The 54,743-nt window shown below is 56.5% G+C and carries 65 protein-coding genes and 1 tRNA gene (1 of these 66 cut by a window edge); 60 read left to right on the forward strand and 6 right to left on the reverse strand.

The genetic code is table 11. The features are described from left to right. From RGAI101_RS22630 to RGAI101_RS15430, 9 genes are all read left to right on the forward strand, one after another. The coding region (locus tag RGAI101_RS22630) for a hypothetical protein (protein ID WP_217624939.1) at window positions 1-92 on the forward strand (92 nt) is incomplete at its 5' end. Between the two features lie 123 nt (window positions 93-215). Next, window positions 216-707, forward strand: coding sequence for a GNAT family N-acetyltransferase (locus RGAI101_RS15395; protein ID WP_008227209.1), 492 nt, complete (start codon window positions 216-218; stop codon window positions 705-707). 73 nt (window positions 708-780) lie between these two features. After that, window positions 781-856 (forward strand) — tRNA-Trp (locus RGAI101_RS15400). A gap of 304 nt (window positions 857-1,160) precedes the next feature. Continuing rightward, window positions 1,161-1,910 carry a hypothetical protein gene (locus tag RGAI101_RS15405; protein ID WP_008226658.1) on the forward strand — a complete coding sequence of 250 codons (750 nt, stop codon included), beginning with the start codon at window positions 1,161-1,163 and terminating at the stop codon, window positions 1,908-1,910. A 24-nt stretch (window positions 1,911-1,934) separates the two neighbouring features. Beyond that, window positions 1,935-2,132: a preprotein translocase subunit SecE gene (secE, locus tag RGAI101_RS15410; protein WP_008225799.1), complete on the forward strand. Its 198-nt coding sequence runs from the start codon at window positions 1,935-1,937 to the stop codon at window positions 2,130-2,132. Between the two features lie 209 nt (window positions 2,133-2,341). Continuing rightward, entirely contained in the window at window positions 2,342-2,875 is a 534-nt protein-coding gene (nusG, locus tag RGAI101_RS15415) for a transcription termination/antitermination protein NusG (RefSeq protein ID WP_008226363.1), read from the forward strand. 158 nt (window positions 2,876-3,033) lie between these two features. After that, window positions 3,034-3,459 carry a 50S ribosomal protein L11 gene (gene rplK / locus RGAI101_RS15420; protein WP_037228475.1) on the forward strand — a complete coding sequence of 142 codons (426 nt, stop codon included), beginning with the start codon at window positions 3,034-3,036 and terminating at the stop codon, window positions 3,457-3,459. Window position 3,460: 1 nt separating this feature from the next. Further along, complete coding sequence (gene rplA, locus RGAI101_RS15425; RefSeq protein ID WP_008229283.1) at window positions 3,461-4,159, forward strand: 50S ribosomal protein L1; 699 nt, start codon at window positions 3,461-3,463, stop codon at window positions 4,157-4,159. A 185-nt stretch (window positions 4,160-4,344) separates the two neighbouring features. Then, the gene (locus RGAI101_RS15430) at window positions 4,345-5,079 is read left to right on the forward strand and encodes a CatB-related O-acetyltransferase (protein ID WP_008228240.1); all 735 of its coding nucleotides are present in this window, start codon (window positions 4,345-4,347) and stop codon (window positions 5,077-5,079) included. Between the two features lie 52 nt (window positions 5,080-5,131). On the opposite strand, the gene RGAI101_RS15435 is transcribed toward RGAI101_RS15430, so the two are convergent. Further along, window positions 5,132-5,932, reverse strand: a complete 801-nt coding sequence (locus tag RGAI101_RS15435; RefSeq protein ID WP_008228477.1) for a hypothetical protein — start codon at window positions 5,930-5,932, stop codon at window positions 5,132-5,134. Window positions 5,933-6,391: 459 nt separating this feature from the next. On the opposite strand from RGAI101_RS15435, the gene rplJ reads away from it, so the two are divergent. The 5 genes from rplJ to RGAI101_RS15460 all read left to right on the forward strand — a co-directional run bounded on the left by rplJ (window position 6,392) and on the right by RGAI101_RS15460 (window position 17,222). Then, the gene (gene rplJ, locus RGAI101_RS15440) at window positions 6,392-6,907 is read left to right on the forward strand and encodes a 50S ribosomal protein L10 (protein ID WP_037228479.1); all 516 of its coding nucleotides are present in this window, start codon (window positions 6,392-6,394) and stop codon (window positions 6,905-6,907) included. Between the two features lie 74 nt (window positions 6,908-6,981). Then, a complete protein-coding gene (gene rplL / locus RGAI101_RS15445) occupies window positions 6,982-7,353 on the forward strand; it encodes a 50S ribosomal protein L7/L12 (RefSeq protein ID WP_008225443.1) in 372 nt (123 codons plus the stop codon). A 286-nt stretch (window positions 7,354-7,639) separates the two neighbouring features. Further along, entirely contained in the window at window positions 7,640-11,776 is a 4,137-nt protein-coding gene (rpoB, locus tag RGAI101_RS15450; RefSeq protein WP_008226966.1) for a DNA-directed RNA polymerase subunit beta, read from the forward strand. Between the two features lie 94 nt (window positions 11,777-11,870). After that, window positions 11,871-16,118 carry a DNA-directed RNA polymerase subunit beta' gene (gene rpoC / locus RGAI101_RS15455; protein WP_008227776.1) on the forward strand — a complete coding sequence of 1,416 codons (4,248 nt, stop codon included), beginning with the start codon at window positions 11,871-11,873 and terminating at the stop codon, window positions 16,116-16,118. 216 nt (window positions 16,119-16,334) lie between these two features. Beyond that, entirely contained in the window at window positions 16,335-17,222 is an 888-nt protein-coding gene (locus tag RGAI101_RS15460) for a DMT family transporter (RefSeq protein ID WP_008227768.1), read from the forward strand. Here RGAI101_RS15460 and RGAI101_RS15465 read toward each other — a convergent pair. Further along, window positions 17,203-18,012, reverse strand: a complete 810-nt coding sequence (locus tag RGAI101_RS15465) for a putative rhamnosyl transferase (RefSeq protein ID WP_037228481.1) — start codon at window positions 18,010-18,012, stop codon at window positions 17,203-17,205. The two genes, RGAI101_RS15460 and RGAI101_RS15465, sit on opposite strands and share 20 nt — an antisense overlap. Continuing rightward, complete coding sequence (locus RGAI101_RS15470; RefSeq protein ID WP_037229701.1) at window positions 18,009-18,821, reverse strand: putative rhamnosyl transferase; 813 nt, start codon at window positions 18,819-18,821, stop codon at window positions 18,009-18,011. Before RGAI101_RS15470 ends, RGAI101_RS15465 begins: the two co-directional genes overlap by 4 nt. A 406-nt stretch (window positions 18,822-19,227) precedes the next feature. Between RGAI101_RS15470 and rpsL the strand changes: the two genes are divergently transcribed. The 18 genes from rpsL to RGAI101_RS15560 all read left to right on the forward strand — a co-directional run bounded on the left by rpsL (window position 19,228) and on the right by RGAI101_RS15560 (window position 32,513). Beyond that, window positions 19,228-19,599 (forward strand): 30S ribosomal protein S12, encoded by a 372-nt coding sequence (gene rpsL, locus RGAI101_RS15475; protein WP_005849863.1) that lies wholly within the window; start codon window positions 19,228-19,230, stop codon window positions 19,597-19,599. 164 nt (window positions 19,600-19,763) lie between these two features. After that, window positions 19,764-20,234, forward strand: a complete 471-nt coding sequence (gene rpsG / locus RGAI101_RS15480; protein WP_008224920.1) for a 30S ribosomal protein S7 — start codon at window positions 19,764-19,766, stop codon at window positions 20,232-20,234. Window positions 20,235-20,318: 84 nt separating this feature from the next. After that, entirely contained in the window at window positions 20,319-22,445 is a 2,127-nt protein-coding gene (gene fusA, locus RGAI101_RS15485; protein ID WP_008226951.1) for an elongation factor G, read from the forward strand. A 104-nt stretch (window positions 22,446-22,549) separates the two neighbouring features. After that, window positions 22,550-23,725: an elongation factor Tu gene (tuf, locus tag RGAI101_RS15490; protein ID WP_008226188.1), complete on the forward strand. Its 1,176-nt coding sequence runs from the start codon at window positions 22,550-22,552 to the stop codon at window positions 23,723-23,725. A gap of 177 nt (window positions 23,726-23,902) precedes the next feature. Beyond that, window positions 23,903-24,445, forward strand: coding sequence for a hypothetical protein (locus tag RGAI101_RS15495; RefSeq protein WP_037228485.1), 543 nt, complete (start codon window positions 23,903-23,905; stop codon window positions 24,443-24,445). 144 nt (window positions 24,446-24,589) lie between these two features. Continuing rightward, window positions 24,590-25,111 carry a hypothetical protein gene (locus RGAI101_RS15500; RefSeq protein WP_008224931.1) on the forward strand — a complete coding sequence of 174 codons (522 nt, stop codon included), beginning with the start codon at window positions 24,590-24,592 and terminating at the stop codon, window positions 25,109-25,111. Between the two features lie 227 nt (window positions 25,112-25,338). Continuing rightward, window positions 25,339-25,656 (forward strand): 30S ribosomal protein S10, encoded by a 318-nt coding sequence (gene rpsJ, locus RGAI101_RS15505; protein WP_005849850.1) that lies wholly within the window; start codon window positions 25,339-25,341, stop codon window positions 25,654-25,656. Window positions 25,657-25,674: 18 nt separating this feature from the next. Continuing rightward, entirely contained in the window at window positions 25,675-26,559 is an 885-nt protein-coding gene (gene rplC, locus RGAI101_RS15510) for a 50S ribosomal protein L3 (RefSeq protein ID WP_008228958.1), read from the forward strand. Then, on the forward strand, window positions 26,556-27,173 hold the full coding sequence (rplD, locus tag RGAI101_RS15515; protein ID WP_008227670.1) for a 50S ribosomal protein L4: 618 nt from the start codon (window positions 26,556-26,558) through the stop codon (window positions 27,171-27,173). The genes rplC and rplD overlap by 4 nt, the downstream gene beginning before the upstream one ends. After that, window positions 27,170-27,466 carry a 50S ribosomal protein L23 gene (locus tag RGAI101_RS15520; protein ID WP_008229453.1) on the forward strand — a complete coding sequence of 99 codons (297 nt, stop codon included), beginning with the start codon at window positions 27,170-27,172 and terminating at the stop codon, window positions 27,464-27,466. The genes rplD and RGAI101_RS15520 overlap by 4 nt, the downstream gene beginning before the upstream one ends. A 262-nt stretch (window positions 27,467-27,728) precedes the next feature. Continuing rightward, window positions 27,729-27,935, forward strand: a complete 207-nt coding sequence (locus RGAI101_RS15525; RefSeq protein ID WP_008228625.1) for a cold-shock protein — start codon at window positions 27,729-27,731, stop codon at window positions 27,933-27,935. A 232-nt stretch (window positions 27,936-28,167) separates the two neighbouring features. After that, window positions 28,168-29,058 carry a DUF1206 domain-containing protein gene (locus tag RGAI101_RS15530; RefSeq protein WP_037228488.1) on the forward strand — a complete coding sequence of 297 codons (891 nt, stop codon included), beginning with the start codon at window positions 28,168-28,170 and terminating at the stop codon, window positions 29,056-29,058. A gap of 287 nt (window positions 29,059-29,345) precedes the next feature. Continuing rightward, window positions 29,346-30,188 (forward strand): 50S ribosomal protein L2, encoded by an 843-nt coding sequence (gene rplB, locus RGAI101_RS15535; RefSeq protein ID WP_037228490.1) that lies wholly within the window; start codon window positions 29,346-29,348, stop codon window positions 30,186-30,188. Between the two features lie 3 nt (window positions 30,189-30,191). Continuing rightward, window positions 30,192-30,470: a 30S ribosomal protein S19 gene (rpsS, locus tag RGAI101_RS15540; protein WP_005849833.1), complete on the forward strand. Its 279-nt coding sequence runs from the start codon at window positions 30,192-30,194 to the stop codon at window positions 30,468-30,470. Window positions 30,471-30,473: 3 nt separating this feature from the next. Further along, window positions 30,474-30,854, forward strand: coding sequence for a 50S ribosomal protein L22 (gene rplV, locus RGAI101_RS15545; protein ID WP_008228597.1), 381 nt, complete (start codon window positions 30,474-30,476; stop codon window positions 30,852-30,854). Then, the gene (gene rpsC, locus RGAI101_RS15550; protein WP_037228493.1) at window positions 30,854-31,561 is read left to right on the forward strand and encodes a 30S ribosomal protein S3; all 708 of its coding nucleotides are present in this window, start codon (window positions 30,854-30,856) and stop codon (window positions 31,559-31,561) included. The genes rplV and rpsC overlap by 1 nt, the downstream gene beginning before the upstream one ends. Before the next feature lie 14 nt (window positions 31,562-31,575). Further along, window positions 31,576-31,989, forward strand: a complete 414-nt coding sequence (gene rplP, locus RGAI101_RS15555) for a 50S ribosomal protein L16 (RefSeq protein ID WP_008226768.1) — start codon at window positions 31,576-31,578, stop codon at window positions 31,987-31,989. A 326-nt stretch (window positions 31,990-32,315) separates the two neighbouring features. Next, window positions 32,316-32,513, forward strand: coding sequence for a hypothetical protein (locus RGAI101_RS15560; RefSeq protein WP_008227038.1), 198 nt, complete (start codon window positions 32,316-32,318; stop codon window positions 32,511-32,513). Between the two features lie 61 nt (window positions 32,514-32,574). On the opposite strand, the gene RGAI101_RS15565 is transcribed toward RGAI101_RS15560, so the two are convergent. After that, window positions 32,575-33,195, reverse strand: coding sequence for a TIGR02466 family protein (locus RGAI101_RS15565; protein ID WP_008229113.1), 621 nt, complete (start codon window positions 33,193-33,195; stop codon window positions 32,575-32,577). Between the two features lie 160 nt (window positions 33,196-33,355). On the opposite strand from RGAI101_RS15565, the gene rpmC reads away from it, so the two are divergent. The 28 genes from rpmC (at window position 33,356) to RGAI101_RS15705 (ending at window position 53,962) form a co-directional block, all read left to right on the forward strand. Then, window positions 33,356-33,562, forward strand: a complete 207-nt coding sequence (gene rpmC, locus RGAI101_RS15570; RefSeq protein ID WP_008229144.1) for a 50S ribosomal protein L29 — start codon at window positions 33,356-33,358, stop codon at window positions 33,560-33,562. A gap of 15 nt (window positions 33,563-33,577) precedes the next feature. Then, on the forward strand, window positions 33,578-33,817 hold the full coding sequence (gene rpsQ, locus RGAI101_RS15575) for a 30S ribosomal protein S17 (protein WP_008224956.1): 240 nt from the start codon (window positions 33,578-33,580) through the stop codon (window positions 33,815-33,817). Window positions 33,818-33,974: 157 nt separating this feature from the next. Further along, the gene (gene rplN / locus RGAI101_RS15580) at window positions 33,975-34,343 is read left to right on the forward strand and encodes a 50S ribosomal protein L14 (protein ID WP_007118848.1); all 369 of its coding nucleotides are present in this window, start codon (window positions 33,975-33,977) and stop codon (window positions 34,341-34,343) included. Continuing rightward, the gene (gene rplX / locus RGAI101_RS15585; RefSeq protein WP_008227338.1) at window positions 34,343-34,654 is read left to right on the forward strand and encodes a 50S ribosomal protein L24; all 312 of its coding nucleotides are present in this window, start codon (window positions 34,343-34,345) and stop codon (window positions 34,652-34,654) included. The genes rplN and rplX overlap by 1 nt, the downstream gene beginning before the upstream one ends. Further along, the gene (gene rplE / locus RGAI101_RS15590; RefSeq protein WP_008229301.1) at window positions 34,647-35,210 is read left to right on the forward strand and encodes a 50S ribosomal protein L5; all 564 of its coding nucleotides are present in this window, start codon (window positions 34,647-34,649) and stop codon (window positions 35,208-35,210) included. Before rplX ends, rplE begins: the two co-directional genes overlap by 8 nt. Window positions 35,211-35,229: 19 nt before the next feature. After that, the gene (gene rpsN / locus RGAI101_RS15595; RefSeq protein WP_008224904.1) at window positions 35,230-35,535 is read left to right on the forward strand and encodes a 30S ribosomal protein S14; all 306 of its coding nucleotides are present in this window, start codon (window positions 35,230-35,232) and stop codon (window positions 35,533-35,535) included. A 12-nt stretch (window positions 35,536-35,547) separates the two neighbouring features. Then, window positions 35,548-35,940 (forward strand): 30S ribosomal protein S8, encoded by a 393-nt coding sequence (rpsH, locus tag RGAI101_RS15600; protein ID WP_008225584.1) that lies wholly within the window; start codon window positions 35,548-35,550, stop codon window positions 35,938-35,940. A 10-nt stretch (window positions 35,941-35,950) separates the two neighbouring features. Then, on the forward strand, window positions 35,951-36,484 hold the full coding sequence (rplF, locus tag RGAI101_RS15605) for a 50S ribosomal protein L6 (RefSeq protein WP_008227780.1): 534 nt from the start codon (window positions 35,951-35,953) through the stop codon (window positions 36,482-36,484). An 11-nt stretch (window positions 36,485-36,495) separates the two neighbouring features. Beyond that, on the forward strand, window positions 36,496-36,855 hold the full coding sequence (rplR, locus tag RGAI101_RS15610; RefSeq protein ID WP_008228122.1) for a 50S ribosomal protein L18: 360 nt from the start codon (window positions 36,496-36,498) through the stop codon (window positions 36,853-36,855). A gap of 109 nt (window positions 36,856-36,964) precedes the next feature. Beyond that, the gene (gene rpsE / locus RGAI101_RS15615) at window positions 36,965-37,546 is read left to right on the forward strand and encodes a 30S ribosomal protein S5 (RefSeq protein WP_008226686.1); all 582 of its coding nucleotides are present in this window, start codon (window positions 36,965-36,967) and stop codon (window positions 37,544-37,546) included. 2 nt (window positions 37,547-37,548) lie between these two features. Then, entirely contained in the window at window positions 37,549-37,737 is a 189-nt protein-coding gene (gene rpmD, locus RGAI101_RS15620) for a 50S ribosomal protein L30 (protein WP_008226433.1), read from the forward strand. Between the two features lie 509 nt (window positions 37,738-38,246). Continuing rightward, entirely contained in the window at window positions 38,247-38,729 is a 483-nt protein-coding gene (rplO, locus tag RGAI101_RS15625) for a 50S ribosomal protein L15 (protein WP_037228501.1), read from the forward strand. A 120-nt stretch (window positions 38,730-38,849) separates the two neighbouring features. Then, window positions 38,850-40,214 (forward strand): preprotein translocase subunit SecY, encoded by a 1,365-nt coding sequence (gene secY / locus RGAI101_RS15630; RefSeq protein ID WP_037228504.1) that lies wholly within the window; start codon window positions 38,850-38,852, stop codon window positions 40,212-40,214. Next, on the forward strand, window positions 40,211-40,858 hold the full coding sequence (locus tag RGAI101_RS15635; protein WP_008225610.1) for an adenylate kinase: 648 nt from the start codon (window positions 40,211-40,213) through the stop codon (window positions 40,856-40,858). The genes secY and RGAI101_RS15635 overlap by 4 nt, the downstream gene beginning before the upstream one ends. A gap of 356 nt (window positions 40,859-41,214) precedes the next feature. Next, window positions 41,215-41,583, forward strand: a complete 369-nt coding sequence (gene rpsM, locus RGAI101_RS15640; protein ID WP_008226165.1) for a 30S ribosomal protein S13 — start codon at window positions 41,215-41,217, stop codon at window positions 41,581-41,583. A gap of 15 nt (window positions 41,584-41,598) precedes the next feature. Further along, a complete protein-coding gene (gene rpsK / locus RGAI101_RS15645; protein ID WP_008226467.1) occupies window positions 41,599-41,988 on the forward strand; it encodes a 30S ribosomal protein S11 in 390 nt (129 codons plus the stop codon). Between the two features lie 117 nt (window positions 41,989-42,105). Beyond that, complete coding sequence (locus RGAI101_RS15650; RefSeq protein ID WP_008228472.1) at window positions 42,106-43,122, forward strand: DNA-directed RNA polymerase subunit alpha; 1,017 nt, start codon at window positions 42,106-42,108, stop codon at window positions 43,120-43,122. 134 nt (window positions 43,123-43,256) lie between these two features. After that, window positions 43,257-43,676 (forward strand): 50S ribosomal protein L17, encoded by a 420-nt coding sequence (gene rplQ, locus RGAI101_RS15655; RefSeq protein WP_037228508.1) that lies wholly within the window; start codon window positions 43,257-43,259, stop codon window positions 43,674-43,676. Window positions 43,677-43,809: 133 nt separating this feature from the next. Continuing rightward, the gene (locus tag RGAI101_RS15660) at window positions 43,810-45,180 is read left to right on the forward strand and encodes a trypsin-like peptidase domain-containing protein (protein WP_008225716.1); all 1,371 of its coding nucleotides are present in this window, start codon (window positions 43,810-43,812) and stop codon (window positions 45,178-45,180) included. 2 nt (window positions 45,181-45,182) lie between these two features. Beyond that, window positions 45,183-46,490 carry a replication-associated recombination protein A gene (locus tag RGAI101_RS15665; RefSeq protein WP_008225175.1) on the forward strand — a complete coding sequence of 436 codons (1,308 nt, stop codon included), beginning with the start codon at window positions 45,183-45,185 and terminating at the stop codon, window positions 46,488-46,490. A 31-nt stretch (window positions 46,491-46,521) separates the two neighbouring features. Next, window positions 46,522-46,902, forward strand: coding sequence for a fluoride efflux transporter CrcB (gene crcB, locus RGAI101_RS15670; RefSeq protein WP_008227009.1), 381 nt, complete (start codon window positions 46,522-46,524; stop codon window positions 46,900-46,902). Continuing rightward, window positions 46,899-47,948, forward strand: a complete 1,050-nt coding sequence (locus tag RGAI101_RS15675) for an RluA family pseudouridine synthase (protein WP_008225995.1) — start codon at window positions 46,899-46,901, stop codon at window positions 47,946-47,948. The genes crcB and RGAI101_RS15675 overlap by 4 nt, the downstream gene beginning before the upstream one ends. Further along, window positions 47,945-48,622 carry an HAD-IA family hydrolase gene (locus RGAI101_RS15680; protein WP_037228510.1) on the forward strand — a complete coding sequence of 226 codons (678 nt, stop codon included), beginning with the start codon at window positions 47,945-47,947 and terminating at the stop codon, window positions 48,620-48,622. Before RGAI101_RS15675 ends, RGAI101_RS15680 begins: the two co-directional genes overlap by 4 nt. Before the next feature lies 1 nt (window position 48,623). Next, window positions 48,624-49,343 carry an ATP12 family chaperone protein gene (locus RGAI101_RS15685; RefSeq protein WP_008226459.1) on the forward strand — a complete coding sequence of 240 codons (720 nt, stop codon included), beginning with the start codon at window positions 48,624-48,626 and terminating at the stop codon, window positions 49,341-49,343. A 181-nt stretch (window positions 49,344-49,524) separates the two neighbouring features. Then, a complete protein-coding gene (locus tag RGAI101_RS15690; RefSeq protein ID WP_008225785.1) occupies window positions 49,525-50,541 on the forward strand; it encodes an amino acid ABC transporter substrate-binding protein in 1,017 nt (338 codons plus the stop codon). Between the two features lie 123 nt (window positions 50,542-50,664). Further along, on the forward strand, window positions 50,665-51,879 hold the full coding sequence (locus RGAI101_RS15695; RefSeq protein ID WP_008228999.1) for an amino acid ABC transporter permease: 1,215 nt from the start codon (window positions 50,665-50,667) through the stop codon (window positions 51,877-51,879). A gap of 1 nt (window position 51,880) precedes the next feature. Then, entirely contained in the window at window positions 51,881-53,176 is a 1,296-nt protein-coding gene (locus RGAI101_RS15700; protein WP_008228745.1) for an amino acid ABC transporter permease, read from the forward strand. Window positions 53,177-53,191: 15 nt separating this feature from the next. Then, window positions 53,192-53,962: an amino acid ABC transporter ATP-binding protein gene (locus RGAI101_RS15705; RefSeq protein WP_008226936.1), complete on the forward strand. Its 771-nt coding sequence runs from the start codon at window positions 53,192-53,194 to the stop codon at window positions 53,960-53,962. A 29-nt stretch (window positions 53,963-53,991) separates the two neighbouring features. On the opposite strand, the gene RGAI101_RS15710 is transcribed toward RGAI101_RS15705, so the two are convergent. Together RGAI101_RS15710 and argB are read right to left on the reverse strand one after the other, a co-directional pair. Continuing rightward, window positions 53,992-54,495 (reverse strand): SixA phosphatase family protein, encoded by a 504-nt coding sequence (locus tag RGAI101_RS15710; protein ID WP_008228261.1) that lies wholly within the window; start codon window positions 54,493-54,495, stop codon window positions 53,992-53,994. A 1-nt stretch (window position 54,496) separates the two neighbouring features. Then, window positions 54,497-54,743 carry the 3' end of an acetylglutamate kinase gene (gene argB / locus RGAI101_RS15715; RefSeq protein ID WP_008225788.1) on the reverse strand. The gene runs 617 nt beyond the window's last position, so 247 of the gene's 864 nt are visible here — the last part of the coding sequence; its start codon lies off the right edge, out of view; the stop codon is at window positions 54,497-54,499.

Genomic DNA, 54,743 nt, shown 5'->3' on the forward strand with positions numbered 1-54,743 from the left:
CCCCCATCGCGATGGAAGACGGTCTGCGCTTTGCGATCCGCGAAGGCGGCCGCACTGTTGGCGCGGGCGTTGTGTCCAAGATCCACGAATAAGCCGTTAGGTGGGGACACCCCCACCCTGCGCCCCATCAAAGAAGGCCGCCCCACCCCCGGGGCGGCCTTTTTTTTTTTAGGGGGCTCCGGGCTAGGCTGTGCGCGTAGCAAAAGGCGGCCATCATGGACATTACCAAAGATTTCTTTCCCGGTGCGATTGGTCAGATCATTCAGATGCACGGGACCCATTATGCCACGCATTGGGGTTTCACGACCTACTTCGAGGCCAAGGTCGCACATCAGTTGGCTGCGTTCGCGGCGCGCAAAACCGATCAGGATCTGGTGCTGATCGCCCGTGACGCCGACGGGGTCGCCGCCTCGGTGTTTCTGGACCTGAATGACCCCGAATCCGGTGCACGCGGTGCGCATGTCAGGTGGTTTATCTCTGCGGATCGCTGCCGAGGTACCGGGATAGGCCGCAGGCTTATGGCGCAAGCGGTCGAACACGCCGAAACGCACACCCAAGGCCGCATGTGGCTGCGTACCTTTGCGGGACTGGAGCCTGCCTTGCATCTGTACCGCAGCTTTGGCTTTGAGCTGTATTCGGAAATGGAAGGCGATGCCTGGGGAACAGTCGTGAAAGAGCAGGAGCATCACCGCCCGGGCCACGCATAGAATGATTTTCCCCCCCATTGGTGTATATGCTCTTGATCCTCTCGCGGTTTCAGACTACCTCACCACTCGGCATAGGGGTTTAGCTCAGTTGGTAGAGCATCGGTCTCCAAAACCGAGGGTCGTGGGTTCGAGTCCCTCAGCCCCTGCCAAATAGACTCATGACGGTCATGCAGTTTCCGATGGTGATCGGGTTGGATGGCGGATCAAACTTCCCCCTGCGTATTATAATACTCTCCAGGTATTGTCCGGTGATTGCCCCAATGTTTGGGTTTTCATTCGTTGCGGAAACGATGTGGGGCAGGGTGTTGTGCTGGAGGTAGCTGCGCTTTTTCTTCCCGTGCCGGACGCTGACTGCGCCGCGAAACAGCCATAAATCAGCCATTGCTTTGCCGGAACTTTACGTCAGGGCCATGGGTAACGGCTCTGATTGATGGGGGTTTCAACGTGCGGCAGATGCTGAAGACAGCCATTCGGCATGAGGATGGCCATGATTCCGTCTTTGATGCAGTCCGCGAGACGATTTCAAGAGAAGCGTTGGATCGAGAGCGCTTTGAAGATGTTGGTCATCGCCCCATGCGACCGTTTGCGCTGAAAGCGGGCCCTATGCCGCGCCACGAGGCGCGTCCTTTGCCATCGCTTAAGCCGCAGCTGCACACGATGCCCGACAAGGTGTCAGATATGCCGGTTGGGCAGGCGGATGAAACGAAGTCCACCCAAAAACCCAAATCCATCACGCACGAGCGGAAAGCAGGGACAAAGCGCCTGTTTATTATGGGCGGAGTGGCTGTGGCGGGTGGGACGTTCCTGTTTCTGCACCCCCTGTTCGGTCTTGCACTGGTGGTGCTTTTGTTAAGTTCCTGTGCGGCGTCCTACATGATCTTGGGATACGACGGCTTTTGGCAGCGTGCCATGCAGCCTGCGCGCGCTTACGTCGCGCGCCATCCTGATCGCGCTGCAGATGTCTGTAACAGCATCGACCAATTCGCTGTCCGCCTGGATGCCGTGCTGGACCGCATGCCGGAACGCATGGTGGCCGCATTGTATTTACCTGATATCAGCGACTTGGCTGCCATGGCAAAGCAGGGCCAAGCCACGACTGACCTGCGCATTGACCCATCGGCGGTACGCCAGGCAGTGCTGCCACAACAGAGCCCTGCGATTGTGCCCTTGAATTTGCGCGATTGGGCGGATACATCGCGATAATTGTTTGCATACAGGAATATCTTCATGGCCACGCTAAACCCGCTTCAGTTCATTCAGCAAGTGCGCTCCGAAGTGTCAAAGATCGTTTGGCCTACCCGTCGCGAAGTCATGCTGACGACGGTGATGGTCTTTATCCTTGCCGCCTTGACGGCCGTGTTCTTCGCCGTGGTCGATATTTTGATCCGGGGCGGTTTGCAGTATATCCTTTCCGCCTTCGGCTGATTGCGCAGGCGGGCGGGCGCAAAACCGCACGCAGCCTCTTGAATCATTCGGATATGCGGGCTATTGCGCAATCCTAATCTGGCAAAGGGCGCGCTGCGATTCGAGTTGCGCGCCGATTTTTTGTTCAGGAAAGGCAGGCGGTTGCCTGCGTTCATACAGACATTTGATGCCGCAGATGTGCGCATCGCAAGACAGGGACCAGAGTTCAGATGGCGAAAAGATGGTATTCGGTCAGTGTTTTGTCGAACTTCGAAAAGAAGATTGCCGAACAAATCCGCACCACGGTCGCCGAGCAGGAGCTTGAGGACCAGATCGACGAAGTACTGGTCCCCACCGAAGAGGTGATCGAAGTTCGGCGCGGCAAGAAAGTCACGACAGAGCGGCGCTTTATGCCGGGCTATGTGCTGGTGCATATGGAAATGTCCGACCGTGGCTATCACCTGATCAACTCGATCAACCGCGTTACAGGTTTTCTGGGCCCACAAGGGCGCCCGATGCCGATGCGCGACGCCGAAGTAACCGCGATCCTGGGCCGCGTCCAAGAGGGCGAAGAGGCACCACGCACGTTGATCCACTTTGAAGTGGGCGAGCGCGTTAAGGTTGCTGACGGTCCGTTCGAAGATTTCGACGGCATGATCGAAGAAGTCGACGACGAGAACCAGCGCCTCAAGGTGTCCGTGTCGATCTTTGGCCGGGAAACCCCGGTCGAACTGGAATTCACTCAGGTCAACAAACAGGTCTGAGCGGGTCGGCGGGGCAACCCGCCATGCGGTGGCGACACCGTTCGTTTGTGGGAGGCAAAGCTGCGCGCAGCCAAGCCGGACCACGCTAGAAAACGATCACAACGCGTTGTGATTGCTTAGGGTGGGTGCAAACCCACCGACAACAAAGGAGAAGGCCAATGGCCAAGAAACTCGTCGGTACGATGAAGTTGCAAGTTAAAGCGGGTCAAGCGAACCCATCCCCACCTGTTGGCCCCGCATTGGGTCAGCGCGGGATCAACATCATGGAATTCTGCAAGGCGTTCAACGCCAAGACAGCGGACATGGAGCCAGGTGCCCCTTGCCCGACCGTGATCAGCTACTATCAGGACAAGTCCTTCACCATGGACATCAAGACGCCTCCCGCGTCCTATTACCTGAAGAAAGCTGCCAAGATTAATTCCGGCGCGAAAACACCAAGCCGCGAAACCGTTGGCACCGTGACCACCAAGCAACTGCGTGAAATCGCAGAAGCGAAGATGGCCGATCTCAGCGCCGTGGATGTTGAAGCCGCGATGAAGATCATTCTGGGCTCCGCCCGCTCCATGGGCATTGAGGTGAAGTAAGATGGCAAAATTCGGAAAACGCACCCGCGCCGCACGCGAAGCATTTGTTGGCAAGGAAAACCTGTCGGTTGAAGAAGCGGTAACGCTGATCAAGGCAAACGCAAACGCGAAATTTGATGAAACCATCGAAATCGCCATGAACCTCGGTGTTGACCCGCGCCACGCTGACCAGATGGTCCGTGGTGTGGTTGGCCTGCCAAACGGCACTGGCAAAACTGTACGTGTTGCAGTGTTTGCCCGTGGTCCTAAAGCAGAGGAAGCCACAGCAGCCGGTGCCGACATCGTTGGCGCAGAAGACCTGATGGAAGCGGTTCAGGGCGGCAAGATCGACTTTGACCGTTGCATCGCGACACCTGACATGATGCCCATCGTTGGTCGTCTTGGTAAGGTTCTTGGCCCACGCAACCTGATGCCGAACCCTAAGATCGGTACAGTGACCATGGACATCAAAGAAGCTGTCGAAGCTGCCAAGGGCGGTCAGGTTCAGTTCAAAGCTGAAAAAGGCGGCGTTGTGCATGCCGGTATCGGCAAGCTGTCCTTTGACGAAGCCAAGCTGGCTGAAAACATTCGTGCCTTCGTTGGCGCAGTGTCCAAAGCCAAGCCTACAGGTTCCAAAGGGACTTACATGAAAAAGATCGCGCTCAGCTCCACAATGGGCCCGGGCGTGACCGTTGAAGTGGACAACGCTGTTACAGAGTAACGCGGTTTTTAAATCAACGTTAATCTTGATTTGGCCCCCCGTACCTTGGTGCGGGGGGCTTTTTCGTGCGGTGCCGTTATTGCCATCCGCTGAGGTAGCTTGAAGGGGTTGCCGACACCCTGGACAAAGCGCAAACTGACCCGAACGTCTGGCCAGACGTCCGCCTTCATAGAGAGAAGTTTTTCTTGAGCCTCAATCTTAAAAAAGATCAACTGCGGTGGCTCGCCAAGAAAGGCGTGCGTATCAACGCACCGGCTGACGCCGATACCCTGCGCATTCCCGAACCTGCCTATGGGCTTGAAGCGCATTCCACCCATTCGGCAGGCGGGGTCATGCCGCTTGGATCCTACAGCTACGCGCATTCCTTTGCCCGACATGTGGAATACGTTGGCCGTTACTGTTCAATCGGGGGAGGCCTTCAGACCTATACCAATACGCATCCTGTGGACCGAGCCTCGACCAGCCCGGTTTTCTATCAGCGCCGCAAGTTTCGTGAATGGGGGGGCGATTTGGTGCAGGGCGATTTGCTGGTCCCGTTCGAGCCGCCTTCGGCCAAGGTCCGGATCGGCAATGACGTCTGGATCGGAGAGACTGTTCGCATCAGGGAGGGGGTCAGCATCGGTGACGGTGCAATCATTGCGGCAGATGCTTTGGTCACGAAAGACGTGGCACCTTTTGCGGTTGTGGGCGGGGTGCCGGCGCGTGTTATCCGGCATCGCTTTGATCCCGATTTATCGTCTGCCCTTTTGCAGCTGGAATGGTGGCGCTACTCGGTCTCTGATCTCATTCCCCTACAGCCGGACCAGCCAGTGCAGTTCGCTGTCGCGCTTGAGGCGGCGCTGGCAAAGGGCCAGTTGCAGCCCAGGGCCGAAGATCGTTTTCTTCTCCGCGACTTGCTGCGAACCCAAGGTGCAGGTTGAACCGGGCATCATTCTGACGCCCACTGGCAGCCGGTTGAGCCATGCTTTCAAGCTATGCACCTGTTTTATCGCTCTGGTCGTCAGGGTTCGCTGCAATCGCCTTCTTCGCGTCATTGCTCCACGTGGCGAGTTTTGAGACCTGATTGATGTAGAATGTGCGTTCCTCTTCGCTTTGCCCATCATCGACATACCAGGGGCGATGCTTGGCGATGAAGCCCGGGCCAGCGATGCGCAAGGCTGGAACGCGTGCCTGTCGCTTCCCATATTCTGCGAGTGTTCTGGTCCCGGGATCATCCGATGGAACATGCAGAAAAAACGTTGTGTCGACAGCGGCCGCGTAAACATTTTCCTCCAACGCGTGCCGCCAGAACTTTCTTTCCCACTCTCGGATGGTCCGGTTGTTGAAGGCAGCGGACAAGCGAATGTCCTTGAAATCCTCGCTTTCCGAAACATCGAGTGCCAGGCCGACCTTGATCTTTTCAAACCGACGGCCCCAGTCGAACATCCGCGTCATAAACAGGGGGTCAGGTGGTGTTGGCAGCAAGAAGTCGGGATCAGTAAAGATGAAGGCGGCGTTTGGCTCAATCCGCCTTTGCGCCTCCAGCAACGATCTGCGTGGACCTATATTATCGCCCAAAGCCACAAGGGTGGCGCGACTTTTGAAGGAATCCGTCTCGAAATAGGCAAGCAGCGGCGCGTAGCACGAAGCATTGTCGAGAACGGTTATGTTTCGAAACCCGTGTTCATGCAGCCAATTTACCGTGTCGCGCAGATACGTCAGTTGATTGAACGAGTTTACAAAGACGGGCAAAGACCGCCTTAGCGCCGCTTCGGACATGTCGGTCGTCGTCATGGGGTTAATCCATCCAAGGGGCAAAATGGTGTTATGTTTACGTGCAAGCGGCCGGTAAAATCAAGTGAGGCTGGCGCGGGGATGGCTATCCTCAGCCCAAGCCCCGAGATTGCTTGCCCAAAGATATGCTGTTCGCGTCCATATATTAACGGGTCGAAAATGAACGCGGTTGCAAAAGCGGCCACGCTGTGGCTGAAATAGCTGGATTGCCCCTTGGCATCGGTGAAAACTCTTTATATAGAGGCCCTCGATTCACCTGCAGTTTCTGCGGGTGAGTCTTCTGTCCGAGACGAAGGGTGGCCTAAAGCCTTAATTTCCTTTCCGAGATGGGAGACGTTAGAATTACCGAGCGCGCAAGCGTGAGGGCATTTTGGCTTATTCCCGTAAAATGGACCAAGACTGTTTGCGTAAGCAAACTTAATTGAGCCGGGGGGTAACCCCCAGATTTGGAGTAAAACTGTGGATAGAGCCCAGAAAGAACAGTTGGTCGACGAGCTCGGCCAAATCTTTGAAAGCTCTGGCGTCGTTGTGGTTAGCCACTACGTCGGCCTGACAGTTGCTGAGATGCAGGACCTTCGTGCGCGCGCTCGCGCTGCGGGCGGGGCCGTGCGTGTTGCCAAAAACAGGCTCGCCAAAATTGCCCTTGATGGAAAGCCCTGCGAAAGCATTGCTGATCTCCTGACGGGTATGACCGTTCTGACCTATTCCGAAGACCCCGTGGCAGCAGCCAGGGTGGCCCAGGATTTCGCCAAAGAGAATCAAAAGTTTGTGATTCTCGGTGGTGCAATGGGTGAGAACGTATTGGACGCCGCCGGTGTCGAAGCCGTGTCCAAAATGCCTTCGCGTGACGAACTTATCGCCACAATCGCGGGCATGCTGGGCGCACCTGCTTCCAACATCGCTGGGGCCATTGGCGCACCTGCAAGCAATATCGCATCCATCTTGTCCACGATCGAGGACAAGGCGGCTGCGTAAGCAACATCGTCAAGCCGGCGCAGGGTTGTACACTCGCGTTGGAACACACATATCGTTAACGGAAAGAGCTGAACATGGCTGATCTGAAAAAACTGGCAGAAGACATCGTTGGTCTGACACTGCTTGAAGCACAAGAACTGAAAACCATCCTCAAAGACGAGTATGGCATCGAGCCCGCCGCTGGCGGCGCAGTGATGATGGCTGGCCCTGCCGATGCAGGCGCTTCTGCCGAAGAGAAAACTGAATTCGACGTCGTTCTGAAGAACGCCGGCGCATCCAAAATCAACGTGATCAAAGAAGTTCGCGGCATCACCGGTCTTGGCCTGAAAGAAGCCAAGGATCTGGTCGAAGCCGGCGGCAAGATCAAAGAAGGCGTCGACAAAGCCGAAGCCGAAGAAGTAAAAGCCAAGCTGGAAGCAGCTGGCGCAGAGGTCGAGCTGGCGTAAGCCATTCGATCTGGGTGCCGATTTTTTTGCAAAAGTCGGACCGGAATTTTTGAAAATTCCGGGGCAGCCCGTAAAATACAAGGCTGGATGGGGATATTCCCTGTCCAGCCTGATCTGTTTTGACAAGTATTTCGGCTGAAATGCTTCTCTGGATAGGTCCTAAGGGTCGGAAGAGGTGCGGTGGGACGTGTCTCAAGAATTGACCAGGATTTACCGCTCTTATGGGCGCGCATCACGGCCCCGGTGATGGCGTGCTCGGCAAGAGACACGAAAGGTGACATGACACATGGCGCAATCCTTCCTTGGCCAGAAACGTCTACGTAAATACTATGGCAAAATCCGTGAAGTTCTGGAGATGCCGAACCTGATTGAGGTTCAGAAATCCTCATATGATTTGTTCCTGCGCTCCGGCGATGCGGAAACACCGACAGATGGCGACGGCATTCAGGGCGTCTTCCAGTCGGTATTCCCGATCAAGGACTTCAACGAGACCTCCGTTCTTGAGTACGTCAAGTACGAGCTTGAAAAACCGAAATACGATGTCGAGGAATGTCAGCAACGTGACATGACCTACGCCGCGCCCCTGAAGGTGACGCTGCGCCTCATCGTGTTTGATGTTGACGAAGACACAGGCGCGAAGTCGGTCAAGGACATCAAGGAACAAGACGTATTCATGGGCGACATGCCTTTGATGACCCCGAACGGCACATTTGTCGTGAACGGGACCGAACGCGTGATCGTCAGCCAGATGCACCGGTCTCCCGGTGTGTTCTTTGACCACGACAAGGGCAAGACACACTCTTCGGGCAAGCTTTTGTTTGCCTGCCGCATCATTCCTTACCGCGGTTCCTGGCTGGATTTCGAATTCGATGCCAAAGACATCGTCTTTGCCCGGATTGACCGTCGTCGTAAATTGCCTGTCACGACATTGCTCTACGCGCTTGGTCTTGACCAGGAAGCGATCATGGACGCGTATTATGACACCGTCACCTATACGCTGAAAGCTGGCGAAGGCTGGGTCGCACCATTCTATCCGGACCGTGTCCGTGGCACCCGCCCGACCTACGATTTGATCGATGCCGCAACCGGCGAAGTCTTGTTCGAAAAGGGCAAGAAAGTAACGCCACGCGCCGTCAAGCAGCTGGTCGATGAGGGCAAGGTGAGCGAACTGGTTCTACCATTCGAGCACATTGTCGGCAAATTTGCGGCACGCGACATCATCAACGAAGAAACCGGTGCGATCTATGTCGAAGCCGGCGACGAGATGACGTTGGAATACGACAAGGACGGCACACTGATCGGCGGCACGGCCAAAGAACTGGTTGATGCCGGTATAACCGAGATCCCACTCTTGGACATCGACAACATCAATGTCGGCCCGTACATGCGCAACACCATGGCGATGGATAAGAACATGAACCGCGACACCGCGCTCATGGACATCTACCGCGTCATGCGTCCGGGCGAGCCGCCCACAGTCGAGGCCGCGTCGAACCTTTTCGACACGTTGTTCTTTGATGGCGAACGCTATGACCTGTCCGCGGTTGGCCGTGTTAAGATGAACATGCGTCTTGCGCTGGACAAGGAAGACACGCAGCGCACGCTGGACCGCGATGACATCGTATCCTGCATCAAGGCACTGGTCGATCTGCGCGACGGCCGTGGCGACATCGACGATATTGACCACCTTGGTAACCGTCGTGTGCGCTCCGTTGGCGAACTGATGGAAAACCAGTACCGCGTTGGTTTGCTGCGTATGGAACGCGCGATCAAGGAACGTATGTCCTCGGTCGAAATCGACACCGTCATGCCCCAGGACTTGATCAACGCCAAGCCGGCAGCGGCTGCGGTGCGTGAATTCTTCGGCTCTTCGCAGCTGTCGCAGTTCATGGACCAAACCAACCCGCTGTCCGAGGTTACGCACAAGCGTCGCCTGTCCGCGCTTGGACCAGGTGGTCTGACACGCGAACGCGCAGGCTTTGAGGTACGCGACGTTCACCCGACCCACTATGGCCGGATGTGTCCGATTGAAACGCCTGAAGGTCCGAACATCGGTCTGATCAACTCGCTGGCGACTTTTGCCCGCGTGAACAAGTACGGCTTTATCGAAACGCCCTACCGCAAGGTATCGAACGGTGTGGTTTCCGATGACGTGCAGTACATGTCGGCGACCGAAGAAATGCGTCACACTGTGGCGCAGGCCAACGCGAACCTTGATGAGAACATGAAGTTCGTCAATGATCTGGTTTCGACGCGGAAATCCGGTGACTATACCCTGTCGCCGTCCGAAAATGTTGACCTGATCGACGTTTCGCCAAAGCAGTTGGTGTCGGTTGCGGCATCGCTGATCCCGTTCCTGGAAAATGACGATGCGAACAGGGCCTTGATGGGCTCGAACATGCAACGTCAGGCTGTGCCTTTGCTTCAAGCCGAAGCACCGCTGGTCGGGACCGGTATCGAAGAAGTCGTTGCACGGGATTCCGGCGCGGCCTATATGGCCAAGCGTGGCGGCATCATCGACCAGGTCGATGCATCGCGCATTGTTTTGCGCGCGACCGAAGACCTTGAGCTGGGCGACGCAGGGGTAGACATCTACCGCATGCGCAAGTTCCAGCGTTCCAACCAGAACACCTGTATTAACCAGCGTCCGCTGGTGAAAGTGGGCGACACGGTGGTTAAAGGTCAGGTTATCGCTGACGGTCCGTCGACCGACATGGGTGAACTGGCGCTTGGTAAGAACGTGATCGTCGCGTTTATGCCTTGGAACGGCTACAACTACGAAGACTCCATCCTGATCTCAGAGCGGGTTTCGCGCGATGACGTGTTTACGTCCATCCACATCGAAGAATTCGAAGTGGCGGCACGCGATACAAAGCTTGGGCCAGAGGAAATTACACGCGACATTCCCAACGTTGGTGAAGAAGCGCTGCGCAACCTCGACGAGGCGGGCATCGTTTACATCGGCGCGGATGTTGAACCGGGTGACATTCTGGTCGGTAAGATCACACCAAAGGGCGAAAGCCCGATGACGCCAGAAGAAAAACTGCTGCGCGCCATCTTTGGTGAAAAAGCATCCGACGTGCGTGATACGTCCTTGCGGGTCAAGCCGGGTGATTTCGGTACAGTCGTCGAAGTCCGCGTCTTTAACCGTCACGGCGTTGAAAAAGACGAACGTGCCCTGCAGATCGAACGTGAAGAAGTCGAACGTCTTGCCCGCGACCGGGATGACGAACTCGGCATTCTTGATCGCAACATCTACGCGCGTTTGCAGTCGATGATCATCGGCAAGACCGCTGTAAAAGGTCCGAAAGGCGTCAAGTCGAACTCGGAAATCACCGAAGACCTGCTGGCAACCTTGTCTCGCGGTCAGTGGTGGCAGTTGGCCCTGGCGGATGAAGATGACGCCAAGATCGTCGAAGCCCTGAACGAGCAATACGAGATCCAGAAGCGGACCTTGGATGCACGGTTCGAGGACAAAGTCGAAAAAGTACGTCGTGGCGACGATTTGCCCCCAGGCGTGATGAAAATGGTCAAAGTCTTCGTGGCGGTGAAGCGCAAGCTGCAACCGGGCGATAAAATGGCCGGTCGTCACGGTAACAAGGGTGTTATTTCCAAGGTCGTTCCGATGGAAGACATGCCATTCCTCGCGGATGGTACGCCGGTTGACTTCTGTTTGAACCCGTTGGGCGTTCCATCGCGTATGAACGTTGGTCAGATCCTCGAAACCCACATGGGTTGGGCTGCGCGCGGCTTGGGGATCAACATCGACGAGGCGCTTCAGGAATATAAGCGCTCCGGCGATTTGACACCTGTTCGCGAAGCAATGAGCCACGCCTATGGCGAAGATGTCTACGAAGAAGGCATTGCCGGCATGGACGAAGCGACGTTGTTGGAAGTGGCGGGCAACGTGACCCGCGGCGTGCCAATCGCGACGCCGGTTTTCGATGGTGCCAAGGAAGCAGACGTGAACGACAGTTTGACACGGGCCGGGTTCGATACCTCGGGTCAGTCGGTGCTGTTCGACGGCCGCACAGGCGAGCAGTTTGCCCGCCCCGTGACCGTTGGCGTCAAATACCTGCTGAAACTGCACCACCTTGTGGATGACAAGATCCACGCGCGTTCCACCGGTCCATACTCGCTGGTCACCCAGCAGCCATTGGGCGGTAAAGCGCAGTTCGGTGGTCAGCGCTTTGGTGAGATGGAGGTCTGGGCACTTGAAGCCTATGGCGCTGCATACACCCTGCAGGAAATGCTGACCGTTAAATCGGATGACGTTGCAGGCCGTACGAAGGTCTATGAAAGCATCGTCAAAGGCGAGGACAACTTCGAAGCCGGTATTCCGGAATCGTTCAACGTTCTTGTCAAAGAAGTCCGTGGCCTTGGCCTGAATATGGAACTCCTGGATGCGGAGGAAGACGAGTAAGGGCATCGCCGGAATTTTCTAAAATTCCGGCCCGATTTTTTCGAAAAAATCGGGCCCCCTCCTTTCGCTTTCGAGATTAATCTAAGGATTTAAGATGAACCAGGAACTGACAAACAACCCGTTCAACCCCGTCGCGCCTATGAAGACGTTTGACGAGATCAAGGTATCGCTGGCGTCGCCAGAGCGTATCTTGTCGTGGTCGTTCGGTGAAATCAAAAAACCAGAAACCATCAACTATCGCACGTTCAAGCCAGAGCGTGACGGTCTGTTCTGTGCGCGTATTTTTGGCCCGATCAAGGACTATGAATGCCTGTGCGGTAAGTACAAGCGCATGAAATATCGCGGCGTTGTCTGCGAAAAATGCGGCGTCGAAGTAACGCTGCAAAAGGTCCGCCGTGAACGGATGGGCCACATCGAACTGGCGTCGCCCGTTGCGCACATCTGGTTCCTCAAGTCGCTTCCGTCGCGGATCGGCCTGATGCTGGACATGACCCTGCGCGATCTGGAACGTGTGCTGTATTTCGAAAACTATGTCGTGATCGAACCGGGCCTTACCGATCTTACCTACGGTCAGATGATGACCGAAGAAGAGTTCATGGACGCTCAGGACGCCTATGGCATGGACGCGTTCACCGCCAACATCGGTGCCGAAGCGATCCGCGAAATGCTGGCTGCGATCGACCTTGAAGCCGAAGCAGACACGCTGCGTGCGGATCTGAAAGAGGCGACCGGCGAATTGAAGCCAAAGAAGATCATCAAGCGTCTGAAAGTCGTTGAATCCTTCCTCGAGTCCGGCAACCGGCCCGAGTGGATGGTCATGACCGTCATTCCGGTCATCCCGCCAGAACTGCGCCCGCTGGTGCCGCTGGACGGTGGCCGCTTTGCGACGTCTGACCTTAACGACCTGTATCGCCGCGTGATCAACCGGAACAACCGTCTGAAGCGTCTGATCGAATTGCGTGCGCCCGATATCATCGTGCGTAACGAAAAGCGTATGTTGCAGGAATCTGTCGATGCGTTGTTCGATAACGGCCGTCGTGGTCGCGTGATCACGGGTGCCAACAAGCGTCCGTTGAAATCGCTGTCCGACATGCTGAAGGGTAAGCAGGGTCGCTTCCGTCAGAACCTTTTGGGTAAGCGCGTCGACTTCTCCGGTCGTTCGGTCATCGTGACCGGTCCGGAACTCAAACTGCACCAGTGCGGTTTGCCGAAAAAGATGGCGCTCGAACTGTTCAAGCCGTTCATCTATTCGCGTCTTGAGGCCAAAGGTCTGTCTTCGACTGTTAAGCAAGCCAAGAAGCTGGTTGAAAAAGAGCGTCCCGAAGTCTGGGATATCCTGGATGAGGTTATTCGCGAACACCCCGTCATGCTGAACCGTGCGCCTACCTTGCACCGTCTGGGCATTCAGGCGTTCGAACCGGTTCTGATCGAAGGTAAGGCCATTCAGCTGCACCCGCTGGTTTGTTCCGCTTTCAACGCTGACTTTGACGGCGACCAGATGGCTGTTCACGTGCCGCTTTCGCTGGAAGCCCAGCTTGAAGCACGCGTTCTGATGATGTCGACGAACAACGTTCTGTCCCCTGCAAACGGTGCGCCGATCATCGTTCCATCGCAGGACATGATCTTGGGTCTGTACTACACGACTCTCGAGCGTGACGGCATGGTTGGCGAAGGCATGGTCTTTGGGTCTGTTGACGAAGTGCAGCAGGCGCTGGATGCCGGTGTCGTTCACCTGCACTCCAAGATCAAAGCGCGGATCAAGCAGATCGATGGCGAAGGTAACGAAGTTTACAAGCGTTTCGACACCACGCCGGGCCGTATCCGCCTTGGCGCGCTGTTGCCTTTGAACGCGAAAGCACCGTTTGATCTGGTCAACCGTCTGCTGCGCAAGAAAGAAGTGCAGCAGGTCATCGATACGGTTTACCGTTATTGCGGCCAGAAAGAATCCGTCATCTTCTGCGATCAGATCATGACAATGGGTTTCCGCGAAGCCTTCAAGGCAGGTATTTCGTTCGGTAAGGACGACATGCTGATCCCCGACAGCAAATGGCCACTGGTTGAAGAAACCCGTGATCAGGTGAAAGACTTTGAACAGCAGTACATGGACGGCCTGATCACTCAGGGTGAAAAGTACAACAAAGTCGTCGATGCATGGTCAAAGTGTAACGACAAGGTCACCGATGCGATGATGGGTGCCATTTCCGCCACGACCTACGGCGAAAACGGCTCTGAAAACGAACCGAACTCGGTCTATATGATGGCCCACTCCGGTGCGCGTGGTTCGGTTACGCAGATGAAACAGCTGGGCGGGATGCGCGGTCTGATGGCGAAGCCGAATGGCGACATCATCGAGACGCCGATTATCTCGAACTTTAAGGAAGGTCTGACCGTTCTGGAGTACTTCAACTCCACCCACGGTGCCCGTAAGGGTCTTTCGGATACCGCTTTGAAGACAGCGAACTCGGGGTATCTGACCCGTCGTCTGGTGGACGTGGCACAGGATTGCATCGTTCGTATGCATGACTGTGGTACGGATGTCGCGATCACGGCAGAAGCCGCCGTGAATGACGGTGAAGTCGTGTCGTCGCTGGCCGAACGTCTGTTGGGCCGTGTTGCGGCCGAGGACATCCTGCGTCCGGGCACAGACGAAGTGCTGGTACCTGCACAGACCATCATCGACGAACGTCTGGCGGATATCGTGGACGAGGCAGTCGTCTTGTCTGCACGCATCCGCAGCCCGCTGACCTGCGAGGCCGAAGAGGGTGTTTGCGCCATGTGTTACGGTCGTGACCTTGCACGTGGTACGCTGGTGAACCAGGGTGAAGCTGTCGGTATCATCGCCGCACAGTCGATCGGTGAACCCGGCACGCAGCTGACCATGCGTACCTTCCACATCGGTGGTGTTGCACAAGGGGGCCAGCAGTCCTTCCTTGAGGCATCGCAGCCCGGTAAGGTCGTGTTCGAAAACGCCATGACCCTTGAGAACGCCGCTGGCGACATCATGGTCATGGGCCGGAACATGAAGCTGTCGATCGTGGATGACAACGGTGACGAACGTGCCAACCACAAGGTCGGCTACGGTACCAAGCTGTTCGTCAAGGAAGGCCAGTCGGTCTTGCGCGGCGACAAGCTGTTTGAATGGGATCCGTACACGCTGCCGATCATAGCCGAGAAATCCGGTGTGACCAAGTTCGTCGACCTCGTGTCGGGGATCGCGGTCAAGGATGAAACAGATGATGCGACAGGCATGACCCAGAAGATCGTGATCGACTGGCGCGCTGCCCCCAAAGGCAACGAGTTGAAGCCAGAAGTCATGATCCTTGATGCCGATGGCGAGCCGGTCCGCAACGATGCGGGCAACCCGGTGACCTACCCAATGTCCGTTGATGCCGTTCTGTCCGTTGAGGATCAGACCGAAATCAAGGCCGGTGACATCGTTGCGCGTATCCCGCGCGAAGGTGCCAAGACCAAGGACATTACTGGTGGTCTGCCACGTGTGGCCGAACTCTTTGAGGCACGTCGCCCCAAAGACCACGCCATCATCGCGGAAATCGACGGTTACGTGCGTTACGGCAAAGACTACAAGAACAAGCGCCGCATCTCGATCGAGTCCTCCGAGGATCCGGATTACAAGGTCGAATACATGGTGCCCAAGGGCAAGCACATCCCGGTTGCGGAAGGTGACTTTGTCCAGAAGGGCGATTACATCATGGACGGTAACCCGGCACCGCACGACATCCTTGCGATCATGGGTGTAGAGGCTTTGGCCGACTACATGATCGACGAGGTGCAGGATGTTTACCGTCTGCAAGGCGTTAAGATCAACGATAAGCACATCGAAGTTATCGTGCGTCAGATGCTGCAAAAGTGGGAAGTCCAGGACAGCGGCGATACCACGCTGCTGAAAGGCGAACACGTCGACAAGCAAGAGTTTGACCAAGCCTGCGAAAAGGCGATTTCCAAAGGTGGCCGTCCGGCAACGGGCGAACCGATCCTTCTGGGTATCACCAAGGCAAGCCTGCAAACCCGCAGCTTTATCTCGGCGGCATCGTTCCAGGAAACCACGCGCGTGCTGACCGAAGCATCGGTTCAGGGCAAGCGCGACAAGCTGGTCGGTCTGAAGGAAAACGTTATCGTTGGCCGTCTGATCCCGGCCGGTACCGGTGGGGCGACCCAGCAGATGCGCAAAGTCGCGTTTGATCGTGATAACGTGGTCATCGAGGCCCGTCGCGAAGAAGCCGAGATTGCAGCCCGTCTGGCGGCACCCGCGGTTACTTCCGATGACGTGGTCGGTGGTGATGTGTTCAACACCGTCAATGATGACGACGAGAGCCGCAGCTGATCTTTGATCCAAGCTAAAAATCAAAAGCCCCCGCCAAGAGATTGGCGGGGGCTTTTTTGTGAGTGCTGTTGCGAAACCCGGGCAGGTGGCAAGCATTAGAAATGCTGCAAGCTGACGGCTTGATAAGTATATCCTGCGAAGTGTCAGGATTGGGTGGTGCTTGCTGCGGCTTTGGGGCAATAGTCCGTGCAATTGCATCTAAATGAAAGTCTGCCCATGTCGCCAAACCTGATCGGAGCATTGTTTATGGTGGGCTCCATGGCGGCGTTCACGCTGAATGATACGATGACAAAGACGACTGGCGGTGCGGTGCCCCTGTTTCAGTTATTGTTTTTGCGCGGCCTCATTTCGATCTCGTTGATTTTGCTTTTGTGGGGCCGACTGGGCCCGATGCATTTCAGGCTAAGCCGCAGGGATTGGAAGTTGGTCGCGATCCGGTCAGGGTCCGAAGTGGCAGCCAGTTTTTTCTTTGTGACCGCGTTGTTCAATATGCCGCTCGCCAATCTAAGCGCCATTCTACAATCGCTGCCGTTGACAGTTACATTGGGGGCGGCGCTCTTTTATCGGGAACCTGTGGGCTGGAAACGGCTGTCCGCGATCCTCGTCGGGTTCATGGGGGTGATGCTAATCGTTAAACCCGGCACCGACGGGTTTAACGTATGGTCGGTTTACGCGCTGATAGCGGTACTTTTCGTCACAATCCGTGATTTGAGCACACGGCGGCTGTCAAAAACCGTGCCGTCCATGACGGTGACTTTCGCGGCGGTGCTTTCGGTTACTGTTTTTTCCACGTTCGCGCAGCTGGCGACCCCCTGGGCCCCCGTGTCCGCAACCCACTGGTGGGCGATTGCGGCGGCGGCTGTGTTCGTGCTGATGGGGTATTATTTCAGCGTGCAAACCATGCGGACGGGTGACGTGTCATTCATCGCGCCCTTCCGATATACGGGTCTTGTATGCGCGTTGATTTTGGGGTGGTTCGTTTTCGGTGACTGGCCTTTGCCGTCCACGTTGATCGGCGCAGGGATCGTTGCGGCGACGGGGCTTTTCACGCTTTACCGCGAACGCAAAGTTTCGCGGTATCACGTTACGGCGCTGAGAAAATAGCGCGCACGCGGGCGTCGTCTATGCCAAAGGTGTCGTGGATATGCGCCGCCTGTTCGTCGGTCATCGCCTTGTAGTCGAAGACGTTCTTTTTGCCTTTCAGGCGGCTGTCATTAAAGTCGTTGTGCCCCCGCATCATCATATCCTCGCCGGTGAAGGTCATCGTCGGCATGGTCTTCCACAGGTTCTGATGGCCGTGGTTCATGATGGTATCGTCTGACCCTGCGCCCACGATCATGCCAAGCGCGATGGCGGAGTAGGGGTAGTGATACGGCCAGAGCTTCACCCCCTCTGCGCCGGCGGTGTAAACGTAGCCTTGGTTGAAATCGACCGCCACAGACGGATGGCGCGCGCGGATCGGGGCCAGATCATAGGCGGTCTGTTTGAATTTCTCGACAAACGTCACCGCCATCGCGTCGTCATCATCCAATCGGAACTGAAGGCAGGGGGTGTCATTCGCGCCGCGCCATGCTCTGATGGCCTTGCTCATCACACGCCGATGGGGACCAGGGGGGTATTGACGGATAACGCATTGCGGAATCTGGGCTGTCAGCGCCTGAAGCCGGGCCAGATAGTGGGGCTGAAAACCGGTGCCGGTGACGATCAGAAAGGTGAAATCAGGATCAGTCTGACGCGCGACGCCGGGCAGGGTGATCGCCTCGAACAGGCGAAAGCGTTCTTCCATGCGGGCCGGATCATAAAGAAAACGTTCAAGCCCGGCAAAGTCGTCATGTCCGACCTTGAACCCGCCTTCGCCAGCGTAGGAAAAACGACACAGGCCGAGGGTCTTCATCGGGCTACCGTGCGGCTGAAGATTTGTCGGACGGCATCGGCGTCGATGGCAAAGCGGCTGCGGAACATATCTTCGGTCTCGGGCGACAGGGGGGTCACATTGGCAGGTTTTTCGCCCTTCTGGCGGCTGTCATTGGATGCGTTGTGCCCGCGCACGAACATATGTTTGGTGTCAAAAGAGACGGTCGGCATGAAGCGGTTAATCTTGTTATGGGCGTAGTTCATGATGGTCAGCGGACAGCGGGCGCGCACATACATGCCCAAGGCTGCGACTTCAAAGGGGCGAAAGACCTCGGTCGCGGCGATGCCATCGGGGCCATATTCAGCGATCAAGCCGCGATTCCAGTCAAACGCGATCGTGCGGTGCTGCTGGGTCAGGGCAAAGCAATCATCGGTCGCGGCGCGCAGCCGTTCGACAAAGTCGACGGCCACGGCGTCGTCATCGTCAAACCGGAATTGCAGGCAGGGCAAGGTGCGGTCGCGGGCATTGTTCAGGACTTCTTTCATCACCTCGCGGTGCTGACGCGGTGGTTCGCTTTGGATGCGCGCTTGGGGGAGGGCCGCAAGAATATCGCGCAGACGGTCCAGATGACGCCGGGGCAGGGTGTCGCCGATGACGACGATCAGTTCAAAATCCGGGTCGGTCTGCGCCACCAGGCAGGGCAACGCCACGGTTTCAAACAGCCGAAAGCGTTCCTCAAGGCGGGCGTCATTATACAGATAGGCGATACGGTCCTCTATCGTGTCATGGCCGACCTGAAACCCGCCAAGCGCAGGATAGGAAAAGCGGCACAGACCGATAATTTGCATATGACAGGGGCCCTTGAAGACGCGGATGAACCGGCTAAATATGATGGGCGGCAGGCCAATATTGCAAGCCGCAATTCCCCCGACCTGTGTATCGTAGCGCATTCGTGTTGGTCCTGTTGACAGCGGGCGCGCAACTGCCTATACGCCCAATATCTCGGATGTGGGGGTCGCCCTGCTTTGCCGAAATCATAACTCTAGTGGTCACGATCCGGTCTAATGCTGACTCGATCCTCTGTTACCCCACCGCCTCGTTTTCCTCGGTACGGAAACGCTGCGGTGATTTTGCTTTGCGCAAGGTGCGTGGAACAGAAACAGCTTTGCGGACGCGTGAAGGGGCCGAAATTTAACCGCATTGGGGTTCGCCCCGCTGCACCACATATGTGAGCTAAACGGGGATAATACCGGAATGCCAACGATCCAGCAGCTGATCCGCAAACCGCGCCAGCCTAAAATCAAACGTTCGAAATCCATGCACCTGCAGGAATGCCCGCAAAAGCGCGGCGTTTGTACACGTGTTTATACAACAACACCTAAAAAGCCGAACTCGGCCATGCGTAAGGTTGCCAAGGTGCGCCTGACCAACGGTTTCGAAGTTATCAGCTATATTCCGGGTGAATCGCACAACCTTCAGGAACACTCTGTTGTCCTGATTCGCGGCGGTCGCGTAAAAGACCTTCCCGGTGTGCGTTACCACATCCTGCGCGGTGTTCTGGATACCCAGGGCGTCAAAGACCGTAAGCAGCGTCGCTCCAAGTATGGTGCAAAGAAGCCAAAATAATTTGGGTGGGCATCGGGCTTGGTCGGACCACGCCCGATGCCGTCCAGCATACTTTCCCTTCGGGGGTTGAGCTGGGGTTGAGACAAGGCAATGCAGCGCTGGTGCAGGACGCACCAGACACATGCCGCAAGACAACCTTGGCACGAGATAATTAGGAGCCTTAAATGTCACGTCGTCACGCCGCTGAAAAACGCGAAGTCCTGCCAGATGCCAAGTATGGCGATCTGGTCCTTACAAAGTTCATGAACAACCTGATGATCGACGGCAAGAAGTCGGTCGCAGAGCGTATCGTGTACAACGCGATGACCCGCGTTGAAGACAAGATCAAACGCGCGCCCATCGAGGTTTTCCACGAAGCGCTGGATAACATCAAACCATCCGTCGAGGTGCGTTCGCGCCGCGTTGGTGGTGCGACCTATCAGGTGCCCGTCGAAGTTCGCCCCGAGCGCCGCGAAGCGCTGGCGATTCGCTGGTTGATCAAAGCATCGCGTTCGCGCAACGAGAACACAATGGAAGAGCGCCTTGCAGGCGAGCTGATGGATGCTGTTCAGTCCCGCGGCACTGCTGTGAAAAAGCGCGAAGATACGCACAAGATGGCCGACGCCAACAAAGCGTTCAGCCACTACCGCTGGTAAATCGGGCGGCATACATCGCCCCCCGTCGCGTCCCATCATGGGGCGCGATTTATCCGTTTCAGATATATTCGAGGAAGCAGCCCCATGGCACGCGACTATCCGCTTAACCGCTACCGTAACTTCGGCATCATGGCCCACATCGATGCAGGTAAAACTACCTGTTCCGAGCGTATCCTGTTTTACACGGGCAAATCCCACAACATCGGTGAGGTGCACGATGGTGCCGCAACGATGGACTGGATGGAGCAGGAGCAGGAGCGCGGCATTACGATCACCTCCGCTGCGACAACCACTTTCTGGCAGCGCCAGGAACTGCCCGAAGCCGATGCAACATCCGACACCAAGTACCGGATGAACATCATCGACACCCCCGGCCACGTTGACTTTACCATCGAAGTCGAACGTTCCTTGGCTGTTCTTGACGGCGCGGTTGCCGTTCTTGACGCCAACGCCGGCGTCGAGCCGCAGACCGAAACCGTTTGGCGTCAGGCCGACCGTTACAAGGTTCCGCGGATCGTTTTTGTGAACAAAATGGATAAAATCGGCGCTGACTTCTTCAACTGCGTGAAGATGATCAAAGACCGTACCGGCGCGACACCTGCGCCGATCCAGATCCCGATCGGTGCCGAAACCGAACTGGAAGGCATGATCGATCTGGTCACCATGAAGGAATGGGTCTGGGCCGGTGAAGATCTGGGCGCAAGCTGGGAACAGCGCGAAATTCGCGCCGACCTGAAAGATCTGGCCGACGAATGGCGCGCACATCTGATCGAGACTGCGGTCGAGATGGACGATGACGCGATGGAAAACTACCTGATGGACGGCGCAGAGCCTGACGAAGCAACCCTTCGCAGCCTGATCCGCAAGGGTACGCTGGCCATCAAGTTCATTCCTGTTCTGTGTGGGTCCGCCTTCAAGAACAAAGGTGTCCAGCCGCTGTTGAACGCCGTCATCGACTATCTGCCATCCCCGATGGACGTTGTTGATTACATGGGCTTCAAGCCAGGCGATGAGACGGAAACACGTAACATCCCGCGCCGTGCGGATGATGACATGGCGTTCTCCGGCCTTGCGTTCAAAATCATGAACGACCCTTTCGTTGGTTCGTTGACCTTCACACGTATCTACTCCGGTAAGTTGAACAAGGGCGACACGCTTTTGAACTCGACCAAAGGCAAGAAAGAGCGCGTTGGTCGTATGATGATGATGCACTCGAACGATCGTGAAGAAATTCAGGAAGCGTTCGCGGGCGACATCATTGCGCTGGCAGGTCTGAAAGACACCACAACAGGTGACACGCTGTGTTCGACTGCTGATCCTGTGGTTCTCGAAACCATGACCTTCCCTGATCCGGTTATCGAGATCGCGGTAGAGCCCAAGACAAAAGCGGACCAGGAAAAAATGTCCGCCGGTCTGGCGCGTCTTGCTGCCGAAGATCCATCCTTCCGCGTTGAAACGGATATCGAATCCGGTCAGACGATCATGAAGGGCATGGGCGAACTTCACCTCGACATTCTTGTTGACCGCCTCAAGCGTGAATTCAAGGTCGAGGCGAACATCGGTGCGCCACAGGTTGCGTATCGTGAGACCGTCAGCCGTGAAGCTGAAATCGTCTACACCCACAAGAAGCAGTCGGGTGGTTCGGGTCAGTTTGCTGAAGTCAAAATGATCATCACGCCAACAGAGCCGGGCGAAGGTTATTCGTTCGAATCCCGCGTCGTTGGTGGCTCGGTGCCCAAGGAATACATTCCGGGTGTTGAAAAAGGGATCAAATCGGTCATGGACTCCGGTCCTTTGGCTGGCTTCCCGGTCATCGACTTCAAGGTTGCCCTGATCGAAGGTAAATACCACGATGTTGACTCCAGCGTTCTGGCGTTCGAAATCGCTGCCCGCATGGGTATGCGCGAAGGCATGAAGAAAGCTGGCGCGAAACTGCTCGAGCCGATCATGAAAGTCGAAGTTGTCACACCCGAGGATTACACGGGCGGCATCATCGGCGATCTTACATCGCGTCGCGGTCAGGTTCAGGGTCAGGATACACGTGGCAACGCCATCGCGATTGACGCACAGGTGCCGCTGGCCAACATGTTCGGTTACATTAACACATTGCGGTCGATGTCTTCGGGTCGTGCGAACTTCACCATGCAGTTTTCGCACTACGAGCCAGTACCACAGAACATCTCGGACGAGATTCAGGCCAAATTCGCCTAATTGGCGATACCAAATAACTGGGGCGGCGGGGAAAACCCCGCCCTACCCAATTCGTAGGGTGGGTTTTTGACCCACCACCCAAATTGAAAATCAAGGAGGCCACCATGGCTAAGGCAAAGTTTGAACGTAATAAACCACACGTTAACATCGGCACGATCGGTCACGTTGACCACGGCAAGACGACGTTGACAGCAGCGATCACCAAGTATTTCGGTGATTTCCGCGCGTATGACCAGATCGACGGGGCGCCCGAAGAAAAAGCACGCGGCATCACCATTTCGACAGCGCACGTTGAATACGAAACCGAAAACCGTCACTACGCCCACGTCGACTGCCCCGGCCACGCTGACTATGTGAAGAACATGATCACCGGTGCGGCGCAGATGGACGGCGCGATCCTCGTTGTGAACGCGGCCGATGGCCCGATGCCACAAACCCGCGAGCACATCCTGCTGGGCCGCCAGGTTGGTATCCCGACCATGGTTGTCTACATGAACAAAGTTGACCAGGTAGACGACGAAGAACTGCTCGAGCTGGTTGAAATGGAAATCCGCGAGCTGTTGTCGTCCTACGACTACCCTGGCGACGACATGCCTGTGATCCCGGGTTCGGCCCTGCACGCGATGAACGGCACGCAGCCCGAAATCGGCGAAGAATCCATCCGCAAGCTGATGGCCGCTGTTGACGAATACATCCCGACACCAGCACGCGCGATCGACCAGCCGTTCCTGATGCCCGTGGAAGACGTGTTCTCGATCTCCGGTCGTGGTACCGTTGTGACAGGCCGTGTTGAACGTGGCGTGATCAACGTTGGCGACAGCATTGAAATCGTTGGTATCCGTGACACCAAGACCACCACATGTACCGGCGTTGAAATGTTCCGCAAGCTGCTGGATCGTGGTGAAGCCGGCGATAACGTTGGTGTTCTGCTGCGCGGTATCGACCGTGAAGGCGTCGAGCGCGGTCAGGTTCTGTGTAAGCCTAAGTCGGTTAACCCACACACAAAATTCACCGCCGAGGCGTATATTCTGACCAAGGAAGAGGGTGGCCGTCACACGCCGTTCTTCGCCAACTACCGTCCACAGTTCTACTTCCGGACCACAGACGTGACCGGCACCGTCAAGCTGCCAGAAGGCACTGAAATGGTTATGCCTGGTGACAACCTGCAGTTCGACGTTGAACTGATCGCCCCCATCGCGATGGAAGACGGTCTGCGCTTTGCGATCCGCGAAGGCGGCCGCACTGTTGGCGCGGGCGTTGTGTCCAAGATCCACGAATAAGCCGTTAGGTGGGGACACCCCCACCTGCGCCCCATCAAAGAAGGCCGCCCCACCCCGGGGCGGCCTTTTCTTTTGGGGGGGGGCGCTGCGGAGCATTCCCCTTTTGGATAGGGTTGTTTCGCAGCTTTGTGACAGGACAGTGCTGGCAACCTTGCGCGAAACAGGTAAGCTGGTTTTATGAACACAGTTGGCCCCATCTTACGCAGTCTGTGCGTTTCCATTTTTCTAATGGTCCCCGCTATCCTTTGGGCGGGCAATTTCGACCGTTTCGAGGGGACCTATACGGGCGAAGCCGAATTTACGTTTGAGGGGCAGACGCAGCGCCGCGACATGAGCACTACGATCAGAGCGACCAAGGCTGGGTTTACGCTGGTCTGGACATCCGTCACGTACAAGGATGACGGGCGCAGCAAGGCCAAGACCTATCAGATTTCGTTCGTGCCAAGTGCACGGGAAAACATTTACACCTCTGCCATGAAGACCAATGTTTTCGGCAAGGAAGTGCCGCTTGATCCGCTCAAGGGCGAACCCTTTGTCTGGGCCAAGCTGGAGGGCGACACGCTGTCCGTGTTCTCGTTATATATTGACGAAACCGGGGATTATGAAATTCAGGAATTCCACCGCACACTTGTTGAGCAGGGCCTTGCGTTGAAGTTTCGTCTTTTCAAACAAGGGGCTCCGCAAAAGGAAATCCAGACCCTTCTACGTCGGAAGGATTGATCGGGGCGTTGCACTGACTGACACGTGGACCAATCCGATGCGGCCAAGTTTAGGCGGATTGTGATTGTGTCTTGCGCGGCAGCGGAATGTGATCGACAGACGACCTGAAACGCCAAAAACCCTTGCCACAAGTTGTCCTTTCCTATGTCTAACGTTCAACTGCCAGACGATGCGGCCCAGCAGAAATTCCTTCTGCTCTCGCTCGAAGAAGCGCAGGCGACTGTCCGGGCCTATGATACCAAGGCGCAGATCGTTGGAATCGGCTACACCTTTGCCCTGAACATCGTCGCCGCTGTTGTGGGTGGTCTGCCCGGTGCCGGTGCCGAAGGCCCGGTTTTCGTGGTTCTGTTCTGGCTCGTCATCATGGCTCCGCTGTTTTTCTTTGGCTATGTGCTGTATCCATCAAGGCGGACGGCCCCCACGGTGGCCGATACATCGGAAGCTGGACTCCAGAGGGCGCTGTATGTCCAAACGGCGCGATACAGCACGGTTGCGGATTTGCGCGCCGCGGTGTCCCAGGCAGACTGGACGGCAGAACTGGTCTATGAGGTTTTGAAGGTGTCAAAGCTGCGCGAGCAAAAGCGGCTAAGGTTCATTACGGCGCTTTATGCCACGGTGCTTTCGTTTGCGGTCCTTGCGGCGAAACAGCTTTGGACGGCGTTGTAAGGACGCCGGCATGTGCACAAAGCTGCGGCCTTATGCGCGTGTTCCGGATCATGGGGCCAGGTTTTTAAATCACCCCTTGCCACGAAGGCCGACTCGACCTATAGAGCGCAAGTCTCAGCGGGGTGCGTCTTTACGCGCCCCGTTTGATTTACGACAAAACGCAATGAAGGGCCGTGATGAGGCGTCTCTTCCTCTTCGTTTCACCTCCCAATGAGGGATGATGACATATGGCACAAAGCCAAAACATCCGCATCCGTTTGAAGGCGTTTGATTACCGCGTGTTGGATGCGTCCACACAGGAAATCGTAAACACCGCCAAGCGCACCGGTGCATCTGTTCGCGGCCCAATTCCGCTGCCGAACAAGATCGAGAAATTCACTGTTTTGCGTGGTCCCCACGTTGACAAGAAATCCCGTGACCAGTTCGAAATCCGCACGCACAAGCGTCTGCTGGATATCGTTGATCCGACCCCCCAGACTGTGGACGCGCTGATGAAGCTCGACCTGGCCGCTGGTGTGGACGTCGAGATCAAGCTGCAGTCATAAGCGTAGGAGGGTAATATTATGTTGCGCTCAGGCGTTATTGCAAAAAAGATGGGCATGACCCGTTTGTTCATGGAAGACGGCAAGCAGATTCCTGTGACCGTTCTTCAGCTCGACAAACTTCAGGTTGTTGCACAGCGTACCACCGAACGGGACGGCTACACAGCTGTTCAGCTTGGCGCAGGTACAGCCAAGGTTAAACGGACATCGGCACCCATGCGTGGTCACTTTGCTGCGGCAAAGGTTGAACCAAAGCGTAAGGTTGCGGAATTCCGCGTTGACCCGGAAGCCATGTTGAATGTTGGCGAAGAAATCATCGCCGATCATTACTTTGCCGGTCAGTATGTTGACGTTGCAGGCACATCCATCGGTAAAGGTTTTGCCGGTGCGATGAAGCGCCACAACTTTGGCGGTCTGCGTGCGACACACGGTGTTTCCGTGTCTCACCGTTCGCACGGTTCCACCGGTCAGTGTCAAGATCCCGGTAAGGTTTTCAAAGGCAAGAAGATGGCCGGTCACATGGGTTCCGCCCGTGTTACCACTCAGAACCTTGAAGTTGTCAAAACCGACACCGTTCGTGGTCTGATCATGGTCAAAGGTGCCGTTCCCGGTTCCAAAGGTGGTTGGGTGACTGTCAAGGATGCGGTTAAGAAACCGTTCCCCGAGAACGCCATTCTGCCTGCCGCTCTGCGCTCCGCCGCGGAAGAAGCACAAAAAGCCGCTGAAGAAGCCGCCGCAGCAGCAGCTGCAGAGGCCGAAGCAGAAGCAGCACGTCTGGCTGAAGAGCAAGCCGCTCAGGAAGCTGCCGCATTGGCAGAAGCCGAAGCGTCCATCGATGCCGACAAAGCTGAAGCTGCCGATCAAAGCGAAACTTTGGACGAGACCAAGAAGGAAGGTGACGAATGAAACTTGATGTCATCAAACTCGACGGCGGTTCAGCTGGATCGATCGACCTGGACGAGGCCCTGTTTGGTCTTGAGCCACGCGCCGATATCCTGCACCGCGTCGTCCGCTGGCAGCGTAACAACGCGCAGCAAGGTACGCACAAGGTCAAGACACGGTCCGAGGTCAGCTATTCGACCAAGAAGATCTATCGTCAGAAAGGCACCGGCGGCGCACGCCACGGCGCACGTTCTGCACCGATCTTCCGTTCGGGTGGTATCTACAAGGGTCCAACACCCCGTAGCCACGGCCATGAACTGACCAAGAAGTTCCGCAAGCTGGGTCTGCGCCACGCTTTGTCTTCGATGGCAAAGAACGGCAACCTGGTCATCATCGACGATGCAACATCCGATGGGAAAACGTCCGCACTGGCCAAGCAGGTTAAAAGCCTCGGCTGGAAGCGCGCGCTGATCATCGACGGTGCATCCGTAAATGAGAACTTCTTGCAAGCCGCGCGCAACATCGAAGGTCTGGATATCCTGCCGTCGGTGGGTGCAAACGTCTATGACATCCTCAAGCGTGATACACTCGTGATCACCAAAGCGGGGATCGAAGCACTGGAGGCCCGTTTGAAATGAGCACCAAGCACCAACACTACGATGTGATCCGCAAGCCGATCATCACCGAGAAGGCAACAATGGCGTCTGAAAACAACGCCGTCGTTTTCGAAGTGACAATGAACAGCAACAAGCCAATGATCAAAGAAGCTGTTGAAGCTCTCTTTGGTGTCAAGGTGAAGGCCGTGAACACGTCCATCACCAAAGGCAAAGCCAAGCGTTTCCGGGGCCAGATGGGCCGCCGTAAGGACGTTAAGAAGGCTTACGTTACGCTTGAAGAAGGCAACACAATCGACGTATCCACCGGCCTGTAATTAGCCCGGTTGACGTTACCGAAAGGCCCCTCGCTGCACAGCGAGGGGCCTTTTGCGTTTTCATGGGGGATTTGGGTATCGTGTCGCCTGCGATATCGACAGCTGATACTTAATCGCTTGTGTTCTGCCTCAATAGGGCAGATGGGTCGGGGGCAACGTTACCTCTATCGTCATCACTGCTCCTTACGGCTCAGTCTTTCGATCTATGAATGACCTAGCCGTCCTGCCGCATTTCGCGGGCAGTTTTATAAGGAATACGATAATGGCTACTGGCACAGTAAAATGGTTCAACTCCACTAAAGGTTTTGGTTTTGTAGCACCCGAGGGTGGCTCAAAGGACGTTTTCGTCCACATCTCCGCTGTTGAGCAAGCAGGCCTGACCGGTCTGTCCGATGATCAAAAGATTACTTTCGACATCGAATCCGGCCGCGACGGTCGTGAATCAGCGACAAACATCAAACTGGCGTAAGCCGGCGCGTCCCTGCGGGGGCTTATGACTGAGTTTGAAGGGGGCGTGCCTGTAAGGGGTGCGCCCCTTTTTGCTTGGCCGTCATCCCACTGTTGCGCCCCTTTTCTGGTCAAGGACCGGAACAATGCGCCAAACGCCGCGTTCACAAAGGTAACTACAACTTAACCGTGCCCGGTAGTCTATCGGTTCTTGATGATTTTTGGATGCGTTCACAGGGCTAAAGGAAAAGACCATGAGTAATTCTCAAACTTCATCTGCCAACGATATGTCGACGCAGGAAAAGATCCTGGCAAATGTCGATCCCGGCGATTTCGCCTGGGCCGTCCCGATCATGCGGGCAGGCTATGCAGGGCGCGGATTGGTCTACCTTGTCGTCGCGGGCATCTCGCTCTGGTCCATCCTGCGCGGCGGTCAGGCCGAGGGCACCAAATCGGCGATGCAGTCTTTGGATGGTACCTTGGGCGTGATCGTTGTCGTCGCGATTGCTGTCGGTATGTTTGCCTATGCGATATGGCGCATGGTCGACAGCTTTTGGGATCTCGAGGCCTATGGCTCCGATGCCAAGGGCGTGGTGGCGCGCGGCGGCATGCTGGTCACTGGTTTGATTCACGGTGCGATTGGCGTCATTGCCATCACGATCCTCGGCTTTGCGTCGTCCGGGTCCAGCAGCAAACAGATGCTTAACGAGTTTTTGAAGACGACAACGGGTGTTTGGGTTGTCGGTTTGGTCGGCGTCGCAACGATGGGCACCGGTATTTACTATTTCTACAAAGCCAAAAGCCAATCCTACCGAGAGAAGCTTGAGGCTAATCACTTTACGTTGCATTGGAATCCCGTCCTGCGGGCAGGTGTGGCGGCACAGGGGATGGTCGTGCTGATCATCGGCGGGTTGATCGTCTACGCTGCGCTCAGCACCAACGCGTCCGAGGCAGGCGGTATCGGCTCTGCCTTTGACTGGCTGCACAAGCAGGCTTACGGCCGGGTTCTTGTCGCGGCACTGTGCAGCGGGCTGATGGGGTTTTCCCTGTTCTGCTTCGTGAACGCCGGCTACCGGATTGTCCCCAAGGCAGCCGACGATTCGGTTCAAAGCCTGGCCCGGAAAATCAAGCAGATGGCTTCTTAAGCCGATCTGCAGTAGGCGGGGGCGCGGTGTGTCGCTTATATTTGGCGACTATTGCTGTCTGGTGCCTTGACCCTCCGCCGAACCTCCCCTAAACGACCCCATCGGCAACGCCCCGGATTCGTCCGGGGCTGTGTTGTTTTGCGCATCGGTGGGTTTCACTCGCCTTGCGCTGGTCCGGCAAAGGGATTCTTTGCCAGACGTCTTACATTGGGGACCTTCGGGGCCCTATAACCATCTCGGCCTCAACATGTTGAAGTCGGGCACAAGCAAAACGGAAGACAGAAAACATGGCACTAAAGTCGTATAAACCGACGACGCCAGGCCAGCGTGGGCTGGTACTGATCGACCGTTCGGAGCTTTGGAAAGGTCGCCCGGTTAAAGCCCTCACAGAGGGTCTTAGCAAGCACGGCGGACGGAACAACACCGGACGGATCACAATGCGTCGCAAGGGTGGTGGTGCAAAGCGCCTCTACCGTATCGTCGATTTCAAGCGCAACAAGCTGGACATGTCCGCGGTTGTCGCACGTATCGAATATGACCCTAACCGGACCGCATTCATCGCACTGATCCAGTACGAAGATGGCGAACAGGCTTACATCCTGGCCCCACAGCGCATTGCTGTCGGCGACAAGGTAATTGCATCGGCCAAGGCCGACATCAAGCCTGGTAACGCCATGCCATTCTCGGGCATGCCTATCGGTACGATCATTCACAACATCGAAATGAAGCCAGGCAAGGGCGGTCAGATCGCTCGTGCAGCCGGTACCTACGCCCAGTTCGTAGGCCGTGATGGTGGATACGCTCAGATCCGTTTGTCCTCGGGCGAACTGCGTCTGGTACGTCAGGAGTGTATGGCCACCGTCGGTGCCGTATCGAACCCTGACAACTCCAACCAGAACTACGGTAAAGCGGGCCGCATGCGTCACAAGGGCATCCGTCCTTCGGTACGTGGTGTTGTTATGAACCCGATCGATCACCCACATGGTGGTGGTGAAGGCCGTACATCGGGTGGTCGTCACCCTGTTACGCCTTGGGGCAAGCCAACCAAGGGTGCAAAAACCCGCAACAAGAACAAAGCGTCCAGCAAGCTTATCCTACGCTCGCGTCACGCCAAGAAGAAGGGGCGTTAATAGATGTCTCGTTCAGTATGGAAAGGTCCTTTTGTTGACTCTTATGTCCTCAAAAAGGCCGAAGCCTCCCGCGAAAGCGGTCGCAGCGAAGTGATCAAGATCTGGTCGCGCCGTTCAACGATCCTGCCACAGTTTGTTGGCCTGACGTTCGGTGTGTACAACGGTCACAAGCATATCCCAGTAAACGTCAGCGAAGAGATGATCGGTCAGAAGTTTGGTGAATATTCGCCAACACGGACCTATTATGGTCACGCAGCCGACAAAAAAGCGAAGCGGAAATAAGCCATGAGCAAGGATAAAAATCCCCGCCGCGTGGCCGACAACGAAGCCCGTGCAAAACTGCGCATGCTTCGTACAAGCCCGCAGAAACTGAACCTCGTCGCCGCAATGATCCGCGGCAAGAAGGTGGACAAGGCCCTCACGGACCTGACCTTCTCGAAAAAGCGGATCGCAGCAGATGTGAAGAAATGCCTTCAGTCCGCGATTGCGAATGGTGAGAACAACCACAACCTCGACGTAGATGAATTGGTCGTTGCCGAAGCTTATGTCGGTAAGAACCTGATCATGAAGCGTGGTCGTCCACGGGCACGTGGCCGTTTCGGCAAGATCATCAAGCCGTTTTCGGAAATCACGATCGTCGTGCGTCAAGTTGAGGAGCAAGCCTGATGGGTAACAAAGTAAATCCGATCGGTATGCGTCTTCAGGTCAACCGCACCTGGGACAGCCGCTGGTACGCCGATACGAAGGACTACGGTGATCTTCTTCTTGAAGATCTCGCCATCCGTGCCTTCATCAAGAAAGAATGCGCTCAGGCCGGTATCGCCCGTGTGATCATCGAACGCCCACACAAGAAGTGCCGCGTTACGATCCACACAGCACGTCCCGGTGTGATCATCGGCAAGAAAGGTGCAGACATCGAAGGTCTGCGTCTGAAGATTGCCAAGATGACCAAGTCTGACCTGCACCTCAACATCGTTGAAGTTCGCAAGCCAGAACTGGACGCCGCATTGGTTGGTGAATCCATCGCACAGCAGCTGGAACGCCGGGTGTCTTTCCGCCGCGCCATGAAGCGTGCGGTTCAGAACGCCATGCGTATGGGTGCCCTTGGTATCCGTGTGAACGTCGCCGGTCGTCTGGGTGGTGCAGAAATCGCGCGTACCGAATGGTACCGTGAAGGCCGCGTGCCGCTCCACACTCTGCGTGCCGACATTGATTACGCGCATGTCGAAGCGATGACTGCTTACGGCATCATCGGGATCAAGACCTGGATCTTCAAAGGCGAGATCATGGAGCATGACCCGGCGGCACGTGACCGTAAGGCACAAGAAATGCAAGACGGTCCAGCACCACGCGGTGCCGGCGGTCGGCGCTAAAGGGGGAATGAAAGATGCTACAACCAAAGCGTACGAAATTCCGCAAACAGCACAAAGGCAAAATCAAGGGTCTTGCAAAGGGCGGGTCTGACCTGAACTTTGGTACCTTTGGCCTGAAGGCTCTGGAGCCTGAGCGTGTAACAGCGCGTCAGATCGAAGCTGCACGTCGTGCCATGACGCGTCACATGAAGCGTCAAGGCCGTGTCTGGATCCGGATTTTCCCGGATCTGCCAGTCACATCGAAGCCTACCGAAGTCCGTATGGGTAAAGGTAAAGGTTCCGTTGATTACTGGGCATGCCGGGTCAAGCCTGGTCGTGTGATGTTCGAAATCGACGGCGTCAACGAAGACATCGCTCACGAGGCCCTGCGCCTTGCCGCGATGAAGCTGCCGATCAAAACACGCGTAGTGGTCCGCGAGGACTGGTAATCGCGTCGGTTTCACCCGCCCTACGCAGGGTGGTCGAAACTTACCAACGCGTATCAATACAAAAGCCCCCGCTGAGAGATCAGCGGGGGCTTTTTCTTGTCTGGCTCCGACTTTATGTCGAGAGCAGTTCAATCGACACCACTTGCTTGGCCGTTTATCTGTTCCGTGTGAAATGGAGTGGTCTCACCCTTGTCAAGGGCAGCGCTAAACGTCTCACGCGGCCGGAGGTTGACAATCCAATCAAGTCAACGAGTTCACTGGCCAACGTCCACCTCCGGGTCTAGGGTAGTGGAAAGACCACTTAACACACAAAGGTCACTCTCCCAATGAAACACGTCCCCAAGCCAACCACAGACGAAGACCTCATCAAAGAGTTTCTCAACAAAGGTGGTACCATCAAGAAGGGGAAGACCAAGCCGATGCCGGATGATCTTGGCCTGAGTAACAATCAGTGGGGCAATAAGATGACCAAGGAAGAGAAGGCCGTGGTCAAGGAGCAGGAAGAAGCGCGGAAGAAGCGATAGGGTGGGGCAAGCCCACCGGTCCCGTTAACTTGCCACCAACATCGCGTGGGTTTCAGCCACCCTACGCCCAGGCGTAATTGAACGAGACCGAAATACGGTCTTCTTCCGCCATGTTCATCGGCACCTCGTGACGCAGCCAGCTTTCCCAAAGCAGGACATCACCGACCACCGGTTTGGCATAGACGAACTGCCGGAGTTCTTGCGGAGCGTCTTTCAGCCGACCGGGCGCGGCCATCATCATCGGCAGGCGCGGGTCTTCGAGCTTGAGCGCGCTCGTGCCTTCGGGCATCGCGACATAGGTCGTGCCGGAAATTGCCGAATGCGGGTGAATGTGCGCGGTGTGGATTCCGCCTTCGGGCAGGATGTTGATCCAGATGTCCTCAAGCTTCAGCTTGCGCCCGTCCAGATCAAAGGCAAGATCCTTGGCGAAGGCTTTCACATGCTTATCCAGGGCTTTTTTGACCGTCTTGAAGATCGGAAAGCGCCACGGCAGGTCGGTCAGGGACGCATAGCTGGTGTAGCCGGGGAAGTCATTTTGGTCGCACCACTCCTGGCCGGCCTCGTCATCTTCCGCGATGCTTAGGCAGGCGGCCTCCAGCTCTGACGGGTCGACGGGTTTGCCGTGCTCGGACAAAGGGGCGCGGTACAGGCGGGTGACGAAAAGGGAATCTATCTGTGACATGGGGACTTTCTATACGAGCGGGGACGGGGTGGCGATAGGTTTTGCGCAAAGGTTGCTTGCCAAGCGGATGTAACGGCTATAGAGGAACCTTTCACATGAACTCCACCAGAATCATGGTCACCCATAAGGGGCCTACTGGTGATGTCGAAAGGAACAGGCGATGAACGCCAAGGAACTGAACGACAAGACACCCGACCAGCTTCGGGATGAACTTGTTAACCTGAAAAAAGAATCCTTCAACCTGCGTTTTCAGCAAGCCACAGGCCAGCTGGAAAACCCCGCACGTTTGAAGACCGTCAAGCGTGACGTCGCACGTGTCAAAACCATTCTGAACCAGAAAGCCGCAGCCGCGGCCTCTGCTGAATAATAGGAGCCTGAGAGTATGCCCAAACGTATCCTGACAGGCACCGTGACAAGCGATGCCAACGAACAGACCGTAACCGTATCCGTAGAGCGTCGCTTTACGCACCCGGTTCTCAAGAAGACCATTCGTAAGTCCAAAAAATACCGGGCCCACGATGAGAACAACACATTCAAAGTGGGCGACAGCGTTCGCATCATCGAATGTGCACCAAAGTCGAAAACCAAACGTTGGGAAGTGCTGCAAGCCGCTGAGGCCTAAAGCGCTCACTGTTCTGGCTGTTGGCCTCTGTTTCCCTTGACTCTGAGGGACGCAGGGGCCAAACGCACGGACGAGATGCCCATCATGGGCAGACCAATATAATCGAAACCCTGGGGATCGGGCACGCATCGCCCCCCAGAAGGTCGGGAGAAACCAAATGATCCAGATGCAGACCAACCTGGATGTTGCTGACAACAGCGGCGCTCGCCGTGTTCAGTGCATCAAGGTACTGGGTGGTTCCAAGCGTAAATACGCATCCGTCGGCGACATCATTGTCGTGTCGGTAAAGGAAGCCATCCCTCGCGGTCGTGTGAAAAAGGGTGACGTGCGTAAAGCCGTCGTCGTTCGCACCGCCAAAGAAGTACGTCGCGACGATGGCACAGCCATCCGTTTCGACCGTAACGCGGCCGTCATCCTGAACAACAACAACGAGCCAGTAGGTACACGTATCTTTGGACCGGTTGTTCGCGAACTGCGCGCGAAAAACTTCATGAAAATTATCTCGCTTGCGCCGGAGGTGCTGTAATGGCTGCTAAACTTCGCAAAGGTGACAAGGTCATCGTGCTTGCTGGCAAGGACAAGGGCAAGACAGGCGATATCACGTCCGTCGATCCCAAATCCAACAAAGCCGTCGTAGCCGGTATCAACATGGCAATCCGCGCCACGCGTCAGTCCCAGACGTCGCAAGGCGGCCGTATTCCCAAAGCGATGCCAATCGATCTGAGCAACCTGTCGCTGGTTGATGCCAACGGCAAGGCAACACGCGTTGGCTTCAAGATTGAAGGCGACAAGAAAGTGCGCTTCGCAAAAACCACGGGGGACGTGATCGATGCTTGATACTGCAACCTACACACCCCGCCTCAAGGGCGTTTACAACGACACGATCCGTGCCGCCCTCAAGGAAGAGTTCAGCTACAAGAACGGCATGCAGATCCCACGTTTGGACAAGATTGTTCTGAACATCGGTTGTGGTGCTGAAGCTGTTCGTGACAGCAAGAAAGCCAAATCCGCTCAGGAAGACCTGACAACGATTGCCGGCCAGAAAGCCATGACCACGATGGCGAAGAAATCCATCGCGGGTTTCCGTGTTCGGGAAGACATGCCTTTGGGTGCGAAAGTTACCCTGCGTGGCGACCGGATGTACGAATTCCTTGATCGTCTGATCACGATTGCAATGCCTCGTATCCGCGACTTCCGCGGCATCAACGGCAAGAGCTTTGACGGCCGTGGCAACTATGCCATGGGCTTGAAAGAGCACATCGTGTTCCCTGAAATCGACTTTGATAAAGTTGATGAAACCTGGGGAATGGACATCGTGATCGCCACTACGGCGAAAACCGACGCTGAAGCGAAGGCACTGTTGAAAGCATTCAACATGCCCTTCAACTCATAAGCGCGGGAAGGATTTAGATATGGCTAAGAAATCCATGATCGAGCGCGAAAAGAAGCGCGAAGCACTGGTGAAGAAGTTTGCAGCCAAGCGTGCTGCACTCAAGGCAATCGTAAGCGACCAGGAAAAGCCAATGGAAGAGCGTTTCCGCGCGTCCTTGGCTCTGGCGAAACTGCCACGCAACTCCAGCGCCGTGCGTTTGCACAACCGCTGCCAGTTGACTGGCCGTCCGCATGCTTACTATCGCAAACTGAAAATTTCGCGGATCGCGTTGCGGGATCTTGGCTCGAGCGGCCAAATCCCCGGCATGGTCAAGTCGAGCTGGTAAGGAGCGCATCAGATGAACGATCCTATCGCAGATATGCTGACACGCATCCGTAACTCTTCGATGCGCGGCAAATCCACAGTCATGACCCCGGCTTCCAAGCTGCGTGCATGGGTATTGGACGTGCTCGCAGACGAGGGCTACATCCGTGGTTATGAAAAGATGACAGGTGCCGATGGCCACCCTGCCATCGAAATCAGCCTCAAGTATTACGAGGGCGAACCTGTAATTCGCGAATTGAAGCGGGTTTCCAAGCCCGGTCGTCGCGTCTACATGGGCGTCAATGACATTCCCGTTGTCCGTCAGGGCCTTGGTGTGTCGATTGTCTCCACCCCCAAGGGTGTGATGTCGGATCAGAATGCACGCAGCCACAATGTTGGCGGCGAAGTGCTCTGCACCGTATTCTAAGGAGAGCAAAATGTCTCGTATTGGTAAAAAACCGGTCGACCTGCCAGGCGGTGTTTCTGCATCCGTGAGCGGCCAGACCATCGAAGTCAAAGGCCCAAAGGGTACACGTACCTTCAAGGCAACTGACGACGTTACAATGACTGTCGAAGACAACGTGGTGACAATTTCCCCACGCGGTAAGTCCAAGCGCGCGCGCCAGCAGTGGGGCATGAGCCGCACAATGGTCGAAAACCTTGTTACCGGCGTTACTTCCGGCTTCAAGAAAGAGCTTGAGATCCAGGGTGTTGGTTATCGTGCTGCCATGAACGGCAACACGCTGCGCCTGAACCTGGGCCTGTCGCACGACGTTGACTACATGCCACCAGAAGGCGTGACAGTCACAGCCCCGAAACAGACCGAGATTGTGGTAGAAGGCATTGACGAACAGCTTGTTGGTCAAGTCGCTGCGAACATTCGCGCTTGGCGCAAGCCCGAGCCCTACAAGGGCAAAGGTATTCGCTACAAGGGTGAGTTCGTCTTCCGCAAAGAAGGCAAGAAGAAGTAAGGATAGCACAGATGGCAAACAGCAAAAGACAACTGTTTCTGAAACGCCGCCTGCGCGTTCGGAACAAACTTCGTCGGGTCAACGCAGGGCGTCTTCGCCTTTCGGTTCACCGCTCGAACAAAAACATCAGCGCCCAGCTGATCGACGACGTAAACGGGGTCACATTGGCCTCCGCTTCGACGCTCGAAAAGGATTTGGGTGTTGTCGGCAAGAACAACATCGAAGCAGCGACGAAGGTCGGTTCGGCAATTGCCGACCGCGCCATCAAAGCCGGTGTTACCGAAGCATATTTTGACCGTGGCGGCTTCTTGTTCCACGGCAAAGTAAAGGCTTTGGCCGATGCAGCCCGCGAAGGCGGTCTGAAAATCTAAGACAGCGTAGGCGGCACGCGATGTGCCGCCTCGATGATCCGGGGGCCTTCGGGACTCACCAGGATTGACCAAGAAAGGCGCTTGCGCCGTACCAAAAGGATGATGCCGCATGGCAAGAGATGACAACCGGGGTGGCAATCGCCGCAACCAGCGCGAAGAGACTCCAGAATTCGCAGACCGCCTTGTGGCGATCAACCGTGTTTCCAAGACCGTTAAGGGTGGTAAGCGTTTTGGCTTCGCCGCACTTGTGGTTGTTGGTGACCAAAAAGGCCGCGTCGGCTTTGGTAAAGGTAAAGCGAAAGAGGTTCCTGAAGCCATTCGCAAAGCCACAGAGCAGGCCAAGCGTCAAATGATCCGCGTGCAGTTGCGCGAAGGTCGGACGTTGCACCACGACATGGAAGGCCGTCACGGGGCCGGTAAAGTGGTTATGCGGACAGCACCAGAAGGTACCGGTATCATCGCCGGTGGTCCAATGCGTGCCGTTTTCGAAATGCTGGGCATCAAGGACGTCGTGTCCAAGTCCATCGGTTCGCAGAACCCTTACAACATGATCCGCGCCACGATGGACGGTCTGCGCAAGGAATCCTCCCCTCGCGCCGTTGCACAGCGTCGCGGCAAAAAGGTGGCGGACATCCTGCCCAAGCGTGAGGACAATGTTGAATCGTCCGCACAAGTCGCTGAGGAGGCATAAGCATGGCCAAGACTATCGTAATCAAGCAGATTGGCTCTCCAATCCGCCGCCCCGCCGACCAGCGCGCCACGTTGATCGGTCTGGGTCTGAACAAGATGCACCGTGTCCGCGAGTTGGAAGATACACCTTCCGTACGCGGCATGATCCGCAAGATCTCTCACATGGTTGAGATCGTCGAAGAAAAAGGCTAACCGATTTTTTTCGAAAAATCGGACCGGGGTTTTCAAAACTCCGTGCCTAGATCAAAGCGCCTCGCAGGAAACTGCGGGGCGTTTTTTGTTATTGGTGTTGTTAACCTTTCGTTAACGATTACGGTGAGCTGCGGATGATTTTTTCCGCATTTCACTGGAGTTAATCGTGACGTATTTTTCTATATTGTCTTTGATCCTGGCCGTTTCTTTGCCGCAGAATGTGTTTGCCGCGTCTGCACCGAAAATTTCTGCTGAACAGATATCTCATGGTGGTGGCTGCCGAAAATCTTCCCCACCGGGGCAATGCTGCCACGGCGGGTCAAAGCCGGTGCATTGCCACTGACGCTGATCAAGTGCATTAACAGCAGGTTGCGCGGGGTGGGGCTTGATCCTGATCCTTACCCCGTCTATACGCCCCCAGTGGCCACCAATCCGCCACAAGAATCATGAAACGCCGCGTTTGGCCGCTCCCGTCGCTGGGGGTCACATCCGGCAAAAGGAGAAGCGACATGAAACTGCATGAACTTTCAGACAACCCAGGTGCAACGAAACCACGCAAGCGTGTTGGTCGCGGTCCTGGTTCCGGCACCGGTAAGATGGGTGGCCGTGGTATCAAAGGTCAAAAATCCCGTTCGGGTGTAGCGATCAACGGCTATGAAGGCGGTCAGATGCCTTTGTACCAACGTCTTCCCAAGCGCGGCTTTACCAAGCCGAACCGGAAAGAATATGCAGTCGTAAACCTGGGCCTGATCCAGAAGTTCATCGACGCGAAAAAGATCGACGGTTCCGCCGCGATCACCGAAGATGCGTTGATCTCTTCCGGTCTGGTCCGTCGCAAGCTGGACGGTATCCGTGTTCTGGCCAAAGGCGACTTTTCCGCCAAGATTGACCTGCAGGTCACAGGCGCGTCGAAGTCGGCAGTTGAAGCAGTTGAGAAAGCTGGCGGCAAACTGACCGTCACAGCACCTGCCGCGGCGACCGCAGAAGCGTAAACAAACCGTTTTGCCTTGTGAGCGGGCTGCGTCCCGCTTACATAGTCAATCGAGTTTTCCCAAATGCCGCCCGCCGGAAAACGGCTTGGGCGGCGTTTTTGCAAAGAAAGAGCCTCTATCATGGTATCAGCCGTCGAAAGCATGGCCGCCAACACCAGTTGGTCCGCGTTGGGCAAGGCAACCGACCTGCGCAACCGGATCCTGTTCACACTGGGTTTGCTGATCGTCTACCGCCTTGGCACATTTATTCCGGTTCCCGGGATTGATGGCACCGCCTTGCGCCAGTTTATGGAAAGCGCGGGACAGGGCATCGGGGGCATGGTTTCGATGTTCACGGGTGGTGCTCTTGGCCGTATGGGTATCTTTGCCCTTGGCATCATGCCTTACATCTCGGCGTCGATCATCGTTCAGTTGATGACATCGATGGTCCCCGCGCTTGAGCAGCTCAAGAAAGAGGGCGAGCAGGGGCGCAAGAAAATCAACCAGTACACACGGTTCGGTACGGTCGCACTGGCGACGTTGCAGGCCTATGGCCTGGCGGTCTCGCTCGAGGCCGGAGACATTGCTGCTGACCCTGGTATGTATTTCCGCATGGCGTGTATGATTACACTTGTCGGCGGCACCATGTTCCTGATGTGGCTGGGGGAACAGATCACCGCGCGCGGCATCGGCAACGGCATTTCCTTGATCATCTTCGTCGGTATTATTGCAGAAGTCCCCGCAGCCATCGCTCAGTTCTTCTCGTCCGGTCGCTCCGGTGCGATCAGCCCTGCCGTGATCGTTGGCGTTCTGGTTATGGTGATTGTCACCATCATGTTCGTGGTGTTCATGGAACGCGCTCTTCGCAAGATTCACATCCAGTACCCGCGGCGTCAGGTCGGTCAAAAGATGTATGACGGCGGCTCTTCTCACCTGCCTGTCAAAGTGAACCCTGCAGGTGTTATCCCCGCGATCTTCGCCAGCTCGCTTCTGCTGCTGCCCGTTACGATCAGCACGTTTTCGGGTAACTCCACGGGTCCGGTCATGTCGGTTCTGTTGGCGAACTTTGGTCCCGGTCAGCCGCTGTACCTTCTGTTCTTCGTCGCGATGATCGTGTTCTTTGCGTATTTCTATACGTTCAACGTCAGCTTCAAGCCTGATGAGGTTGCAGACAACCTCAAGAACCAGAACGGTTTCGTGCCCGGTATTCGCCCCGGCAAGAAAACAGCCGAGTATCTCGAATATGTCGTTAACCGGGTTCTCGTTCTAGGTGCCGCTTATCTTGCTGCCGTCTGTATCTTGCCCGAAATCCTACGGGGCCAGTTTGCGATCCCGTTCTACTTTGGTGGCACTTCTGTGCTGATCGTCGTGTCAGTAACAATGGACACCATCCAACAGGTGCAAAGCCATTTGCTTGCCCATCAATATGAAGGTCTGCTTGAAAGGTCGCAGTTGCGCGGCAAGTCCGGCAAGCCTCGCAAAAAACGGAGCCCAGCACGTAAATGAACATAATTTTGCTAGGACCGCCCGGCGCGGGCAAGGGAACACAGGCACGTCATCTGGTCGAGACGCGCAATATGGTTCAGCTTTCGACGGGGGACATGCTGCGCGAAGCGAAAGACAGCGGCACCGAGATGGGCATGATGGTTGCCGATGTCATGGCGCGCGGTGATCTGGTCACGGACGAAATCGTGATCGGACTTATCCGCGAAAAGCTTGAAGACAAGTCGGAACACGGCGGGTTTATCTTTGACGGGTTCCCACGGACACTGGCACAGGCCACCGCCTTGGGCGAATTGCTTGAGGCCACAGGGCAGAAGCTTGACCACGTGATCGAGCTTCGGGTGAATGACGATGCGCTGGTCAAGCGGATTTCAGGTCGATCGACCTGCGGACAGTGCGGTGAAGTCTATCACGATGTGACCAAGCCCCATCCGGAAGATGGCAAATGCGTCAAGTGCGGCGCTTCGGATTTCAAACGCCGTGCGGATGACAACGAAGAAAGCCTGCGCAACCGGCTGATGGAATATTACAAAAAGACGTCGCCGTTGCTTGGCTATTACTATGCACTTGGCATGCTCAAGCGGGTGGACGGTCTGGCGGACATGAAGGTGGTTCAAGCCAGTATCGCGGCGATCCTGGACAACTAAGCATTTTCTTCCGGAAATCTGCACAGTTTATTCAAACGGCGTTGGTTCTTTGGATCAACGCCGTTTTTTGGTGGATTGGTCCAGGTCGGCGGCAGGGCCAGAATACCCCCGACGGGCGGCGGTATCCGCCTACCAACTTAAACTGTCGGTGGATTTCCCGTCACGGGTTGACGCTGCGGTGAAATACTCATAACCAGCCCTATCTCTTAAGAGAATCGACTTGCAACGGGATCGATTAATCCCGACGCATGAACACCTGATCAGCTGCAGCCCGGTGGCAAGAAAACGCCTCGGGCTTCACGTTGTGAAAAAAGGGTCTGGTATCACGGACCCGCAACGAAAAAGGAATAGCACACGTGGCACGTATTGCCGGCGTAAACATCCCGACTGCAAAGCGGGTTCCAATCGCCCTCACATATATCACTGGTATCGGTAACTCTTCTGCTGCGCAAATCTGCGAAGCAGTCGGTATCGACACTACCCGTCGTATCAACGAACTTTCGGATGCAGAAATCCTGAAAATTCGTGAATACATCGACGAAAACTTCTCTGTTGAAGGCGACCTGCGTCGCGAGACACAGATGAACATCAAGCGTCTGATGGACCTTGGTTGCTACCGTGGCCTGCGTCACCGTCGCAACCTGCCAGTTCGTGGTCAGCGCACCCACACCAACGCTCGTACCCGCAAAGGCCCCGCTAAGGCCATTGCCGGCAAGAAGAAGTAAGGGAGGGTCTGACCAATGGCACGCGAAAAGACAAAGACGAAGCGTAAGGTTTCCAAGAACATCGCCGCAGGTGTGGCGCATGTTAATTCCAGCTTCAACAACACCAAAATTCTGATCTCTGACGTTCAGGGCAATGCAATTGCATGGTCTTCGGCAGGCACAATGGGTTTCAAAGGGTCGCGCAAATCGACACCTTACGCAGCCCAGATGGCGGCAGAAGATGTGGGCAAGAAAGCACAAGATCACGGCGTAAAAACGCTGGAAGTCGAAGTGCAAGGCCCAGGTTCGGGTCGTGAAAGTGCGTTGCGCGCTTTGGCGGCTGCCGGTTTCAACATCACGTCGATCCGTGATGTGACGCCAATGGCACATAACGGCTGTCGCCCCCCAAAGCGCCGCCGCGTCTAAGACCATATACTTTTTATGGGGTCGTGCTTTTGCGCACGGCCCCGTACTGCTTTTCTGAAACCTCGGGAGTTTCTTCGCCGTTTGGACATGGGGCAAGGGACAAGAATGGAGGGACGTATGATCCACAAAAATTGGGCTGAATTGATCAAGCCACAGCAGCTGGACGTAAAGCCGGGCAATGACCCGGCGCGCCAGGCCACTGTGGTCGCAGAACCGCTTGAGCGCGGCTTTGGTTTGACAATGGGCAACGCGCTGCGCCGCGTTTTGATGTCGTCGCTTCAGGGCGCGGCCATCACTTCTGTACAAATTGACAATGTTTTGCACGAGTTTTCCAGCGTTGCTGGTGTGCGTGAAGACGTTACCGACATCATCCTGAACCTCAAGGGCGTTTCCTTGCGCATGGAAGTCGAAGGGCCAAAGCGCCTGTCGATTTCAGCAAAGGGTCCGGGCGTCGTAACGGCGGGTGACATCTCTGAAAGCGCCGGGATCGAGATCCTTAACCGCGATCACGTGATCTGCCATCTTGACGACGGTGCCGATGTCTACATGGAACTGACCGTGAATACCGGTAAGGGCTATGTCGCAGCGGACAAGAACAAGCCGGAAGATGCGCCAATCGGTTTGATCCCGATCGATGCAATCTATTCGCCAGTGAAAAAAGTGTCCTATGACGTGCAGCCGACCCGCGAAGGTCAGGTGCTGGATTATGACAAACTGACGATGAAGGTCGAAACGGACGGGTCCATCACGCCGGATGACGCGGTCGCATTTGCGGCACGCATCCTGCAGGACCAGCTGGGCATCTTCGTCAACTTCGACGAACCTGAATCTGCCTCGCGTCAGGACGACGACGACGGTCTGGAATTCAACCCGCTGCTTCTCAAGAAAGTAGACGAGTTGGAACTGTCCGTGCGGTCCGCCAACTGCCTGAAGAACGACAATATCGTGTATATTGGCGATCTGATCCAGAAGACCGAAGCCGAAATGCTGCGCACGCCAAACTTTGGCCGCAAGTCCTTGAACGAGATCAAGGAAGTGCTGTCGGGCATGGGTCTGCACCTTGGTATGGACGTCGAGGACTGGCCACCGGACAACATCGAAGACCTTGCCAAGAAGTTCGAGGATTCGTTCTAAGAATTCATGTGGTGGGGAGCGATCCCCGCCACATGCAAGACTGGGCCAACAGGGCCCCAAGGAGAGTTGGCGCTACGCACGCCAGCCAGACAAAGCAAAACCGCCCGTAGAGGGCCTATCGTTGGAGAAAAGAAATGCGTCACGCACGTGGTTACCGCCGTCTGAATCGTACACATGAACACCGCAAGGCGTTGTTTGCGAACATGGCAGGCTCGCTCATCGAACATGAGCAAATCAAGACAACATTGCCCAAGGCAAAAGAACTGCGCCCCATCATCGAAAAGATGATCACGCTTGCAAAGCGCGGCGATCTGCACGCACGCCGTCAGGCCGCGTCCAAGCTGAAGCAGGACAAGTATGTTGCGAAACTGTTTGAAATTCTCGGGCCACGCTACGCCGACCGCCAAGGTGGTTACGTTCGCGTTCTCAAGGCTGGTTTCCGTTATGGCGACATGGCACCTATGGCCATCATCGAATTCGTAGATCGCGACCGCGACGCGAAAGGTGCTGGCGACAAGGAACGTGTTGCTGCCTATGAGATGGCTGAAGACTGAAGCCACCAGACCGTTACAATTTAGGAAAGCCCCTGGCAGTGTCGGGGGCTTTTTTTATGCCTTCGGCGAGGATTTTGAACCATTTGGAATATGGGTGTTGCGGAACCTCCTGGGGCTGCGCATATCATGAGGGATGAGACATATCCTGCTATTCCTCGCGCTGATCGCGTTTCCCGTACATGCGCAGACGGTTCCGACCTCTGCCATGCAGATGCAGCTAAGCTTTGCGCCCCTGGTCAATCAGGCAACCCCTGCCGTTGTAAACATCTACACGCGGACCATCGTGCAAAGCAGCCGGACGCCATTGCAGTCCGATCCGTTTTTTGAACGGTTCTTTCGCAGACCCGGGGCAGGGCAGCCGCGGGTGCAAAACTCGCTTGGCTCTGGTGTGATCCTGTCCGAAGACGGCATCGTAGTGTCGAACTATCACGTCGTGGGCATGGCCACCGATATCCGGATTGTTCTGGCAGACCGCCGCGAATTTTCTGCGAAGGTTCTGCTAAGTGACGCCGAGAGCGACCTTGCCATCCTTAAGATCGAAAACGTTGACGGATTATCCTATTTGCCGCTGCGCGATAGTGACGAGGTGGAAGTCGGCGAGTTGGCCTTGGCCATCGGGAACCCCTTCGGCGTCGGCCAGACGGTTAGCAGCGGGATCGTATCTGGATTGGCGCGATCGGGCGGTATGAATGGCGGCGGTCAGGGCTATTTCATCCAGACGGACGCGCCGATCAATCCTGGCAATTCGGGCGGCGCGCTGATCGATATGGAGGGCGCGCTGATGGGCATCAACACGTCCATCCTAACGCGGTCGGGGGGATCAAACGGGATCGGGTTTGCTATTCCGGCCAATTTGATCAGGGCCTTCGTCGATCAGGCCCGCAGCGGGGCGGAACGGTTCCTGCGTCCGTGGGCGGGGATGAGCGGTCAGCCTGTTGATGCTGATATGGCCGCTCCGCTTGGGTTGGACCGGCCCGGTGGGATCATCGTGTCGGGCTTGCATCCGGTAAGCCCCTTTCTTGCCGGTGGTTTTCTGGTGGGCGATGTCATCACGGCGGTAAATGGGCAGGACGTGAACACGCCCGCTGAAATGGTCTACCGGATGAGCGTGAGCGGCCTGGGGAACGAGGCTGTTGTGACGCGGTTGCGCGATGGTGAAATCCAGGACCTGAACGTTGCGTTGATCGCGGCCCCCGAAACGCCGTCGCGTGATGCGGTGACCCTGGATGAACGCAGTCTGCTTCCGGGGCTCGCCTTGGCACGGATCAACCCGGCTGTCCTTGCAGAGTTGAACCTGTCGCTTGAGGTGGAAGGCGTGGCGGTTATGGAGCCGGGTGCATACGGCTTGCAGGTCGGGCTGCGGCCGGGCGACGTGATCTTGGCGCTGAACGGACGGGATGTGGAAACGCCGTCGCAGGTTCGGGATGCCTTGAAAGGTCAACGTCAGGTCGCGATGGTCGTGCAGCGCGGGACCCAAAGGCTATCATTGCGGTTCAGGATATAACCATGGTTGATCTGTTCGACAGTGGTGCCGCCAAGCCGGAGGGGGGGCATCGCCCCTTGGCCGATCGTTTGCGGCCCAAGACGCTGGCCGAGGTGATCGGCCAGGCGCAGGTGCTGGGGCCGGACGGGCCTTTGACGGTGATGTTGCAATCGGGGTCCTTGGGGTCATTGATCTTCTGGGGGCCGCCCGGCGTGGGCAAGACCACCATCGCCCGGCTTCTGGCGGACGAGACCGATCTGCATTTCGTGCAGATCAGTGCGATCTTCAGCGGTGTCCCCGAGTTGCGCAAAGTGTTCGAGGCGGCCAAGATCAGGCGGCAGAATGGCCGCGGCACCTTGCTGTTTGTAGACGAAATCCATCGTTTCAATAAAGCGCAGCAAGACGGCTTTCTGCCCCATATGGAAGACGGCACCATCCTGCTGGTCGGTGCAACGACCGAAAATCCTTCGTTCGAACTGAATGCCGCCGTGCTCAGCCGCTCTCAGGTGCTGGTGTTGGAGCGCTTGCCGCTTGCCGATCTGGAACGGCTGGCACAGCGGGCCGAGGTCGAGCTGGGAAGATCATTGCCGATCAATGGCCCTGCGCGCGAAAGCCTGCTTGAAATGGCCGACGGCGACGGGCGGGCATTGCTGAACTTGATCGAACAGGTCGCGGCCTGGAAAGTCGACAAGCCGCTGGATGGCAAGGCGCTGTCGGCGCGTCTGATGCGGCGGGCGGCGCAATATGACAAGGGCGGGGATGCGCATTACAACCTGATCTCTGCCCTGCATAAATCGGTGCGTGGCTCTGATCCGGATGCAGCTCTTTATTGGCTGGCGCGGATGCTTGAGGGCGGGGAAGACCCGCGTTACCTGATGCGGCGGATCACGCGGATGGCCGTCGAGGACATCGGGCTGGCCGACCCGCAGGCGCAGGCGATCTGCTTGCAATCATGGGAAACCTACGAGCGGTTGGGCTCCCCCGAGGGGGAATTGGCCTTGGCACAGGCTGTGACCTATCTGGCGCTGGCCCCGAAATCGAACGCGGCTTATGTGGCGTACAAGGCGGCGCGCGCTGCGGCGAAGCAGACCGGATCAGCGCCGCCGCCCAAACATATCCTGAATGCCCCGACCAGCATGATGAAGGATCAGGGGTATGGTGCCGGGTATGCCTATGACCACGACGCCGAGGACGGGTTTTCAGGGCAAAACTACTTTCCCGACGGGATGGCGCGGCCGCAGCTGTATCAGCCGGTGGAGCGCGGGTTCGAGCGGGATTTGAAAAAGCGCCTCGATTACTTTGAAAAGCTGCGCAGCACGCGCAAAACTTGACATTCGGTGCGCAAACCGTGAGAGACCGCAGATGATTTCTACCCTGTTCCTTGTGGCCATCGGTGGGGCTATCGGTGCGTCTCTCCGGTTCGTGTCCAGCGTGGCGGTATTGCGCGCATTCGGCCCGCAGGACTTTCCCGTCGCCGTACTTGGCGTGAACATTCTGGGATCGTTCCTGATGGGGCTGTTCGTCGTGTTTGCCACACAAAAGGGGCTGACACAGTACAGCCCCTTCGTGATGACGGGCATGCTTGGCGGGTTCACGACGTTTTCTGCGTTTTCGCTGGAAACGGTAACATTGATCGAGCGCGGCCAGATCGCATCGGCAGGGATATATGTGGCACTGTCAGTCGGTCTGTCGGTGCTGGGATTAATGCTGGGCCTGTTTGTGGCCAGAGGAGTATTTGCATGAGCCGGGTTCAGAACCTGATCATTGAGCAGGGCGACGGAGATCAGCGGTTGGACCGCTGGTTCAAGCGCATGTTTCCGTTAATCAGCCAGGGGCGCATCGAAAAGATGTGCCGCAAAGGCGATATTCGGGTTAATGGCGGACGGGTCAAAGCGTCGACACGGCTAGAGGTGGGGCAGGAAATTCGCATTCCGCCGCTGCCCGATACCGAAGCCCCGCCACCACCAAAGCGCACGCGGATTTCGGACGCGGATGCCAAGTTCATCCGGTCCTGCGTGATTTACCGTGACGATTACATCATCGCGCTGAACAAGCCTCCGGGTTTGCCAGTGCAGGGCGGGTCGGGTCAATCCGACCGCCATGTCGATGCATTGGCAGATGCGCTGATGTTCGATCTGGATGAAAAGCCGCGCCTGGTGCATCGCCTGGACAAGGATACCTCCGGTGTCTTGATAATGGCGCGCACCCGGTCGATCGCAGCTGATTTGACTTCGTCTTTCCGGCACCGTCAGACCCGCAAGATTTACTGGGCCGCTGTCGCGGGCGTACCGCACCCCAAGAACGGGACGATCAAGTTCGGTCTGGTCAAGGCCTTCGGTCACGGGGCACGGGGCGAGGGCGAAAAGATGTATTGCGTCCACCCCAAGGACATGGACACCACCGAAGGGGCCAAGCGCGCCACAACCGATTACGCCACTCTGGCGCAGGCTGGCACGCGCACCTGCTGGGTTGCGCTGATCCCGGTGACGGGCCGCACGCACCAGCTCCGCGCGCATATGGCCGAGATCGGGCATCCGATTGTCGGTGACGGAAAATATGGTGGCTCCGGTCAGGAAAACATGGGTGACGGATGGGGTGCCCAACTGGGCGGCGACATCTCTAAAAAGCTGCATTTGCATGCGCGCTCGCTCACGCTCGAGCATCCGGTGACAAAGGCGACGCTGAACCTGATCGCGCCGATGCCGGATCACATGGTGCGCACATGGGATACGTTCCAATGGTCGCCCTCTGACGTGCCCGCCGACCCGTTCGAAGAGGACTGGGGGTGAGCGGACCCTTGCGTCTGGTGATCTTTGATGTCGACGGAACGCTGGTCGACAGTCAGGCGGATATTCTGGCCGCTTTTGCGCAGGCCTTTGCCGTCGTGGGGCGGCCTGTGCCCGAGCCAAAAGATGTGATGGCGATTGTCGGTCTGTCGCTGGATGTCGCAGTCCGACGTCTGGTGCCGCAGATCAGCGACGCCGACTGTGCCGCCGTGGTTGAGGCGTATAAGGATGCCTATGTCGCCTTGCGGGCCTCGATGCCCATCTCCCATTCTTCTCCGTTCTATCCCGGCGCTCGTGACGTTTTGGACCGGTTGCAGGCGATCCCCGAGGTGTTGTTGGGCATTGCCACCGGTAAATCCCGGCGCGGTCTGGATCATCTGATCAAGGGCCATGGGCTGGAGGGGCTGTTCGTGACCCAACAGGTTGCCGATTTCCATCCGTCAAAACCGCACCCTTCGATGATCTTGCAGGCTATGGCCGATGCGGGCGTTGATGCGTCACAGACGGTGATGGTCGGTGACACGAGCTATGACATGGAAATGGCCGCCGCCGCCGGGGTGGCTGGCATCGGGGTCAACTGGGGCTATCACGCCGCCGAAGCCCTTGGTGCCGCGCGCCACGTGATCGACCGGTTCGATGAATTGCCCGGCGTCTTGGACAAAATCTGGAGCCTTTGAAATGAGCGATTGGAAAGCGAAGCGTTTTTGGACGACTGCGCAGGTGGTTGCGGCAGAAGGTGGCTATGCTGTCGAACTGGACGGCCGCCCCCTGAAGACACCTGCCAAGCGTAGTCTGATCGTCCCCACGGAACAGATGGCGCAGGCCGTCGCCGCCGAATGGCAGGCCCAAGAGGGCACAATTGATCCGCGCACCATGCCCTGTACCAAGACCGCGAATGCCGCGCTGGACAAGGTGGCGATCCAGCACGCCGAAGTCGCAGACATGTTGGCGGCATATGGCGATTGCGATCTGCTGTGTTACCGCGCCGACAGCCCGCAGGAACTGGTGGAACGTCAAAACGCGCTGTGGGACCCGATGCTTGACTGGGCGGAAGAGGCGCTTGAGGTTCGGCTGGCCCCGCGTGTGGGCATCATGCACGTGCCCCAAGACGCCGCTGTGGTCGCCCGTCTGACGGACCGCACCCATGCCCTGGACAAGTTTCAACTGGCCGCGTTCCATGATCTGGTCAGTCTGTCGGGATCGCTGGTCTTGGGATTCGCGGCGACCCTGAATGCCCGCGATACGGATACGCTTTGGGATCTGTCACGCCTGGACGAGATCTGGCAGGCCGAACTTTGGGGCGCGGATGACGATGCAGAGGCTTTGGCCGCAGTGAAAAAGGCAAGCTTTGAGCATGCAAAGTTGATGTTTGACCTGTCATCGCCGCCTGCGCCTTAAAATCAGGCTTACGCCAGCGTCAAGCGGCTGTTTTTTAGGCTCGCAGGCTTGACGTTCAGGCGCAAATCCGCCCAAACTCCGGATCACCAATTGGGTAATCCCTAAATGGTCCAACTCCGACCCAAAAAAGGCGTCGGTTAAACCGCCCAGAAACGTGGTGGAAACTCAGGAAGAGGTAACAATGAATAAATCCGTATTTTTTGGTGCGATGACAGTTGCTGGCCTTGTGGCCGGTGCGTCTGCCGCAGCAACACTTGACGACGTAAAAGAGCGTGGCAAGCTGAACTGTGGTGTGACCACCGGTCTGGTTGGCTTTGCCGCACCAAACGCCAATGGCGAATGGGAAGGCTTTGACGTTGCAGTATGTCGTGCTGTTGCAGCAGCCGTTTTCGGTGATCCAACAGCTGTAGAATTCATCCCCACAACCGGCAAAACACGCTTTACCGCGCTTGCCTCGGGCGAGATCGACTTTCTTGCACGCAACACCACATGGACGTTCAGCCGCGATGTCGACCTGAAGTTCGACTTCATCGGCGTCAACTACTACGACGGTCAGGGCTTCATGGTACCAAAGGCATTGGGCGTTTCGTCCGCCAAGGACCTGGACGGCGCGACTGTCTGCATTCAGACCGGTACAACGACCGAACTGAACCTTGCCGACTTCTTCCGTGCGAACAACATCTCGTATGAGCCCGTGCCAATCGAGACAAACGCCGAAGGCCAGCAGCAGTACCTTGCCGGTGCATGCGACACCTACACAACAGACGCATCCGGTCTGGCATCCACACGTGCCACATTCGAGACGCCTGGCGATCACATCATTCTGCCGGAAATCATCTCGAAAGAGCCTTTGGGTCCGCTGGTACGTCATGGCGACAACGACTGGGGTGACCTGACACGTTGGGTTTTGTACGCTTTGATCGCAGCTGAAGAGCTGGGCGTGACATCTGCAAACGTCGAAGAGATGGCAACAAGCACAACCAACCCCGAAGTTGCCCGCCTGTTGGGTGCCGAAGGTACGTTGGGTGAAATGCTGGGTCTCAGCGCTGACTGGGCCAAGAACGCAATCGCGTCCCAGGGCAACTACGGCGAAATCTTTGCCAAGAACATCGGCGAAGAGACACCAATCGGTCTGGCCCGTGGCCTGAACGCACAGTGGACAGACGGCGGCCTGATGTACGCGCCTCCTTTCCGCTAAATACAGTACCAAGGGGCGCGGTTCATGCCGCGCCCTTTGCGCCTTCGAGACCAAAAAAACAAACCCGGCCAGTGACATCAAAATGATGCACGCCAATCAGGTCCGGAACACAGGGATAATCTGATGACGACAATGTCCGACCCTCAACAGGGATCGTTCCGGCTGTCGATGTTGCTGAACGACACCCGGTATAGATCCTACACTTTCCAGTTTATCGCTTTGATGCTGCTGATCGCGTTGATGGCCTTTTTGGGTATCAACCTGGTGCGCAACCTTGCAGAGGCCGGACTTAATATTTCATACGACTTTCTGGGCGTGCCTGCGGGTTACGATATCAACCAGACATTAATCGACTATAACAGCCAATCCACAAACCTGCGGGCTGCAGTGGTCGGGATCATCAACACGCTGTTGGTTGCATTCCTCGCCTGTTTGACCGCGACCATTCTGGGCGTGATCGCCGGTGTGGCCCGTCTGTCGAACAACTGGCTCGTGTCCAAGTTGATGGCGGTTTATGTCGAAATCTTCCGCAACATCCCCGTGCTGATCTGGATCCTCATGATCTACACGCTGATGACTGCGGTGCTGCCTGCGCCCAATGCGTTCCGCGGTGACAACCCCAGTTCCAGCATGCTTTTCGATGCTTTCGCCTTTACCAACCGCGGTGTCTACATTCCTGCGCCTGTCTGGGGGCCGGGGTCGATGATTGTGGTTGCGACGTTTACCCTGTCGATCATCGCCGTTTTTCTCTATCGTCGATATGCGGTGAAATTGCTGTTTGAAACCGGCAAGCTGCTGCCACTGGGCTGGCCGACGCTGGCCATCCTGATCGTGCCGACGCTGCTTGTGTTCTTTGTCATGGGCAGCCCCATCGGGCTGGATTATCCGGCACTACGCGGTTTCAACTTTCAGGGCGGTCTCCAGATTGGTGCACCGTTGATCGCACTTTGGCTGGCCTTGTCGGTATATACCGGGGCCTTTATCGCTGAAAACGTCCGTGCGGGCATTCAGGCGATCTCGAAAGGGCAAACCGAAGCGGCGGCGTCCCTCGGCCTGCGTCCAAAGCGCGTGATGAACCTTGTGGTACTGCCCCAAGCGCTGCGGGTGATCATTCCGCCGCTGATTTCGCAGTACCTGAACATTACCAAGAACTCGTCCCTGGCGATTGCCGTGGGCTATGCGGACATCACTGCGACGCTGGGCGGGATTACCCTGAACCAGACGGGCCGCGCGATTGAATGCGTTCTGCTGCTGATGCTGTTCTATCTCACGATCTCGCTGTCGATTTCCGCGATCATGAACGTCTACAACAATAACGTCAGCCTGAAGGAGCGGTAAGATGTCAGATACACATGCCCAAACCGTTACCTTTGTCCGCGATACGATGCTGCCCCAGGCCGCACCGCCATCGACGGCGCAAGGTCCGGTCAAATGGATGCGCGACAGCCTGTTTTCGTCCATCCCCTACACGATCCTGACGATTGCGGCGCTTTATGCGATATTCGTTCTCTTGTCGGGTTTTCTGCCATGGCTATTGGGGGGCGTCTGGACGACCTCGAACATCCGCGAATGCCGCGAAGTGCTTGATGGCGCGAGGGGGGGCTGTTTTTCGGTCCTGGCCGAGCGTTGGAATCAGCTTCTGTTCGGCATCGCCTATCCGCAGGACGGCTACTGGAGACCGACACTGGCCTTTATTCTGCTGTTTGTCGCGGTATCGCCGGTCCTGTTCGCGGCCGTGCCGCGCAAGCTTTTGATCGTGACGTTGCTTTATCCTTTCGTTGCGTTCTGGCTGATCTGGGGCGGCTCGCTTTTGGTGCCACTTGCGGCATTGATCAGCCTTTGCGTCGGCTATCTGGTCTATAGCAAGCTGGTCAAAACCAGCTTTGCAGCGGGGCTGGCCGCAGGCGTAGCCACGGCGGTTTTCATCTGGTTCATCGCCGGCTTCATTACACCCGGCCTGTCGGGGGTTCTCGCACTCGAGGAAGTCGCGTCGCGGAACATGGGGGGCTTCATGCTCAACATGATCCTCGGGGTCATCTGTGTGTCGCTGTCGCTGCCCCTGGGCATCCTGCTGGCGCTTGGCCGTCAATCCAGCCTGCCGATCATCAAGCTGATCTGCGTGGTCTTCATCGAATTCATCCGCGGCGTGCCGCTGATCACCCTGCTGTTTGTGGCAAACGTGGTCTTGGCGTATTTCTTGCCGCCGGGCACGAACTTTGACCTTATCCTGCGCGTGATCATCATGATCACCATGTTCGCCTCGGCCTATATCGCCGAAGTGATCCGGGGCGGTCTGGCCGCATTGCCGCGTGGCCAATACGAGGGGGCCGAAAGCCTTGGCCTTGATTATGCGCAGTCGATGCGTCTGATCATCCTGCCCCAAGCGCTGAAGATCTCGATCCCCGGTATCGTCAACGTGGCGGTTGGCCTGTTCAAGGATACCACGCTCGTTTCGATCATTTCGATGTTCGATCTGGTGGGGATGATCCGGGGTCCGATCCTTGCTTCGACCGACTGGAACGGCGTCTATTGGGAACTCTGGGGCTTTGCCGCCGCTCTGTTCTTTGTCGTCTGCTATGGCATTTCGCAATATTCACAATGGCTGGAACGTCAACTCCAGACCGACCACCGTTAAGGAAAGGCTGATATTATGGCTGAACAAGCACAAGCACTAAAGGTCTCGGACGAGGTCGCCATCAGCATCGAGAAGATGAACAAATGGTACGGCACATTTCACGTGCTGCGCGACATTGATCTGACCGTCTACCGTGGTGAACGTATCGTTATTGCGGGCCCGTCCGGGTCGGGCAAGTCGACGCTGATCCGCTGCATCAATGCCTTGGAAGAGCACCAGAAAGGCCGGATTGAAGTCGACGGCACGGTGTTGTCGTCGGATGTGAAAAACATCGACAAGATCCGGTCGGAGGTTGGCATGTGCTTTCAGCACTTCAACCTGTTTCCGCATCTGACGATCCTGGAAAACTGCACGCTGGCCCCGATCTGGGTCCGCAAGACACCCAAGAAACAGGCCGAGGAAATCGCGATGCATTTCCTTGAAAAGGTCAAGATCCCGGATCAGGCCGATAAATATCCTGGCCAGCTTTCCGGTGGCCAGCAACAGCGTGTGGCGATTGCCCGCAGCCTGTGCATGCGTCCGCGCATCATGCTGTTCGACGAACCCACGTCGGCGCTAGACCCCGAAATGATCAAGGAAGTCCTGGACACGATGGTCGAACTTGCCGAAGAAGGCATGACCATGCTTTGCGTCACCCACGAGATGGGCTTTGCCCGTCAGGTCGCCAACCGCGTGATCTTTATGGATGAAGGCCAGATTGTTGAGCAGAACGAGCCTGAAGAGTTCTTCAACAACCCGCAAAGCCCACGGACAAAGCTGTTCCTGAGCCAAATTCTGGGTCACTGAGAAGAATGAGAGGCGGGGGCAACCCCGCCTTAATTCGGTTTCGGCAGGTCTCGGGGCACAACGATATGGGTGACTTTGCCCAAGTGCCAGTCGATGTCTGTCCAATTTTCAACGTCAAATGTGATCGCGATCGTCGCCCCGGTCGGATAGTGGTGCATGCCGTCCCGGTTTGGGGGCGTTTTGACAATTTGTTCGGCCATATCGGCGATGCCGGGATTATGCCCCAATAACAGGACTGTATCCCCATCGGCAGTTTGAAGAGTCGCCAGTATCTTTTCTGCATCCGCCAGATACAAGTCTTTAACAAAGTTGATGTCGGGCTGATCCTCAAGCTTGAGCAAGGCCAGAGTGTCGCGCGTGCGTGTTGCAGTTGAACAAAGCACGGTATCCGGCCTCAGGTCCTTTTCCTTCAGCCATATTCCCAACGAGGCGGCATTTGATTTGCCGCGCTCGTTAAGCGTCCGTTCATGGTCGTCTGTTTCAGGTCCGGGCCAATCCGACTTTGCATGGCGCATGAGTATCAGGCGTTTCATGTTATCCTTGTCGAATGATGCTGCCTGCACCGTGCTCGGTGAAAAGTTCCAGCAGGCAGGCATTGGGCGCGCGACCATCAAGGATGACGGCAGCGCGAACGCCCCCTTCGATCGCGTTAAGCGCTGTTTCGGTTTTCGGGATCATACCGCCCGCAATTGTACCGTCCTTGATCATGTCGCGAATTTGCGCTGCGGTCAGTTCCGTCAGTACTTCGCCCTGTGCATTCTTGACGCCCGCCACATCAGTA

It is taken from the genome of Roseobacter sp. GAI101 (assembly GCF_000156335.1).
Taxonomy (GTDB): domain Bacteria; phylum Pseudomonadota; class Alphaproteobacteria; order Rhodobacterales; family Rhodobacteraceae; genus Sulfitobacter.

What these genes read in the sequence shown, in the direction of transcription:
- rplL (WP_008225443.1), top strand. Translation starts at nt 6,982, where the DNA reads ATGGCTGATCTGAAAAAACTGGCAGAAGACATCGTTGGTCTGACACTG.
- rplP (WP_008226768.1), top strand. Translation starts at nt 31,576, where the DNA reads ATGCTACAACCAAAGCGTACGAAATTCCGCAAACAGCACAAAGGCAAA.
- RGAI101_RS15650 (WP_008228472.1), top strand. Translation starts at nt 42,106, where the DNA reads ATGATCCACAAAAATTGGGCTGAATTGATCAAGCCACAGCAGCTGGAC.
- rpsG (WP_008224920.1), top strand. Translation starts at nt 19,764, where the DNA reads ATGTCACGTCGTCACGCCGCTGAAAAACGCGAAGTCCTGCCAGATGCC.
- RGAI101_RS15675 (WP_008225995.1), top strand. Translation starts at nt 46,899, where the DNA reads ATGAGCCGGGTTCAGAACCTGATCATTGAGCAGGGCGACGGAGATCAG.
- rplD (WP_008227670.1), top strand. Translation starts at nt 26,556, where the DNA reads ATGAAACTTGATGTCATCAAACTCGACGGCGGTTCAGCTGGATCGATC.
- crcB (WP_008227009.1), top strand. Translation starts at nt 46,522, where the DNA reads ATGATTTCTACCCTGTTCCTTGTGGCCATCGGTGGGGCTATCGGTGCG.
- rpsL (WP_005849863.1), top strand. Translation starts at nt 19,228, where the DNA reads ATGCCAACGATCCAGCAGCTGATCCGCAAACCGCGCCAGCCTAAAATC.
- rplF (WP_008227780.1), top strand. Translation starts at nt 35,951, where the DNA reads ATGTCTCGTATTGGTAAAAAACCGGTCGACCTGCCAGGCGGTGTTTCT.
- nusG (WP_008226363.1), top strand. Translation starts at nt 2,342, where the DNA reads ATGGCGAAAAGATGGTATTCGGTCAGTGTTTTGTCGAACTTCGAAAAG.
- rpsJ (WP_005849850.1), top strand. Translation starts at nt 25,339, where the DNA reads ATGGCACAAAGCCAAAACATCCGCATCCGTTTGAAGGCGTTTGATTAC.
- RGAI101_RS15460 (WP_008227768.1), top strand. Translation starts at nt 16,335, where the DNA reads ATGTCGCCAAACCTGATCGGAGCATTGTTTATGGTGGGCTCCATGGCG.
- tuf (WP_008226188.1), top strand. Translation starts at nt 22,550, where the DNA reads ATGGCTAAGGCAAAGTTTGAACGTAATAAACCACACGTTAACATCGGC.
- rplK (WP_037228475.1), top strand. Translation starts at nt 3,034, where the DNA reads ATGGCCAAGAAACTCGTCGGTACGATGAAGTTGCAAGTTAAAGCGGGT.
- secE (WP_008225799.1), top strand. Translation starts at nt 1,935, where the DNA reads ATGGCCACGCTAAACCCGCTTCAGTTCATTCAGCAAGTGCGCTCCGAA.
- rplV (WP_008228597.1), top strand. Translation starts at nt 30,474, where the DNA reads ATGAGCAAGGATAAAAATCCCCGCCGCGTGGCCGACAACGAAGCCCGT.
- rpsC (WP_037228493.1), top strand. Translation starts at nt 30,854, where the DNA reads ATGGGTAACAAAGTAAATCCGATCGGTATGCGTCTTCAGGTCAACCGC.
- rplB (WP_037228490.1), top strand. Translation starts at nt 29,346, where the DNA reads ATGGCACTAAAGTCGTATAAACCGACGACGCCAGGCCAGCGTGGGCTG.
- rpoC (WP_008227776.1), top strand. Translation starts at nt 11,871, where the DNA reads ATGAACCAGGAACTGACAAACAACCCGTTCAACCCCGTCGCGCCTATG.
- RGAI101_RS15565 (WP_008229113.1), bottom strand. Translation starts at nt 33,195, where the DNA reads ATGTCACAGATAGATTCCCTTTTCGTCACCCGCCTGTACCGCGCCCCT.
- rpmC (WP_008229144.1), top strand. Translation starts at nt 33,356, where the DNA reads ATGAACGCCAAGGAACTGAACGACAAGACACCCGACCAGCTTCGGGAT.
- rpoB (WP_008226966.1), top strand. Translation starts at nt 7,640, where the DNA reads ATGGCGCAATCCTTCCTTGGCCAGAAACGTCTACGTAAATACTATGGC.
- RGAI101_RS15500 (WP_008224931.1), top strand. Translation starts at nt 24,590, where the DNA reads ATGTCTAACGTTCAACTGCCAGACGATGCGGCCCAGCAGAAATTCCTT.
- secY (WP_037228504.1), top strand. Translation starts at nt 38,850, where the DNA reads ATGGTATCAGCCGTCGAAAGCATGGCCGCCAACACCAGTTGGTCCGCG.
- rplQ (WP_037228508.1), top strand. Translation starts at nt 43,257, where the DNA reads ATGCGTCACGCACGTGGTTACCGCCGTCTGAATCGTACACATGAACAC.
- RGAI101_RS15690 (WP_008225785.1), top strand. Translation starts at nt 49,525, where the DNA reads ATGAATAAATCCGTATTTTTTGGTGCGATGACAGTTGCTGGCCTTGTG.
- rplX (WP_008227338.1), top strand. Translation starts at nt 34,343, where the DNA reads ATGGCTGCTAAACTTCGCAAAGGTGACAAGGTCATCGTGCTTGCTGGC.
- RGAI101_RS15520 (WP_008229453.1), top strand. Translation starts at nt 27,170, where the DNA reads ATGAGCACCAAGCACCAACACTACGATGTGATCCGCAAGCCGATCATC.
- RGAI101_RS15685 (WP_008226459.1), top strand. Translation starts at nt 48,624, where the DNA reads ATGAGCGATTGGAAAGCGAAGCGTTTTTGGACGACTGCGCAGGTGGTT.
- rpmD (WP_008226433.1), top strand. Translation starts at nt 37,549, where the DNA reads ATGGCCAAGACTATCGTAATCAAGCAGATTGGCTCTCCAATCCGCCGC.
- rplA (WP_008229283.1), top strand. Translation starts at nt 3,461, where the DNA reads ATGGCAAAATTCGGAAAACGCACCCGCGCCGCACGCGAAGCATTTGTT.
- RGAI101_RS15635 (WP_008225610.1), top strand. Translation starts at nt 40,211, where the DNA reads ATGAACATAATTTTGCTAGGACCGCCCGGCGCGGGCAAGGGAACACAG.
- RGAI101_RS15530 (WP_037228488.1), top strand. Translation starts at nt 28,168, where the DNA reads ATGAGTAATTCTCAAACTTCATCTGCCAACGATATGTCGACGCAGGAA.
- fusA (WP_008226951.1), top strand. Translation starts at nt 20,319, where the DNA reads ATGGCACGCGACTATCCGCTTAACCGCTACCGTAACTTCGGCATCATG.
- rpsE (WP_008226686.1), top strand. Translation starts at nt 36,965, where the DNA reads ATGGCAAGAGATGACAACCGGGGTGGCAATCGCCGCAACCAGCGCGAA.
- rpsQ (WP_008224956.1), top strand. Translation starts at nt 33,578, where the DNA reads ATGCCCAAACGTATCCTGACAGGCACCGTGACAAGCGATGCCAACGAA.
- RGAI101_RS15705 (WP_008226936.1), top strand. Translation starts at nt 53,192, where the DNA reads ATGGCTGAACAAGCACAAGCACTAAAGGTCTCGGACGAGGTCGCCATC.
- RGAI101_RS15465 (WP_037228481.1), bottom strand. Translation starts at nt 18,012, where the DNA reads ATGAAGACCCTCGGCCTGTGTCGTTTTTCCTACGCTGGCGAAGGCGGG.
- RGAI101_RS15660 (WP_008225716.1), top strand. Translation starts at nt 43,810, where the DNA reads ATGAGACATATCCTGCTATTCCTCGCGCTGATCGCGTTTCCCGTACAT.
- rpsS (WP_005849833.1), top strand. Translation starts at nt 30,192, where the DNA reads ATGTCTCGTTCAGTATGGAAAGGTCCTTTTGTTGACTCTTATGTCCTC.
- RGAI101_RS15710 (WP_008228261.1), bottom strand. Translation starts at nt 54,495, where the DNA reads ATGAAACGCCTGATACTCATGCGCCATGCAAAGTCGGATTGGCCCGGA.
- rplO (WP_037228501.1), top strand. Translation starts at nt 38,247, where the DNA reads ATGAAACTGCATGAACTTTCAGACAACCCAGGTGCAACGAAACCACGC.
- rplN (WP_007118848.1), top strand. Translation starts at nt 33,975, where the DNA reads ATGATCCAGATGCAGACCAACCTGGATGTTGCTGACAACAGCGGCGCT.
- rplE (WP_008229301.1), top strand. Translation starts at nt 34,647, where the DNA reads ATGCTTGATACTGCAACCTACACACCCCGCCTCAAGGGCGTTTACAAC.
- RGAI101_RS15695 (WP_008228999.1), top strand. Translation starts at nt 50,665, where the DNA reads ATGACGACAATGTCCGACCCTCAACAGGGATCGTTCCGGCTGTCGATG.
- RGAI101_RS15665 (WP_008225175.1), top strand. Translation starts at nt 45,183, where the DNA reads ATGGTTGATCTGTTCGACAGTGGTGCCGCCAAGCCGGAGGGGGGGCAT.
- RGAI101_RS15470 (WP_037229701.1), bottom strand. Translation starts at nt 18,821, where the DNA reads ATGCAAATTATCGGTCTGTGCCGCTTTTCCTATCCTGCGCTTGGCGGG.
- rpsK (WP_008226467.1), top strand. Translation starts at nt 41,599, where the DNA reads ATGGCACGCGAAAAGACAAAGACGAAGCGTAAGGTTTCCAAGAACATC.
- rpsH (WP_008225584.1), top strand. Translation starts at nt 35,548, where the DNA reads ATGAACGATCCTATCGCAGATATGCTGACACGCATCCGTAACTCTTCG.
- RGAI101_RS15495 (WP_037228485.1), top strand. Translation starts at nt 23,903, where the DNA reads ATGAACACAGTTGGCCCCATCTTACGCAGTCTGTGCGTTTCCATTTTT.
- rplC (WP_008228958.1), top strand. Translation starts at nt 25,675, where the DNA reads ATGTTGCGCTCAGGCGTTATTGCAAAAAAGATGGGCATGACCCGTTTG.
- RGAI101_RS15700 (WP_008228745.1), top strand. Translation starts at nt 51,881, where the DNA reads ATGTCAGATACACATGCCCAAACCGTTACCTTTGTCCGCGATACGATG.
- RGAI101_RS15405 (WP_008226658.1), top strand. Translation starts at nt 1,161, where the DNA reads ATGCTGAAGACAGCCATTCGGCATGAGGATGGCCATGATTCCGTCTTT.
- rplR (WP_008228122.1), top strand. Translation starts at nt 36,496, where the DNA reads ATGGCAAACAGCAAAAGACAACTGTTTCTGAAACGCCGCCTGCGCGTT.
- RGAI101_RS15435 (WP_008228477.1), bottom strand. Translation starts at nt 5,932, where the DNA reads ATGACGACGACCGACATGTCCGAAGCGGCGCTAAGGCGGTCTTTGCCC.
- RGAI101_RS15395 (WP_008227209.1), top strand. Translation starts at nt 216, where the DNA reads ATGGACATTACCAAAGATTTCTTTCCCGGTGCGATTGGTCAGATCATT.
- rpsN (WP_008224904.1), top strand. Translation starts at nt 35,230, where the DNA reads ATGGCTAAGAAATCCATGATCGAGCGCGAAAAGAAGCGCGAAGCACTG.
- RGAI101_RS15525 (WP_008228625.1), top strand. Translation starts at nt 27,729, where the DNA reads ATGGCTACTGGCACAGTAAAATGGTTCAACTCCACTAAAGGTTTTGGT.
- RGAI101_RS15560 (WP_008227038.1), top strand. Translation starts at nt 32,316, where the DNA reads ATGAAACACGTCCCCAAGCCAACCACAGACGAAGACCTCATCAAAGAG.